The organism is Corallococcus sp. EGB, from assembly GCF_019968905.1.
Taxonomy (GTDB): domain Bacteria; phylum Myxococcota; class Myxococcia; order Myxococcales; family Myxococcaceae; genus Corallococcus.
In genome coordinates this window covers 8,461,314-8,518,135 of sequence record NZ_CP079946.1, presented here as the reverse complement: position 1 = coordinate 8,518,135, position 56,822 = coordinate 8,461,314, and the positions used below count along the sequence as shown (strand labels likewise).

Genomic DNA, 56,822 nt, shown 5'->3' with positions numbered 1-56,822 from the left:
GGCGGGTCCATTGGAACGCGACCTGGACCGGGCGGCCGCCCTCGGTGTCCTCGCCGTAGAAGCGGCCGTGGTCGCCGGTGAAGCCTCCGCGCACGGGCGGCTGGAGCACCGCGTGGCGGCTGTCGACCCAGTAGATGGACCAGCGGCGCTCCTTCGCGTCGAACAGGCGCAGCGCCATGCCGGAGAAGCCCCGCTCGAAGACGGTCTCCTCGACGTTGGACAGGCCGCCCAGGTGGGGCTGGCAGCGCATCCTGGACGTGAACACGTCCCAGTCGTCGCTGCCCGCGAGCCGCTGCCGGAGTTTCCGGTTCACGCACGTCCACTCACCCATGAGGAAGTCGAAGTCGTGCACGTCGCCCGTGGGCAGTGGGGGAAGGGGCTTCATGGATGGGGTCCTCTTGGAGAAGGGGTCAGCGCAGCTCGGAGCGCGCGGTGGGGGACAACGTCAGGTGTTCGAGCGGCGCGCTCAGCCACGCCTGCAACGGCTCCGCCCAGGCCGGTGCAGCGGCTCGGCGTCGGAGGTGCCCCCGGTGATGTTCCGCATCCGGGAACACGGTGAGCCACGCGAAGACGTGTTCGCCCGTGCGCACGGGCAGGGCCGGGAAGGTGTTCTCCGCGGGCTCGGTCTGGAAGAGGGCTTTCGGCGGAGCGCCCAGCTCCGTGAGCACCGGGCGCACGTGGTGTTCGAATCGGGCCGCGAGGGCTTCATCGGCCGGGGCCTTCAGATGGCAGAGCGTCAGCTCTACCCGTGCCGGAGGACGGGCGTCCGTTCCGGGGGCCGGCCGGGGCGCGCTGGGATGGGCAATGCCTGTGATTGGCCGCAAGAGCAGGACGTTGTCGGAGTCCAGCATGGTCGCGTTCGCCGCGTTCCGGTGCTCCTTCCACACGGGCCCGCCGTAGAACGTGCTCAGGGCTTCTCGCCGCGAGTCCATGTCACGGAAGCCTCGCATCCACACGAACCGGTCCGGACGGTCCTCGTCGCGGAACTGACCGATGAGGTGCATCCCGGTGGCCTCCTGCGACTCGATGAAGGCCCGTTCGAAGAGCGAGATGAGGACGTCCCGCTGACCGGGACGCAGCGTGTACTGGCGCAGCTCGAGGACCGAGCAGCAGGGGGACAGGGACGGCATGGGGGCTTCCGGGGTGCGGGTGCGGAGCCATCCTTGCCAGGGAACTGGTAGGGTCATGAAGACCACTTCCCGCTGAATCGGCCATACCAGTTGAAGACCTCCAACGGCGTCGCATCCTCGCTCCTCTTGCGGCTCGATTCGCGGAGCTCCACGCCGCTCCATGAGCAGCTCTTCGAGGGCCTCCGTGCACGCATCCTCTCGGGAGCGCTGGCGCCCGGGCTGCGGATCCCCTCGTCCCGCCAGCTCGCCACCGAGCTGGACGTGGCCCGGAGCACCGTCCTCCAGGCGCTGGATGCGCTCATCGCGGAGGGCTACCTCGTGGCCCGTGCGGGCTCCTGCACGCGCGTCGCGCCCGAGCTGCCCCTCCTCGCCGCAGACGTCCCGCGTTCCGGGACCCGGAGTCCCAGCACCCGGCTCCGTGCCTCTCGGGGGCCGCGGCTCGCTGACGCCGCACGGGCGCTGAAGTCCACGTCCAGCGGTGCTCCACGCCTGGGCGCCGCGCCTCGCGCCTTCCGGCCCGGTGTGCCCGCGCTGGACCTGTTCCCCACCGCGCGCTGGGCCCGCACGGTGTCTCGCGTTCATGCTCGCGCGAGCATGGGGCTGTTCGACGGCGGTGACCCTTCGGGCCATGCGCCGCTGCGCGAAGCCATCGCCAGCCATGTGTCCGCGTCGCGGGGCGTGCGCTGCGTTCCCGAGCAGGTCTTCATCACGGCGGGCACCCAGCAGGCCTTCGATGAAGTCCTCCGGCTCGCGCTGAACCCGGGTGACTCCGTCTGGATCGAGGACCCCGGCTATCCCGGCTCGCACCGCGCCGTGCTCGCCGCTGGAGGCCGTCCGGTGCCCATCCCCGTGGATGGAGAGGGGCTCGACGTGAGCGCGGGGCTTGCGCGTGCGCCGCGTGCCCGGGTCGCGCTGGTGGCGCCATCCCACCAGTATCCACTGGGCGTCACGCTGAGCCTGTCGCGGCGGATGGCGCTGCTCCAGTGGGCCGAACGCACCCGCGCGTGGATCCTCGAGGACGACTACGACAGCGAGTTCCGCCATCGCGGCCGTCCGCTCACCGCGCTCCAGGGACTGGATGAAGCCGGCTGCGTCGTCTACGTGGGCACGTTCAGCAAGTCGATGTTCCCCGGCCTGCGCCTGGGCTTCCTCGTCGCGCCGCCCTCCCTGGTGGATGTCTTCTGCGCCGCCCGCGCCGCCGCGCCCTCGCCCGCCTCCACGTTGGAGCAGGCCGCGCTCGCCGCATTCCTCGCGGACGGGCACTTCGCCCGGCACCTGCGCCGGATGCGCGCGGCATACCGCGAGCGCGGGGAGGCGCTGCTCGACGCCCTGCGTGCGGACTGCTCGGGCGTGCTCGTGCCCCGCCCCTGTGACACCGGCATGCAGCTCCGCGCGTCCCTGGCCGCGCCGCTGTCCGACCTGCGCGTCCGAGATGAAGCCGCCCGGCGGGGCGTGGAGGTCGCCGCCCTGTCTGACTACTTCCTGGGCCGCCGCCGCGAGTCCGGTCTCGTCTTCGGCTTTGGCGGCGTGCGCCCCGACGCGCTTCGCGAAGGAACGCGCATCCTGGCCCGAGCGCTCGAAGCCGCGCGCCGGCGCTGACCCCACGGGGCTGCGTGCTCACCCGGACCCATGAGCAGGGGTGGAGCACCTTCCTGGGGAGCTTCGACACCCACCTGTCACTGGCCCCGGCCGCCGTCCCGTGGCGCGGACGTCCCTTCCCGGGCGCGGGCCGTCTACGATGGCGCCATGACCTGGCGCCCCTTCCTCCTGTCCCTGGTGCTGCTGTCCGCATGCGGGCCGCGGCGCAGCGACCCCGCGCGAGTGGCCGAGGACCGCATGCGCCCCGCGCCCGTGGGGGCCTTCGCCTCGGGCACGCCTCCGGTCACCACGCAGGACTGCACGGTGCGCACGGCGAAGACCTGCTTCGACGAGGCGCTCACCCTGCTCGCCGTGAACGCGCAGGGCCCGGAGCGGCTGCGCGCGCTGTCGCTGATGGGCAAGGCGTGTGACGGACAGGTGAAGGACGCCTGTTCCTGGCTGGCCCAGCACGTGAAGGAGCCCCGGCGCGTGCGCGGCGGCCCTCCGGACGACCCGGTGTTCCAGGAGGCCTTCGAGCGCTGGCGCGAGGGCCGCAAGCACCACGTGCGCGTGACGTGCCGGCTGGTGCAGGGCGGCGTGCCCCAGCAATGCGAGGTGCGGGATACGACGCTGCCTCCGGACCTGCTGGCGCAGGCGCTCGCCAGCATCCAGGCCTCGCGCTACGTGCTGCCCACCCTCGACGGAGAGCCGTTCGAATGCGACTGGACCATCGTCATCAAGTGACGCGGCTGTGGCCCGGGCTGGCCCTGTCGTTGCTCACCGGCTGCTTCGCCGGCACCGTGCACCGGGGCCCGGTGACGGACCACTTCGACGGCGAGTCGTTCCAGAACATTGGAGACGCGCCCAGGCTGTCCCCGCTCACGCTGGTGCGGGCCGCGATGGAGGAGAAGCGCGGGCCCTGGAGCGACTTCACGGACGTGCCCCATGGCCCGAAGCCGCCGGAGCGCGTGGGCCCGGGTGGGCTGCGCGTGACGTTCATCAACCACGCCACGGTGCTGCTCCAGGCGGACGGGGTGAACGTGCTCACGGACCCCATCTATTCAGACCGGGCGAGCCCCGTGTCCTTCGTGGGGCCCAAGCGCGTCCGGCCCCCGGGCATCCGCTTCGAGGACCTGCCGCCCATCGACGTCGTGGTGGTGAGCCACAACCACTACGACCACATGGACCTGCCCACGCTGCGGAGGCTGGAGGAAGCGCACCATCCGCTCTTCCTCGTGGGCCTGGGCAACCGAGAGCTGCTCATGAACGAGGGCTTCCAGCGCGTGGAGGAGCTGGACTGGTGGCAGGCCGCGCGCAGCGGTCCCCCGGGGTTGAAGATATGGGCGGTGCCCGCGCAGCACCGCTCGAACCGGGGGCTGACGGACCAGGAGGAGACGCTGTGGGCGGGCTACGTGCTGGAGACGTCCGGCGGTCCGGTGCTCTTCGCCGGTGACACGGGGCTGGGGCCGCACTTCGACCGCATCGCCGAGCGCTTCGGGCCCATGCGCCTGTCGGTGCTGCCCATTGGCGCGTTCCGCCCGCGCGTCCTGCACCCGGTGCACATGGGGCCGGAGGACGCGCTGAAGGCGCACCACGTGCTGCGCTCCAGCACGTCGGTGGCGATGCACTACGGCACCTTCCCCATGGCGTGGGACGGCCAGGACGAAGCGAAGTACCTGCTCTTGCGGCTCCTTCTAAGTGAAGAGGTGCGGCCGCGCTTCTGGGCGCTCGGCTTCGGCGAGGGGCGGGACGTGCCGCCGCTGCCGTTGCACCTGGAGCAAGAGCGGGAGGCCTATGGGCCGAAGCCACGTGACCTTCAGGTCCAGCAAGCCACGGACGGCCCCGTCAGTCCGGCTGCGCGATGATCAACGTCTGCAGTGGCAGATGCCGGATGGGCCGCGTGCTCTGCACCTTGAAGCCCGCGTCATCCAGGAAGCCCTCGACCTCCGCGGGCGTGTACGACGCCGCGCCGGACGTGAGGAAGTAGTGCAGCCCGATGAGCGGCGCGGACGTCCCCTGCGTATCCCGCTCCTCGCGCAGGTACTCCAGCACCGCCAACGTGCCCCGCGACACCATGGCGCCGCGCACGCGCCTCAAGAGCGCCACGCACTGCGCGGGCGTCAGGTGGTGCAGCACCTGGAACAGCAGCACGCCGTCATACGGCCCGCCCAGCTCCGCGGTCAGCACGTCCCCTTCCTTGTGCGTCACCCGGTGCGACAGCCCCGCCTGGGCGATGATCTCCCGTCCCACGCGCACGCTGCCCTCCAGGTCCACCACCGTGGCCTTCAGCCCCCGGTGCATCCGGCACAGCTCCGCCGCGTACCAGCCATGCGCGCCGCCCAGGTCCAGCAGGTGCCTCGCTCCCCGGGGCAGGGGAATGTTCGCCGCCACCTCCGGCGAGGCCAGCCGCGCCAGCTGGTACATGGCCTGGATGTAGTCGCGCCAGCGCGGGTCGTCCGGGGCGAACTGGTGGATGTCCACCGACTGCCCGCTCCTCACCGCGTTCTCCAGCTGCCCCCACCAGTCCCACTGGGCGTAGTTGAACTCCAGGAACGCCGTGATGGCCTGCGGTGAGCGCGGGTCCAGCCACCGCCGCGCCCGGGGCGCCAGCCGGAAGCGGCCCCGGTGCAGCTCCACCACCTCGCAGGCGATGAGCGCTTCCAGGAGCGCCCGCATCCCTTCCGTGCTCGTCTTGAGCCGCGCCGCCAGCGCCTCCGCCGTCGCCGCGCCGTCCGCGAGCGCCGCGTAGACGCCCAGCCGCGCCCCGGCCATCAGCGTGCGCGACGCCATCATCCCGAAGAAGGCGTGCGCCAGCGGCTGCGGCGCCAGGTTCAGGAAGTCCGCCACCCGCTCCAGGAGGTTGTCCGCCTTCAGGCCCAGCCGCATCGCGCGTCGCTCCGTGGAGAGGGGGGAGGAGGGCCTGCCGGCTACCGGCGGCGCCGCGAGCCTGCCACGGCGGCCACGCCCAGCACCATCAGCGCCGCCGAGGGCCCCAGCATGCAGCCCTGCGTCTCCGCCTCGCGCACGCCGGTGTACTTGCACTTGCCCGAGGTGCAGCTGAAGCGCGTCGCGCAGTCGTTGCTGGTCCGGCAGTTGGTGGGCACGCGCCCGGTGTTGTCATCCCCTTCCGGGGAGTTGGGGTCGTCCGGCCGGCCCGCGTCCTGCTGCGGGCCCTCTTGGGCATGGACTGCCAGGGGGGAGAACAGGAGGAATCCGGCCAGGAGCCCTGCCGGGCAGATGCGGGCGAAGAGGGAGGACATGAGGCGGGCGCCACCCTAACGCCCCAGCGAGGCGCTTGCACCCATCCTCTGAAGCGGGCGGCCGTCCGGCGTTCCCTGGAAACGCTGGCCGCCCCGGCGTCCGAATCTGCTACGGTCCCCCCGCGATGGCGCCTCGAATCCTCGTCGTGGACGACAACCAGGAGCTCCTCTCCCTCCTCACGCAGCTGTTCGAGGACGCAGGGTATGAGGTCGTTGGCGCCAGCCGTGGAAAGCAGGCCATCGAGTCCGCCCGCGCCCAGCCTCCCGGCTGTGCCGTTTTGGACATCCTCCTGCCGGACATGATGGGCTACCACCTGGCGGACACGCTGCGGAAGGACAACCCCCAGCTGCCGCTGCTCTTCATCACCGGCGTCTTCAAGGGCGGCAAGCACGCCACCGAGGCGCGCCAGAAGTACCAGGCCGCCGGCTACTTCGAGAAACCCTTCGAGGCCCAGAAGCTGCTGGAAGCGGTGGCCAAGGTGCTGCCCGCGGAGAAGAAGGTCCCCGCCGCCTCCATGCAGGACGCCTTCGAGGTGGAGCTGGACATCGACGTGGAGGAGGAGGGCCCGCAGGACGCCATGGAGCTGACCGGCCGCATCAAGGTCACCGGCGGCGGCAACCTCACGGCCGAAATCCGCGGCGCCAACCTCACCGCCACGCCCATGCAGAAGGTGTCCACCACCCAGGTGCGGCCCCCCACGCCGGGCCGTCCGCCGGATCCGCTGCCCGTGGGCGCGGGCGCTCCGGGCAGCCGCCGGGGCGAACTGAAGGACAACCTGCCCTCGCTGCTCACCGCCTTCTACCTGTCGCGCGAGACGGGCGAGCTGGGCGTGCAGCGCGGCAAGGTGAAGAAGGTCGTCTACTTCGAGAACGGCACCCCGGTGTTCGCGCTCTCCAACCTGCTGGCGGACCGCTTCGGGCAGTTCCTGGTGCGCGTGGGGAAGATCAAACCCGAGCAGCTCCAGGACGCCTCCGCCGTCGCCGCGCAGAGCCACCGGCGCACCGGCGACGTGCTGGTGGAGCGCGCCCTGCTCAAGGACACCGAGCGGCTGTACTACGTGGGCCAGCAGGTGAAGGCCATCATCTACTCGCTCTTCTCCTGGGAGGAGGGCACGTACGTGATGAGCTTCAAGGAGAAGGCCTCCTCGGAGTCCATCAAGCTGGACGTGCACCCGGCGAACCTCATCGTCCGGGGCATCAAGAAGCTCTACAAGCCGGAGCGCCTGCGCCGCCTGCTCCAGCCCGAGGACCGGCTCATCCCCGCCGTCGCCCCCGCCTACGGCCTCAACGAGGTGGAGCTGGAGCGCTGGGAGGCGGAGCTGCTGCCCAAGATTGACGGCAACCGCGTGGTGGCGGAGCTGCTCGCGTTCGCCAACCGGCCGGAGCACGTCGTCTACGGCTTCCTGGTGTCCATGATGGCGCTGGGCATCCTGGACAAGCGCCAGTAGCGGCCCGGTGCCGGAAGAAGGGGCCCTGCTTCCAGGGCCCCGCCGTGCGACGTCACCTCAGCCGAGCCGCGAGCCGATCCAGAACAGGCCCAGCGCGCCGGAGCCCAGCGCCACGCCGCGCTGGATCCACAGGTTGAGGCGCGCGTTGGCGCGCGACAGCCCTTCCGCGAAGAGCAGGCCCACCGCGCCCATGCCGATGAGGATGCCCAGCGCGAAGCCGGGCAGGTACGTCCACGCGGACAGGCTCATGCTGCCGCCCACGAGCAGCGGGGGCAGCGCGATGAGCAGCGACCGCACGCCGCTCACGGCCATGAAGGCGCCCGCGGCGGTGCTCACGGTGTGCACGTGCTCGTGCGGCTCGCGGTCGTGGCCGGGCAGGTGCGGGTGGCCGTGGTCCAGGCTGTGCGGGAAGAGCAGGGCGGTGACGGCCAGCGCCACCAGCACCGCGCCGCCAAACACCTCCGCCCACCGCTCGAAGGTCTCCGACAGGCCCACGCCCGCGAAGAGGCACACCGCCGCGATGCCGCCCAGCATGGCCGCGTGGCCCAGGGCGAAGCGCAGCGCCGTCATGAGCGCGACGCGGCGCCGGCCGCCGCCCAGGGTGCCGAGCGTGGCCATGGCGGCGCAGTGGTCCGGCCCCAGGGCGTGGAGCAGGCCTTGGGACAGACCGAGCAGGAAGGCGAGCAGGATGGGAGCCACGACGGCGCACCCTAGCCGTGGTTTAACCCTGTGGCCAGCAGGAGGACGTCCCACACCATGCGCATTGCCCATCCCCGAACTTCCGCCGCGCTGCTGCTCGCGGGGCTGCTCGCCCTGTCGGGCTGCTCCAACGACCCCGGCCCGGAGCAACTGAAGAAGGCCGAGGATCGCTATCAGGAGCTGATCAACCAGAACCTCCCCTCGCAGGACCCCGCGTGGAGCGAGGTCGCCGCCCAGTTCGAGGCCGTCCCCAAGGAGTCCAAGGCGCGCCCGGAGGCCGAGAAGCGGCTGGCCGCGCTGAAGGCCGCCCAGGAGAAGCTCCCGCCGCGCCCCCTGGCCCGGCCCGGCGCGACGGGGCAGGGCGCCAGCGAAGTGGAGGCCAAGCGCGCCGCGTGCGAGTCGCTCGCGAAGAAGATGGGCGAGTCCCGCTCGGACGCGACGCGCAACCTGCTGCGCAAGGCGCTGGAGACCTGCCAGACGGACCTGGTCCAGCTGGAGGCCAACAGCCACCCGCCGGGCGAAGAGGTCCACCCGCCGGGCGAAGCCGCGCACTGAGGCCCTTCACGCCGCTCGCGCGGAGTTGAGAAGCCACCAGGGTCTGGGTATTGAACCGACGCATGCCCATGCCCCAAGCAGGTGACAAGGCCCCCGGCTTCTCGCTCCCCGACCAGAGCGGCGCCACCGTCTCCCTCTCGCAGTTCAAGGGACGGCACGTCGTCCTCTATTTCTACCCGAAGGACGCGACCCCCGGCTGCACCACGGAGGCGTGTGACTTCCGCGACGAGCACTCCGCGCTGGTGAAGGCCGGCGCGGTGGTGCTGGGCGTGTCGCCGGACAGCGTCGCCTCGCACCAGAAGTTCGCCACGAAGCAGGGGCTGCCGTTCTCGCTCCTGGCGGATCCGGATCACGCGCTCGCGGACGCGTATGGCGTGTGGGGCGAGAAGTCCCTCTATGGCCGCAAGTTCATGGGCCTCATCCGCGCGACCTTCCTCATCGGCCCGGACGGCAAGGTCGTCCGCGTGTGGCCCAAGGTGAAGGTGGCCGGCCACGTCGCGGAGGTCCTGTCCACGCTCCAGGGCGGCGGCGCGGACGCGGCCGAGGCTCCGAAGAAGGCTCCGGCGAAGGCTCCGAAGGCCGTGGTGAAGAAGGCCCCGGCGGCCGGCGCGAAGGCCGCGACTGTCAAGAAACCGGCGGCGAAGGGCGCGGCCCGGAAGGGCGCTCGCGCCTGACTCGGGGCGTGGGGGGCGGGCGCCGGTGCACTCCTGGCGGGACAGGGAGGCCGGGACCGTGTATGCCTGCGCCCGTGGCTGGCCCCTCTCTCCCCGGGCGGGGCTGGCCGTTCACCATGAAACCCTGCCGGCCTCCGGGCCGGACAGCGGGCGGCCGGCAGGGCCTGCCCCCGGGTGGATGCCCGGTGGTGGGCGAGGACGGCATGACCATTCCTCGGGGATGGCGGAGACGATGAACATGCGCGAGCGAGGCATTCAGCGGTGGATGGGAGCGGCGGCGCTGGCGGCGGGCGTGCTCCTGGGCACGGCCTGCGGCGGGCTGCCGGAGACGGGCGGCAAGCAGCCGGATGAGTCGCGGGGCAATGCCTTCGCGCAGCGTGGGGCGCAGCCGGAGGCCGTCTACAACGTGGCCGAGCAGCAGGGGCACGAGAACCCCGCGGACGCGCACCATGGCGACGTGGCCGCGAAGCTGACCCCGCACGTGCTGACGGTGGACCGGGGCTACAACTCCACCATCGGGAAGATCGGCTCCAGCATCGACCCGCGCACGCCGGCCAAGGAGGGCAAGTCCAACAACTCCAAGTGGGACGACGCGGGCGGCATGATGGCGCACCGCTACGGCGTGCTCGGCGGGGCGACCTACTCGCCCGCGGCGGAAGGTCTGGGCGGCTGGAACGTCTCCACGGCGAACGAGGGCACGCGCGGCTTCGAGGAGCCCTACGCCTACATCAGCACCCTGCCCATCTACCTGCGCAACCGCGAGTAGCGGGGAAGGTCCCAGGGAGCGCCCGCCGGCCAGCGTGCCAGCGGGCGTTCGTGCTCCGGTCCGCCACTCCCGGTGGGGCGCCGGGGTGGCCACTCCTTCTGTCGAGGCCCTCGCGGCTTCCGGAAGGAGCAGCCCATGCAATCCAAGAGGCTTCATCACTGGACGCTGGTGGCGGTGTGCGCCGCGACCGCCGCGCTGGTCGGCCCCGGCTGCAACCGTGGCAAGCCCTTGATGCCGCGCGCGGGGAGCCGCTATCAGGGCGTCGCCAACACGCAGCAGCCCGCGCCGCCCGGGACGGGGGGCTCCGGTACAACCGTCCTCACCGACGCGAAGGGCTCGCCGCTGAAGCCGCAGCCCGCTGGTGCCCAGGGCATGCAGAACCAGATTGGCGCGCCCGGCTTCACCACGCCCCAGGAGCCGGTGCCCGGAGACCGGGGCGGCGCCCTGCGCTTCGAGGGCCCCATGGGACAGGGCTCCGAGCTGGGCTCCAGGCACGCCACCCACTAACGCGACGCGAGCATGACCTCCGTGGGGTCCTTGCCGGTGAAGGCACTGGCGAGGCCCTCGGCCAGCGCGCGGTGCTGCGCGTCGCCCAGCGTGGCGAGCCGGTCCTCGGCGGGGTGCGCGAAGCGGGCGGCGAGCGCGTCCAGGCGCCGGTGCGCTTCGGTGATGCGCTCGCGCGGGACGCGGCCGGACTCCACCGCCTTCACCAGGGCTTCGATGGCGGTGCGCTGCACATCCGCCTTGTGGCACACGAGGAACAGGTCCACGCCCGCGAGCGTGCCCTGCACCGCGGCCTCCGCCACCGAGTAGTGGTCCGCGATGGCCTTCATCTCCAGGTCATCGCTGACGAGCACGCCGTCGAAGCCCAGCTCCTTGCGGAGCAGGTCGTGCAGCGCGCGGTGGCTCATGGTCGCGGGGACGCCCTGCTCCAGCGCGTCGAACAGCACATGCGCCGTCATCAGCGACGCGAGCCCCGCCTTCGCGAAGGCCTGGAACGGCACCAGCTCCACGCGGCGCAGGCGCTCCAGGTCGTGCGGGAGCTTCGGCAGGGTGAGGTGGCTGTCCGTCGTCGTGTCGCCATGGCCGGGGAAGTGCTTTCCGCAGGACGCCACGCCGCCGGCCTCCAGTCCCTTCGCGAGCGCCACGCCCAGCCGGCCCACCTCCACCGGGTCGCGGCTGAAGCTGCGGTCGCCAATCACCGGGTTGGCCGGGTTGGTGTCCACGTCGAGCACGGGCGCGAAGTCCCAGTCGAAGCCCACGGCGCGCAGCTCGTGTGCGAGCAGGCGGCCCACGCGCTCGGCCAGGGCTTCGTCGCCGCGCTGTCCCAGCTCACGCATGGGCGGCAGGGACGTGTAGGGCTCACCGCGCAGGCGCGCGACCCGGCCGCCCTCCTGATCCACGGAGAGGATGAAGGGCCGGCCCGCGCGAGTCTTGATGTCACGGCACAGCGCCGCGGTCTCCGCCGCGGTGCCCACGTTGCGCTTGAAGAGGATGGCGCCGTAGATGCCTTCATCCATCAACGCCGCGAGGTCGGCGTCGATGCGGGTGCCAGGAAAGCCCACCATGAAGAGGCGGGCGCAGTCGCGATAGAGGGCGGAAGCAGGGCTCACGGCCGCGCAGTCTGGCAGACCCCGCCGCCCCTGGGGCACTGCGCGCGAACCCCGAGCGTCGTCTGCCTGTCAGGGCGCGGAGCGGGCCGGCCCCGAAGCTTCCAGGTTGGGGCCTCCCCGCCAGCGGCGCCCCGTGCGAACCTGTCCGACAGTCGGACAGGTTTTGCAGAAGCGCCTCCCGGGGCGGGGCTACTTCCGGAGCAGGGTGCCCTCGAAGAAGAACGCCAGGCACGCGGCCAGGATGAGCCACGTCCACAGCGGCACGGCGGGCTTGTCCGCGTCCCCCGTGGAGGCCTTCACCGTGTCCTCGCCGAAGTAGGCCGTCAGCGTGTCCTGGGGCACGCGCGTCAAATCACTCTCCGCCGGGTCCAGCGTGGCTGCGAAGTCCAGCGCGGCCACGGGCTTGCCATCCGCGCCCAGCACCGAGTGCACACCGGGCTCCACCGTGGGCCCCGCCACGAACGAGCCGTCCGGCTGGGCCTTCAGCGGCACGTCGCTGCCGTCCGGCGCGCGCACACCCGTCACCTTCTGCGTGCCCTCCGGATGCAGCGTCACGGACTCACCCACGCGCACGCGCACCTCCTCGCGCTCCTCCAGGGAGCCCGTGAGGTACGCGGCGAAGCGCTGCATGAGCGGCAGGAAGCTGGTCCGGATGGCGAAGTCGCTCCAGTCGCGGTCCACCGTGCTGGTGAACAGCGCCACGCGCCCCTTGCCCCGCCGAGCCACCGCCACCGCCGGAGCGCCGTCCTCGTACGTGGCCAGCACCTGACTGGTGCCTGGTGCGGACGGGCTGTCCGCCTCCAGCAGCATGTACTTGTAGAAGCGCGCCCCGATGAGCCCCTCCTCCGCGCGGCCCGTGAAGGGCGCGAACAGCGGATGGTCCACCTTCACCTGCGCCAGCTTCGCCGTCTTCGTCTCCGCGTCCGGGTCCTCGCGCTCCGCGCTGGTGCGCACCAGGCGCAACGGGCGCGGCAGGAGCGCGCCCAGCCGCTGGTTGTACGCCTCCGGGTTCACGTGGTCGCCCACGCTCACGAAGAGGCCGCCGCCGTTCTCCACGAAGGTCGTGAGCTTCTGCGCTTCTTCCTCCGAAGGCGCCGTCGTGTTGAGCAGCAGCACCAGGTCGTACGCGCTGAAGTCCTCGCGCAGCCCCACCTCCGCGTCGCGCACCGCCACCTCCACCGGTGAGCCCGGTGAAGTCAGCGCCGCGTCCACGAAGAAGGCCTCGTCCCGGTAGCGCGTCGCATGCGGCGAGCCGTTCACCACCAGCGCCTTCAATCCGCGCGGCACCGGCAGCACGAAGGCCCGCCGGTCATCCTCCGCCAGCGCGTCCGGCGCGAGCGTCACCTGGCCCACCACCGTGCCGCCCTGCGGGAAGCGCACCGTCAGCGTCTTCTGCGTCGTGCCGCCCGCGGGCACGTCCACGAAGCCCTTGGCCAGCGTGGACTCGCCCACGCGCACGGCGGCCTCCAGGTCCTTCGCCGGCTTCGTGCCGAAGTTGCGCACCGTGAAGGTGAACTGGTACGCGCGCGGCCCCGCCTGCAGCGCGGGCTCCACCCGCAGGTCCACCAGCGCGTGGTTGTCCAGCGACTCGCGCCCGGACGCCACGTCGCGCAGCACGACCTCCGGCTTCACCATGGCGCCCGTGGGCCCCTTCACCGTGGGCGGCGGCGCCTCCAGCCGGAAGCCCGAGGCCGTCATGTCGGAGACCACCACCAGGCGCTTGCCCGGCATCGGGTTCTCCTCCAGCGAGCGCGCGGCCATGTCCAGGCAGCGCGACAGGTCCGCCGTGCCATAGGTGGGCTTCGCCTCGTCCACCAGCGAGCGCAGGCGGGCGCGGTCGAAGCCCGGCGGCGGTGGCGCTTCCGGCGACGTCGTGCACACCATCACCGTCGCGGGCTCCTCCGGCAGCAGGTCCTTGAGCGCGTCGCGCGCCTCGTCGCGGCCCTTCTCGAAGTTGGACGTGCCGTCCGACCAGCGCATGGACAGCGACGCGTCCAGGATGACCGCCGTGGCCGCGGGCCCGCGCGTCACCGTGGCCGCCTGCGCGTCACGGGTGAGCTCCGGCCGCGCCAGTGCCACCGGAATGGCCAGCAGGATGAGCGTGCGCAGCGCGTACAGGAGCAGCCGCTTCAGCTTGAGCCGGCTCGCCGTGCGCTTCTGGCTGCGCAGCACGAACGCGAGCGGCCCGAACGGATGCGCCCGGGGCCGGCGCCGGTCGAACAGGTGCACCAGCACGGGGATGAGCGCACCCAGCGCGCCCAACAGGAACCACGGGTTGCCGAACGTCACCTTCGCCTCCCGCGACGCCCCAGGAAGCGCAGCAGCACTTCATCCAGCCGCTCGTCCGTGCGCACCAGCTCGTAGTCCACGTCGGCCTCGGCGCAACGGGCCTTCACGTCCGCGAGGAACGCGCCGAACTCCTCCAGGTAGCTCTGCTTGATCTCGCGCGGGTTCACCTCGATGCGGCCCTCGCCCTCCATGTCCAGGAAGAGGGTGGGGTCGTCGAAGGGGAACGTCAGCTCCGCCGGATCCACCAGGTGGAACACCGCCACGTCGTTCTTGCGCTGCCGCAGGGCCAGGATGCGCTTGAGCGCCTCCTGCCGTTCATCCAGCAGGTCCGACAGCACGATGACCGTGGAGCGCCGGGGCAGCACCTCCGCCAGATGATCCGCCGCGCTGCCCAGGTCCGTGGGGCCCTTGGCTTGCGTGTGCTCCAGCGCGTCCAGCAGCACGTTGAGGTGGCCGGCGGAGGCGCGGGGCGGCACGTCCTTGAACGCGCCGCCCACCATCAGGGCCAGTCCCGCCGCATCCTGCTGGCGCACGAGCAGGTAGCTGAGCGCGCCCGCGAGCGTCTTGGCGACATCCAGCTTGGACAGCGCGCCGCTCTGGTAGCCCATGGACGCGGACGCATCCACGACCATCACCGAGCGCAGGTTCGTCTCATGCTCGAAGCGCTTGACGTAGTACTTGTCGAACTTGCCGTAGGCCTTCCAGTCCAGGTGGCGCAGCTCGTCGCCGGGGGCGTACTCCTTGTGCTCGGCGAACTCCACGCTCTGGCCCTGATGGGGGCTCTTGTGGAGGCCGGACAGCACGCCCTCCATCACGGCGCGGGCGCGCAGCTTCACGCCCTGGAGGCGGGACAATGTCTGGGCGTCGAGCAGCGCCATGGATGGAGAGCGCCTAGCCCTTCACCACCGTGAGGAGCTGATCAACGAGCTTCACGGACGTGATGCCATCGCTCTCCGCGGTGAAGTTGGGCAGCACGCGGTGGCGCAGCACGGGCCTCGCCAGCGCGCGCACGTCCTCCACCGTGGCCACGAAGCGGCCGTTGAGGATGGCGCGCGCCTTGGCCGCGAGCACCAGGTACTGGCTCGCGCGAGGCCCCGCGCCCCACGACACGTTCTTCGCCACGAAGTCCGGCACGCCCGCTTCCTTGGGACGCGTGTTGCGCACCAGCTCCACCGCGAAGCGCACCACGTGGTCCGGCACCGGCACGCGGCGCACCAGCTCCTGCAGGGCCAGGATGCGCTCGGGGGAGAGGATCTTCTCCAGCTTCGGCGGCGCGCCGGCGGTGGTGCTCTTGACGATCTGCACCTCCTCCTCGGCGGTGGGGTAGCCCACGTCCACCAGGAACATGAAGCGGTCCAGCTGCGCCTCGGGGAGGGGATAGGTGCCCTCCTGTTCAATGGGGTTCTGCGTCGCGAAGACGAGGAAGGGCAGCTCCAGCGGGTACGTGCGGCCGCCGGCGGTGACGCGGTACTCCTGCATGGCCTGGAGCAGCGCGGCCTGCGTCTTGGGCGGCGTGCGGTTCACCTCGTCCGCGAGGATGATGTTCGCGAACAGCGGGCCCTGCATGAAGCGGAAGGAGCGGCGGCCCGTCGTCTTGTCCTCCTCCAGGATGTCCGTGCCGGTGATGTCGGACGGCATCAGGTCCGGCGTGAACTGGATGCGGTTGAAGGACAGGTTGAGCACGTCCGCCAGGGTGGAGATGAGCAGCGTCTTCGCCAGGCCCGGCACGCCCACGAAGAGGCAGTGGCCGCGGCTGAAGAGCGAAATCAGCAGGTGCTCCACCACGTCCCGCTGGCCGACGACGCGCTTTTCAATCTGCTCGACGATGGCGCTGCGGGCCTGGGCAAGCTCCTCGACGGCGCGCAGGTCCTCGGGAGTGGCGTCGGACGGGGGGAGAGGGGCGGGGGCGGCGCTTTCCATGGAAGGGTTCTCTTAATCGGCGCGGCGGGGGCGGACCAACGGTTTCCGTCGCCCTGGGGCCCCGAGCGTGGGGTGCCAACCGTTCCAGACCGCCGGTATTCCGTGCCGGACACCCCCGTGACGCATACGGGCCGCATGCGGGTCCACCCGGCCCCGCGCCCGGCCCCCCGTCCGCCCCCCGGCCTGCTTCAGGCCCCCATGGGGAGGGGGGAATGCCGCACCGCGGACACACTGCTTACGTTCCCAAGGCACCTGCGATGGGGCAGGGCAGGCATGGGAGCACGGCATGCGTTCAGCACGGCGAGTCATCTGGGGCGGGTGGGCACTTCTGGGCGCGGGACTCTTCGGGCTGGCTGGCGCTGCATGCGGTGGTGCTCTGGCAGACGAAGCTGGGGATGTGACGGGCGGTGAGGAAGCCCCGGAGTCCGTGCCCCTCCCGGCCCCGGAGACGGCGGCTCCCTCGGCCGGGACCCAGGCGCCTACGCAGGCTCCCTCGGCGGAGGCGCCCCGGCCCGCGACCCCGGCGGCCAGCCTCTGGTCGCTCACGCAGGGCGGCCCGCAGGACGACACGGGCGCGAGCGTGGCCGTGGGGCGGGGCGGAGATGTGCTCTGGGTGACGTCCGGCACGCCGCGCTCGGACGAGGACCGCGAGCAGGTGGAGGGGGAGCGGTTGGTGCTGACGCTGTCCCGCTACTCGGCGGACGGCGCGAAGCGGTGGGCGAAGGAGTTCGAGCGCAACCGCCTGTCGGACCTGCGCGTGGCGGGCTCCACGGGAGCTGACGGCGCGGTGTTCCTGTCCGGCAACGCGTTCCTGTACTCGGCGGACTTCGGCCTGGGCGAGGCGCAGGACGGCTTCCTGGTGAAGTTCTCACAGGCGGGCGCTCCCGAGTGGCAGCGCCGCGTGGGCCAGAAGGTCTACGCGGTGGCGGCGGACGCGGCGGGCGGCGTGGTGGCGCTGGGCGAGGAGTGGACGCCGGAGGTCCACACGCCCCGGTTGGTGCGCTACGCGGCGGACGGCAAGGTGAGCTGGACGAAGACGTTCGACGGCGCGAAGGAGGGCACGCTGCTGTCGGCGGTGGCGCTGTCGGGGACGGGCACGTCGGTGGTGGCCGGGCGGCTGGTGGGGCCGGTGACGGTGGACGGGCGCACGTTCGACGCGCGGGGCACGGGGGGCTTCGTGGTGTTGGCGTTCGGCGCGGACGGGACGCTCGCGTGGGGCCGCGAGGTGCCGGGCGTGAACGGGCGCGTGGGCTCCGTGTCGGTGGGCGCGGACGGCACGGTCGCGGTGGCGGGTGAGGCCGTGGGCCTGCTGATGTGGAACGGCGTCGCGCTGGATGAGGGCGGCCCGTTCGTGCTGACGGCGGCGGCGGACGGTCAGGAGCGCTGGGTGAGGCAGCCCACGTGCGGCACGGCGTCCGTGGGTACGGTGGCGGCGGTGGAGCCCGCGGGCCCGGTGGCGGCGGCGTGCGGCAACACGCTCACCCGCTACGCGGCGGACGGCGCGCTGCTGGGCACGAAGACGCTGGCCCCCAAGGCGTGCCAGAGCAGCACCTGCTCGCTGGCGACGACGGCGCTGGTGGCGGCGCCGGGCTCCGGGCTGGTGGTGTCCGGCTGGCAGCGCGACGGCGCGGGCGACACGTGGAACCAGGATGCGTTCCTGCGCCTCGTGACGCCCTGAACCTGACGGAGCCGTGGGCCTACGCGGTCGCCAGGCCCACGGCGCGTACCGCGTCGTGCACGAGTCCGCGGACCCATGCGTGCATCCTTCGCCGGTGTCGTCGATGAGGTGGGGCGGGCGTCGACGGCTTCTCGGTCGGAGACCGCGTGTTCGGCTTCCCCGGAGGCATGTGTGAGGGAACGCTCGCCGAGTTCATCACGGTCGCGGCGACCCCCGTCGCCAGGGTTCCGCCAGGGCTCGACGACGTCGGGGCCGCGGCGGCCTCGGTGGTGGGGCTCGCGGCGCTCCAGGCCCTGCGTGACGTCGCGCGCGTCGCTCCTGGAGAGCGCATCCTCGTCAACGGCGCCACGGGCGGTGTGTGGCTCATGTTGATCCAACCCGCCCGGTCGCGTGGCGCGCACGTCACCGCCGTCACCTCCGCCGCCGGTCTGGCCACGGCGCGGCAGTACGGTGCCCCGGTGGTCCACGACTTCCGCGCCGGGCCGCTCTCGATGCTCGGCGAGCGGTTCGACGTCGTCTTCGACCTGAGCACGAAGCTGTCCTTCGTCGAGGCGCGTAACCTCCTCACGCCTCGCGGCAGGTACGTGGGGTTCGAGCCGTCCCCGCTGTCGCTCATGTCCTCCTCGCTGCTCGGCCCCTTCCGTCGTCAGAAGGAGCTGGTGCTCGTCACGAAGCCGTCCGCCCGGGAGCTCGCGGGGAAGCTCCAGGCCGGAGAGCTCCTCCCGCCACCCACGGAGGCGTTCGAGCGGTCCGAGCGCGGAGGCGTCTTCGGCAAGGTCGTCATCCGCGCAGCCCCTGCTCCCACGTCGCCGTGAAGGCCACGCCGCTCGTTCGGAGCTTCAGTCCCGGTCCGGCGCGCCCAGGGGGAAGAGGGGCCGGTACTGCCGCGCCTCTTCCACCGCGCGGGCGAAGGACGGACGCGCCAGCAGCCGCGAGCGGTAGGCGCGCAGTTGGGGATAGGACTCGGAGATGCGGTGCGTCCAGTCCGCGTAGAAGAGGGAGGGCGCGGCCGCGCAGTCCGCCAGCGTGAAGTCCTCGCCCGCGGCCCAGGTGCGTCCGGCCAGCTGTCCTTCGAGCCACCCATAGGCGCGCTCCAGCTTCTCCACGGCCATGGCCATGCCGTCCTTGCGCTTGGTGGCGTCCCCCGTCAGCGCGCCGTCCACGGCGTGCTGGGCCGCGTTCATGATGTACAGGTCGAAGAAGCGGTCGAGGAACCGCACGTCCAGCGCGGCCTTCGGAGCCGTCGGCAGCAGACGCACGGGCCCGGGGTGCATGAGCTGGAGGTACTCGATGATGATGCTCGTCTCGACGATGTCGCGCTCGCCATCCAGCAGCATGGGGAACTTGCGCAGCGGCCAGCGGCGCAACCATTCGGCCGAGTGCTGGGGCGTGTCTGGCCCGATACAGCGGAACTCGAAGGGCGTGCCGTTCTCATACAACGCGATGAGCACCTTCTGCGTGTACGAGGAAAAGGGATGACCGTAGAGCGCGAGCGACATCGTGGAACCTTTCCGTCCAACCACTTGTTGATTGCAAGTGGTTGAACCGTACCCAGACTGCTTGCATGCTGCAAGTGGTAACCCGAAAGGACGGGCATGACGCAGCAAGGGCGCTCCGGCTGTCCCATCAACCTGACGCTCGAACAGCTTGGCGACCGTTGGAGCCTGATCGTCATCCGCGACGTCATGTTCGGGAACCGGCGCACCTACGGCGAGCTGCTGGAGCAGAGCGAGGAGGGCATCGCGTCCAACATCCTCGCGGACCGGTTGAAGCGCCTGACCGCGTCCGGCCTGCTGGCGCGACGTCAGGATCCGAACCACCGGCAGAAGGGCATCTACAGCCTCACGGAGGCGTCCATCCAGCTGGTGCCCCTGCTTTCGCACATGGGGGCCTGGGGCCGCCGGCACACGCGCCCGAGCGAGGAGCTGTCCGTGCGCGCGGAGCTGCTGGAGCAGGGCGGCCCGCCACTCTGGGACGCGTTCATGGAGGAGCTGCGCCACCTGCACCTGAACGCGCCACGCCCGGCGCGCTCGGTGTTTCAGGAGTTGCAGGCCACCTATGAGAAGGCCATGGCGCGCAAGGCCCGTCGCGCTCGAGCCCAGGAGCGCTGACGGCCTGCACCCTTGGAGGCGATGGCATCCGTCCACGCAGCGCAGCACGTCCCTCGTGCTTTCAACGTTCTGCGAGAGCACGCGCCATCCGCTGCGCGCTCTCGGGGCCGGCGGGAGAATAGAAGAGGACTCGAAGAGCGCGTGCATCCGGCTCGATGTGCATCAGCGTCACGTGCGCGAGCTCGATGCGGCCGGTTCCGGGGAGGTCGACGACCTTCATGCCCTCGGGTTCGGCATGCAGGTCATGCTGCGTCCAGAGCCGGCGGAACTCGGGGCTCTTCGCCATCAGCTCGTCCGCAAGCTCCTGGAACTGCTCATGGGCACCCGCGCGCGCGGCTTCCGCGCGAAAGCGCGCAACGAGGTTTCGGGCGTGTGCCTCGCGCTCCACCGTGGCGAGCGGCGGTACCTTGCCGAGGAAGGTGTTCCGCAGGGCATTCGTGCCACGCTGATCACCCCAAAGCTTCAGCGCGGGCCCGTTCATTGCGACGACGTCCCAGCGCACGGTCGAGACAACCGCCGGATGACGATGCGCCTCGATCGTGTGTGCGAGCAGGGGGCTCACGATCGGCGGCGTTGCGGCAACCGGACGGGGCGAGCGACCTTGGGCAAGCTCGAACAGGTACGAACGTTCCGCCGCATCGAGGCGCAGCGCGCTCGAAAGTCGCTCGAGCATCGCCTCCGAAACCTGGATGTCGCGCCCCTGCTCGAGCCACGTGTACCAACTCACCCCCACGGCGGCGAGCTGCGCGACCTCCTCGCGCCGCAGCCCCGGCGTGCGCCGCCGCACGCCCTCGGGCAGCCCCACATCGGACGGCCGCAGCCGCGCCCGGCGCGTCCGGAGAAAGTGCCCCAGCTCGGAGCGCGGAGACGACAGGGGGGCGGCAGTCACGGGCCGCAGTCTAGCGCGACCCTGAGAGCGTCATCGTGCCAGGGATTGGAACGAACCAAGGCTTCTGGGCCAGCACCCAGGCAAGCGCAATCTGGGCCGGCGTGGCTCGCTTGTCGTCGCCAACGGCGTGCTGGCGTCCATCTTGCCGGTCAGAAAGTCCTTCCCAAGGGGGCTGTAGGGCATCAGCCCGATGCCCAGCTTTTCCAGAGTCGGAATGATTTCGGCCTCATGCTCTCGCGTCCAGAGCGAGCATTCGCTCTGCAACGCCCTCACGAAGCCCCGTCCAAGCTTGCGCTCCTGCATCATCATCCTCGCTGGTTATTGACCGCTCGAAGGCCTTCCAGCCGGCAACAGTCGACGTCAGCGAGCGTTCTTCGGCGCCCTGCCCAGGTTGCCCAGGAAATCGATCATCCAGCCTGGGTACTCGGCGGGCAGTGCGCTCACCTTGTCGAGCTCGGCGAGTTCGGCGGGGTCGAGCACGAAGTCGCTCGCCTTCAGGTTGTCCCTGAGCTGCTCCTCGTTCTTCGCGCCGACGATGATCGCGGAGACGTGGGGCCTCGCGAGCAGCCACGCAAGCGCGACGCATGCGACGCTCGCTCCCCTGGCGTCGCCAATCTTCCGCATCGCGTCGATGCAGTCGAAGGCGCGGTCCTTGTTGACGGGCGGGAAGTCGAAGCTGGCCCGGCGCGAGCCGTCAGGGCCTTTGCCGTCACGACCCTGCTTTCCGGACAGCAGGCCCCCGGAGAGCGGGCTCCACACCATGAGCCCCATCTGCGCGTCGTTCAGCAGAGGCACGAGCTCGCGTTCGAGATCGCGGGTGGCGATCGTGTAGTGGGCTTGCAATGACTCGAAGCGGGTCCAACCCTGGCGCGCCGCGATGCCATTGGCCTTGGCGAGCTGCCATGCCGCGAGATTCGAGCAGCCGACGTAACGCACCTTGCCTGAGCGGATCACGTCGTCGAGGGCGCGCAGGGTCTCGTCGAAGGGGGTCACCGGGTCGAAGCCGTGGATCTGGTAGAGGTCGACCCAGTCGGTCCCGAGGCGCTTCAGGCTGCCCTCGATGGAGCTCATGATGTGAGCGCGGGAGAGGCCCTGCTGGTTCGGGCCCGGGCCGACCTTGCCGCGCACCTTCGTGGCGAGCACGACATCCTTGCGGCGCGCGCCGAGGGCCTTGCCGAGGATCTTCTCGGACTCGCCCTCGGAGTAGACGTCAGCGGTGTCGAAGAAGTTGATGCCGCTCTCGAGCGAGATGGACACGAGCTGGTCGGCCTCGGCCTGGGCCGTCCTACCAATGGGCTCGTAGAAGCCCTTCCCGCCGAAGGTCATTGCTCCGAAACAGAGTTCCGAGACGTAAAGGCCCGTGCGGCCGAACAGCCGATAACGCATGCGAAGTGCTCCCTCACGCAGGCCACCGGATGCCCCGGTCGGCCCTGCTCACGGCGCTCATGATGCGACCGGCGTGAAGGGTTGCCAGAGGGAGACCTTATCCTGGGACTGTCACCACCAGGCTAAGCCGTCGCCGTGCCCAGCTTGAGGTCCTGGTTCAGCCCCGCGTCCTTGCGCACGCGCCAGATGTACTGGTCCAGGAAGTAGTGGTGCAGCGCGAAGCCCCAGATGAAGCCTTCCATCAGGTCGCGCAGCGTGAGCCCCGCGCCGCCCAGCGCCACCTTCGCGTCGAACGCGCCGCAGCCCGGGTGCACGCCCATGCCGCAGCCCAATGCCCGGTACGCCAGCGTGAAGGCGAGCCCGCAGAGGGCGTAGACGATGAAGCGCTGGCTCACCTTCGGTGCCCACCCGAACGCGGATGGGTCCACGCCTTGCGCGTGGTAGCGGTTGCGGTGAAAGAACCAGACGATGCCGTGGTACTGCACGTTGTGGAACGCCGTCACCGCCACGGTGAACATCAGGAAGTCCATCCGCCGCGACACCGACGGCCAGAACACCAGCGACGTCAGCCCCAGCGCCGCGCCGAGCATCAGCAGCTTCGGCCCGTTCACCCCCAGCCTCCGGCGCCACCGCCACACCTGCCGGGCCGCCAGCACCCCCACCACCGCGAGCACCAGCGCGAAGCACGCGTGCGCCACGCCGGCCTCCCAGGTGGGCTCCGCCATCAGTCCCAACCGGCGCCGGGCCCCCGGATGTGTCAGCGCGAACGCCACGAACGGCGCCAGCAGCCCCACGTACAGGGTCACGCTGTCCAGCCGCCGGTCCCACGCGTCCTGCTCCCCGGCCTTGCGCTGGTAGAGCACCATGATGCCGTAGTGCTGCCGCACCACGTGCCAGTACGCCCACAGCGCCGCCAGCGTCACGAACACCGCGAACGGCCAGCGCTGCCCGGCCAGCACCGACACCGCGAACACCGTCGGCCCCGCCGCGAACCAGCCCAGGCTGCCCCAGAGCAGCCGCGCCCGCGTCCTCCGCTCACGGGCGTCCAGGTACGTGCGCGACACCGTCGCGAAGAGGTGCGGCCCGTCCAGGAGCAACACCCACGCCCACCACAGCGGCGGCCCGCTCACGCCGCCCAGCACGTGCAGCGCCATCAGCGCCAGGCTCGCGCCCAGGCCCCCGACCGTGGAGCGCAGGTCGTGCCGCCGGTCCACCAACCACCGCGCATGCAGCGGAACCGGAGCGACATGGGGGACCGCGTTCATCGGAGGACTCCCGTCCGGGAAACCCGGACTGCTTCCTTGGAGCAGCGAAGGTCCAGGATAGCGGGGACATACAGGTAAGTCAGACGCGCACCTGGAGGTCTCGAACGAGCACCTGCCGGACGGGCAGGGGGGCAGAACCTACTTGAGGGAATGGCCCCCGGACGCGACAGTGCCGAACCATGGATCAAGGTCGGCGTACCTCGGACCGCAAGTCGGTCGGTCTGTTGGTGAAGCTCAAGCATGAGTCCGTGGGGAGCTTCACCGAGGAGTTCGCCACCAACATCAGCCCTGGGGGCATGTTCATCCGCTCGCGCACGCCGCAGGCGGTGGGCACGCCCGTGCGCTTCGAGGTGCAGATCGCCAACGGCGTGCGCGTGCTCCAGGGCACCGCGACGGTGCGCTGGGTGCGCGAGCTGAACGACCCCGCGGGACCTCCGGGCATGGGGTTGCAGTTCCAGGAGCTGGACACCGCGAGCCGCGCGCTCGTGGACATGATGCTCCAGCGCAAGGCGGGCGGAGCCGCGCCGGTCGCCGCGCCGCTGCCTTCCATCGCGCCGGTCGTGGCGCCGGGCATCGCGCCGTTGGCCGCGCCGGGCATCGCGCCCGTGCGTCCGCCCGTGGCCGCGCCGGTCCCTGTCGCTGCCGCGCCCCGGCCCGCCGCCGTCCCCGCGCGTCCCGCCGCTGTCGCGCCGCCTGCCGCGCCCGCGCGTCCCGCCTCGGGTGGGGCCGCGCTCGACTCCCTGTTCGACGACCTGGATGCACCGTCCAGCCCCGCGCTCGCGGTGGACGAGCCGCTGTCCCTGGGCGGCGCGGATGAGCCGTTCTCGCTGGGGACTCCGGACGAGGCGCTGGGCCTGGCGGAGGCGGACTCCGCCAACGACGTGGACATCCCGCTGGACGAGCTCATCGCGGGCACGCCTCCGCCCGCCGTGCAGGGCGTGCTGTCGGGCGATGATGAACCGCTGCCCGGGCTCGACTTCGAGCTCGAGCCTCCGAGCGTGGACGCGCCCATCGCCATGGGCCAGGCGCTGGAAGAGGTGCCCATCGAAGTGGGCCTCTCCGTCGAGGACAGCGCGGCTTCGGGCGCGGGCGACGCGGGTGGGTTCGAGCTGGATTTCTCGGATGCCTTCGAGTCCGCGCCGCCACCTCGCGCCGCGCCGGTGCCTCCGGCGCCCGTGCAGCGCGCGGCCCCTCCGCCCCCTCCGCCCGCGGTGAAGCCGCCCGCGCCGCCGGCCCCCGCTCCGTCCTCCGGCGGCAGCACCGAGTTCGACTTCGACCTGTCGTCACTGGACGACAACCCGCTGGAGCTGGCGCACGAGCCCAAGTCGTCGGGCCGTCAGCGTCCGCCGCTGGGGCGTGAGCCGGCGTCCTCGCCCGGCCGTGCCGCCGCGCCGGGACTGGGCCGCGAGCCCGGGTCCGCAGCGGGCCGTGCGCCGGGACTGGGGCGTGAGCCCGGGTCCGCAGCGGGCCGTGCGCCGGGACTGGGGCGTGAGCCCGGCTCCGCCGCGGGCCGTGCCGCGCCTGGATTGGGACTGGAGCCCGGATCCGCGGGCCGTGCCGCGCCAGGCCTGGGGCTTGAGCCGCGCTCCTCCGCCGGTCGCCCGGCCGCGCCGGGTCTCGGACTGGAGCCCGGATCCGCGGGCCGTGCTGCTGTGCCGGGCCTGGGCCGTGAGCCCGGATCCGTGGCGGGGCGTCCTGCCGCGCGTGCTCCCGGTGAGCTGCCGTTGGAGCCCGGCTCCTTCGCCAATCGTCCCGCGGCGCCTGGCCCCACGGCGGGCCGCGCGCCCGACCTCGCCCTGGAGCCGGCATCGTCCTGGGGCCGCGCGGTGCCGCCCGCGCCGCCGCAGCCGCCCGCGCCGCCGCGCTCCTCCGGTGGCAGCACTGAGTTCGACCTGGACCTGTCCGTGGACGACGACGGGCCGCTGGAGCTGGCGCGCGAGCCCGTGTCCTCCCCGGGGCGTCCCCGGCCCGTGGCCCCGCCGCCGCAGCCGAGCGCGCTGCCTCCCTCCGTGCGCCAGGCCCCGTCCGCGCCCGCCGCGCCGAGCGCCCCCGCGATGCTCGCGCCCGCCGCCGCGCCGGTGCCCGCCGCGCCGGCCCCCCTGGATGCCAACGGCCAGGTGCGGCCCATCTACCTCACGCCGCCACAGCAGCCGCTGTCCGGCACGGGGCCGGTCATCGGCATCGACCTGGGCACCACGAACTCCTGCGTGGCGCTCCTGACCAACGGCCGGCCCGTCGTGCTCCGCTCGCGCGAGGGCTACAACACCATCCCGTCCGTCATCTCGCTGAGCGCGCAGAACAAGCTGCTCGTCAGCCACCGCGCGAAGAACCAGCTGGTCCTGCGGCCCACGCAGACCATCTACGGCGCGAAGCGCCTGGTGGGCCGTCCCTACGACAGCGCCGTGGTGAAGCAGGTGCGCGAGCGCTTCCACTACGAAATCACCCCCGACGCCGCGGGCCGCGCCGCCGTGCGCCTGGGCAACGACGTGCTGTCGCTGGAAGAGGTGCAGGGCATCATCCTGCGCGAGTGCAAGGAGATGGCCGAATCCCACCTCAACCAGAAGGTGGAGCGCGCCGTGGTGACGGTGCCGGCCTACTACTCCGAGCCCCAGCGTGAAGCGGTCCGCAAGGCGGGCGCGATGGCCGGCCTCAAGGTGGAGCGCATCCTCAACGAGCCCACGTCCGCGGCGCTCGCATACGGCCTCAACCGCGAGCTCAACAAGAAGGTGCTCGTCTACGACCTGGGCGGCGGTACCTTCGACGCGACCATCCTGCGCATCGAGAAGAACGTCTTCGAGGTGCTGGGCACCGGCGGCGACATCTTCCTGGGCGGTATCGACTTCGACAACCTCATCGTCGACTTCCTGCTGGAGCGCTTCCAGGAGAAGGAAGGCATCGCGTTCAACGGGGACGGCATCGCGCTGTCGCGCGTGGGCGACGCCGCCGAGCGCGCGAAGATGGCGCTGTCCGAGCGCAGCACCTTCGAGGTCCACATCCCCATGCTGATGATGGACGACGCGGGCCGCCCGAGGGACCTGCGCGTGACGATGACGCGGCAGGAGCTGGAGAAGATCTGCGACCCGCTGCTCAACCGCACCGTCGACGTGGTGCGCGACGTGCTGCTGGACTCCAAGCTGAAGGCCTCGGAGGTGGACGACATCATCCTGGTGGGCGGCATGAGCCGCATGCCGCTGGTGCGCGACAAGCTCAAGGGGCTGTTCGGCAAGAACGCGCAGGCGAGCGTCAACGCGGACGAGGCCGTGGCGCTGGGCGCGGCGCTGTACTCGGGCTCGGTGGACAAGGTGAGCAGCGTGGTGCTCATCGACGTGTTGCCCATGACCATCGGCGTGGCCATGCCCGGCGGCGGCTTCAAGCGCGTCATCGAGCGCAACAGCCCGCTGCCCACGCAGCGCTCGTTCGCCATCAGCACGTCGCAGGACAACGAAGAGCGGATGGAGCTGTCCATCTTCCAGGGCGAGGACAACCACATCTCCGCCAACGAATACCTGGGCACGGTGCGCATGGAGGGCCTGCCGCGCGGGCCCAAGGGCTCCGTGCGCGTGGCCGTGACGCTGAAGCTCGACTCCGAATGCGTGCTGCACGTGGAGGCGCGTGAGTATTCGACGCGCAAGGAAGTGAAGGCGACGCTCGCCACGCGCTACTCGCCGGAGGAGCTCCAGAAGCAGCTCCAGGTCAGCAAGGAGGCGGTGAACGCCGCCGAGGAGCGCCGGGGCGCGGACCTCAAGGACCGCGCGGGCCGCTTCTGGGGCTTCGTGAAGAAGGCCCTGGGCCGCAAGTAGACTGGGGCCCATGACCGCCTCCGCCCCTCGCTACATGGCGCGCTTCCGCTGCATCGCGGAGGCGTGCGAGGACACCTGCTGCGCCGGGCTCACGGTGCCCATCAGCGAGCCGCGCTGGAGCCTGCTGCGCCAGAAGGTCGCGGGCACGCCGGACGAAGCGCGCGTCGCGGCGCTGATTGCTCCGAACCCGGACGGGGCCACGGGCCAGCAGGCCGGCATCCTGGGCAAGCGCGCGGACGGACACTGCGCCTTCCTGGACGAAGCGAAGCTGTGCTCGCTCCAGCGCCGGTACGGTGAGCCCGTGTTGCCGGACGGCTGCTCCGTCTTCCCGCGAGTCCTCACGCGCTGGGGCGCACAGGTGGAGATGGCCGGGTCGCTCGCGTGTCCGGAGACCGCGCGCCTGTGCCTGCTGGCGGAGGACGCGCTGGTGCGCGAGCCCGTGCCCGAGGAGCAGGCCCTGCGTCCCCAGGTCGCGAGGCAGGTGGCGGCGGGGGACGACGCGTGGACGGCCCACGCGGACGCCGTGCGCGAAGCGATGCTGCGGCTCCTGAGCCGGCGCGAAGCCCCGTTCGCCGCGCGCCTGTTCGCGCTGGGCCGCATGGCGCTGGACCTGGGCGGCTTCTACTTCCCGGGGACGGCGGCGTTCGGACCAGCAGATTCGGAGCGGCTCGCGAGCATCCTTCGTGAGTATGACTCCGCGGACACCCTCACGTCCCTGCGCGCGCAGCTCGATGCGCTGGAGCTGCCCGGAGGCCCGTGGGCCGGCATCTGCGCCGCCGTGCTCCGCTCACGCGAAGCCGCGGTCAGCAGCCCGCGCTTCCTCTCGCTCATGAGCGACGTGCGCGCGTCCTACGGTGGCGCGGACGCGCGTCCCGACGACGCGTGGCGGCTCCACGCCGGCCGGCGCTCCGCCCTGGAGTCCCTGCACGGGGAGCGCGTGCACCAGTACTTCCTGCACCACGCGCTCAACCACGTCCTGCGCCACCCGTTCACCGAGGCCGAGAGCCTCCTGAACGCCGTGTTCCTGCTCGTGCTGCGCGCCTCCGTGGCGCGCTGGGTGCTGCTCGGGCACCCCGCCGTGGTGGCGCTGTTGGCCGCGCCCGGCACGCCCGTGGCCGCGCTGGACGCCGCCGCCGTGGAGTCGTTCCAGGTCGTCGCCAAGCACGTGGAGCAGGCGCCCACGTTCCTGGACTTCGCCAGGGGCCTGGCCGGCGAAGGTCCGGAGACCTTCGCGCGGCTGCTCATCCTGGTGAAGGGCCTGTAGCGCCTCAGCCCTGCTTCTTCGGCTTCGCACCCAACTGCTGCATGGCCCGCTGGAACGACGGGTACTCATGCGCGCCCTGGATGGCCAGCTTTTCCCCCAGGATGAAGGTGGGCACCGCGCGGATGCCCATCTCCTGGGCCTCGCGCACGGACTCCTCCACCACCCGCCGGTACCGGCCCTCCTCCACCGCGCGCTGGAGTTCGTCCGGATCCACCCCGGCCTCCACGCCCGCGGCCCGCAGCGTGTCCCACTGCCAGAGGTCATGACCTTCACTCCAGTAGCGCCGCAGGATGGCGGCCTGGAAGGGCTCCAGCCTGCCCATGGCGCGCGCGTACTCCGCCGCTTCATGCGCGCGGCGCGTGGACGGGATGATGTCCCGTTGCACCATGGTCAGACCGGCCTTGGCGGCGCGGAGCTTCAGCGGGTTGTTGGGGTCCTTCATCCCCTGGCGCACGTACTCGGGCAACGGCAGCCCTTCCGGAGGCGTCTCCGGGCGCAGGAAGTAGGGGTGCCACTCCACCTGGACGTCGTATTCCTTCTTCAGCTTCTCGACCTCACCGAGGCCGACGTAACACCAGGGTCAAACGAAGTCGGACCAGACGTGGACGACGATGGTTTCGCTCATGGGCTGAATCTGTAGCACCGCGCGTCAGGGCCTTCCAACCATTCCAGCAGGGCCCGCATCCATCGGTGGACAGTCCGCCCTCCCGAGGGCACGGTCCGGGTTCCATCTCTCCGGAGGAACCTCCTCGTGCCCCTGTCGCTCTTCGCGGCCCTGGCGCTCGGCGCAAGCCCCGCGCCCGCGCCGCATCCGTTCAATCAACAGGACCTGGTCACGCTGCGCCGGCTCAGCAGCCCGCGCGTCTCGCCGGACGGCCGCCAGGTCGCCTACGTGCTGCGCTCCACCGACCTGGAGGCGAACCGGGGGCGCACCGACCTGTGGCTCGCCAACCTGGACGGCTCCGCCCCCCGCCAGCTCACCTCCCATCCGGACAGCGACAGCGACCCCGTCTGGGCCCCGGACGGCAAGAGCCTCTTCTTCCTGTCCTCGCGCGGCGGCTCCTCCCAGGTGTGGCGCCTGCCCGTGGACGGCGGTGAGCCGCTGGCCGTCACGAAGCTGCCGCTGGACGTGAACAGCTTCGCGCTGTCTCGCGATGGCCAGCAGCTGGCGGTGGCGCTGGACGTGAGCCCGGACTGCGCGGACCTCGCGTGCAACACGCAGCGCGCCGCGGAGGCCTCCAAGAAGAAGACCACCGGCCGCGCGTATGATCAGCTCTTCGCCCGCCACTGGGACACGTGGCGCGACGGCACGCGCTCCCACCTGTTCGTCGTCCCGGTGGCCGGCGGCACGGCCGTGGACGTGATGAAGGGCATGGACGCGGACGCGCCCAGCAAGCCCTTTGGCGGCGCGGAGGAGTTCACCTTCACGCCGGACGGCAAGGGCGTCGTCTTCGCCGCGCGCGACGTGGGCGCCACCGAGTCGTGGTCCACCGACCTGGACCTCTTCTTCGCGCCCACCGACGGCAAGACGAAGCCGCGCAAGCTCACGGAGAAGAACCGCGCCACGGACACGAGCCCCGTGTTCAGCCCGGACGGCAAGACGCTCGCGTACGTGGCCATGTCCCGCCCCGGCTACGAGTCCGACCGCTTCCGCGTCATCCTGCGCACGTGGCCGGGCGGCCAGGAGCGCGTGCTCACCCAGGACTGGGACCGCTCCGCCGGCTCGCTCGCGTGGAGCCACGACGGCGCCACGCTCTACACCACCGCCAACGACGTGGGGCAGAACGCGGTGTTCGCGCTGGACGTGGCCAGCGGCAAGCCGCGCCGCCTCACGCAGGCGGGCAACGCGGACGGCGCCCAGCCCGCGGCGGACGGCCAGGTCGTCTACGCGCTGGATGACCTGGACTCGCCCGCGGACCTGTACGCGATGAAGGCGGACGGCACCGGCGCGCGCCAGCTCACCCAGGTGAACCAGGACATGCTCGCGGGCATGAAGTTCGGCGCCTTCGAGCAGTTCGACTTCCCGGGCTGGAACAACGAGACGGTGCACGGCTACGTGGTGAAGCCCGTGGACTTCGACCCGAAGCGCCAGTACCCGCTGGCCTTCCTCATCCACGGCGGGCCGCAGGGCAGCTTCGGCAACCACTTCCATTACCGGTGGAACCCGCAGGTGTACGCGGGCCGCGGCTACGTGGCGGTGATGATCGACTTCCACGGCTCCACCGGCTACGGCCAGGCCTTCACGGACTCCATCGCGGGGGACTGGGGCGGCAAGCCGCTGGAGGACCTGCAGAAGGGCCTCAACGCCGCGCTCCAGAAGTACCCCTTCATCCACAAGACGAAGCGGTGCGCGCTGGGCGGCAGCTACGGCGGCTACATGATCAACTGGATCGCCGGCAACTGGGCGGACGGCTTCCAGTGCCTGGTGAACCACGACGGCATCTTCGACGAGCGCGCCGCCTTCTACGACACCGAGGAGCTCTGGTTCCCCGAGTGGGAGCACAAGGCGCTGCCGTGGGAGAAGCCGGAGACGTATGAGAAGTTCAACCCGGTGAACCAGGTGGCGAAGTGGAAGACGCCCATGCTCGTCATCCACGGCGGCCGCGACTACCGCGTGGTGGACACGCAGGGCATCGCCACCTTCACCGCGCTCCAGCGCCGGGGCATCCCGTCCCGCTTCCTGTACTTCCCGGACGAGAACCACTGGGTGCTCAAGCCGCAGAACAGCATCCAGTGGCACGACGAGGTGCTGGGCTGGCTGGACCGCTGGACGCGCAAGTAGCGCCTCCGGAAGCAACGACCCCTGGGGCGCCGGGCCCCAGGGGCTCCCGCGCGCATCAAGGAATGGTGATGCACTCCGGGATGCAGTTGGCGGCGACCTCCGAGCAGCTCCGGCCGGAGATGCACTCCGCGCAGTTCGCCGAGCGATTGCGGCGGGTGTCCTTCTCGCTCTTCACCTCGTCCTCCCACGCGCCAATCTTCTCCGCGCACTTGCCGGTATCCAGCTCGGCGTTGAAGCACTCCTTGCGGTAGTCGCAGATGGCGTCGGCGTTGTTGGAGCAGCCGGTGACGAGCAGCACGGAGACGCAGGCGGCCAGGGCAATCAGTCGTGACATGACGCGGCATCATGCACGCGAAAACGCCTCCCGGGAATGTACTTCCCAGGAGGCGCCCCATGCTTCACCGCGGCTGCATTACTTCGTCTTCGTCGCACCGCCGGTGGTGCCCGTCGAGCCGCCCATGGAGCCGTGGTCCATGGTGCCGCCCTGCATGCCGCCGCCGCCCACGCCCATGGCCTCACTCAGCTTGCCCAGCGTCTGGTAGGCCATGTCGCGGTGCTGGGGCAGCTCCTTGGTGAGGGTGGTGAGCATCGTGGCCAGCTCGCCCGTGGCGTTCATGCCGTGCTGGGCGGCCATCACCTTGCCAATGGCGGCGTCATGCGCGGCCACCTGGCCGGCCATATAGGCCGAGTCGAACGGCGCGCCCTTCAGCGCCTGGAGCTTCTCCATGTCCGCCTTGTCCGCGGCCATGGCTTTCTTCTCCGTGTCGTTGGCGGGGGTGGGCATCTCCGTCAGCTTCATGTTCTGGGTCTTCGCATAGTCCGTGACCTTCTTGTCCGCGTCGGTATGGGACTTGATCATCATGTCCGCGTAGGACTTCACGTCCGGGTTCTGCGAGTTCTGCTGCGCGAGCTTGGCCTGCTTGATCTCCGACTGGTTGATGTAGTGCAGGCGCTCCAGGAAGGCCTTCGGCTCCGCGGGGACCTCGAAGCCCTTGAAGTCCAGCATGCCCTTCGCGGTGGTCGTCTTGCCGGGAGGCGGGTTTGCGGACGTGGCGTTCTGGGCCAGAGAGATGCCGCCGGTGAAGAGGACCGCGGCGAGGGTGACTCCGTGCAGGGTGCGCTTCATGAGGTGCAGCTCCTTTTCAGGGCCTCGGAAGTGAGGCGGGACAAGGTCGTTGGACCCGTGACCCCCGGATCCGCGCGGCGCAACTTTGAGCAGGACGCGACAGCGGACCCAGGGGGCGGGGAGGAGGACGTGTGCCACTTCACGTTGCGCCCGGGCGCGGGTGCACCAGTGGACAGCGCCACTGCCCCCGGGCGCGGACTCGGACGTTCAGCACCGCACGACTGTCTGGGAACGCCATCCCGTCCTCCTCGTGCCCGGAAAGCTAGGCATCCCGGGAGGCAGGACAGGGGATGGCGGCACGGCCCCGGCTGGCGGGTCGCCGGGGAGGGGAGCTACTTCGCGGGCCGCGGCGCCTGCTTCGGAGCGGGCGCGGGCGCCGGCTTCGGGACGTCGGGCGTGCTGGCGGGGACGTTCTTCGTCTCCGACAGCTCGTCCTCCGCGCGCAGGAAGGCCTGGGCGGCGCGGTCCACGTCATCGGGCTTGAGGCCCGTGAGGTTGGCGGCGGCCACGCGCGTGCGCGTCGCGAGCGCCGTCTCCCCCAGCGCGCCGTGGATGCGCGTGAGGGCCACGTGGATCTCCGGGTCGAACGGGTCCGAGGCCAGCGCCTCCAGGTACGCCGTCTTCGCCTTCGGGTAGTCCTTGCGGAACAGCAGGATGCGGCCCAGGTGCACGTTGGTGGCGGGCGAGCCCGGGTGCATGCGCAGCGACCCGCGCAGCACGGCCTCCGCCTCGTCCAGCCGGCGCAGCTCCAGGAGCGCGAGCGCGAACTTGTTGGAGACGGACTCGTACTTGTCGCCCACCAGCTTGTGCGCCCGCGCGTACTCCTCCGCGGCGGCCTTCACGCGGTTGCGCTCGCGCAAGACCTCGCCCAGGTGCGCGAACTTGCGCGCGGGCACCTCGGTCACCTCGGAGAAGCCGCCGAAGGAGATTTCACGCCCCTTCTTCTCGCTGTCCTTCTTCTCCCCCTTGGCGTCCTCCTTGAGCACCACGCGGTCGTCGCGCGGCACCAGCTCCTGGGGGAAGGGCTGCTTCTTCACGTAGGCGAGCCACGTCTTCTCGAAGAGGGGGAAGGGCATGCCCGTCGCCGCCTCCACCGCCTTCTTGTCCGGCTGGCCCGCCTTCAATTCCTGCAAGAGGGTGCGCAGGCCCGCGGTGCCCTTGGTGCCGTGGATGTAGTCGATGGCGTAGAACACCTCCGCGAACGCGGTGGCCGCGTCCTCGGCCGTGGGCAGCATGGCGATGGAGGGGTGCATCTTCTCGAAGGGGATGAGCTTGTCCTCCTTCACGCGCTTGCCGAGCAGCGCCTGCGTGGAGGGCGTCATGGCCAGTCCGCCCGTGCCGCGCCAGCGCGACTCCAGGAACTTGGCCAGGCCCTCGTGCAGCCAGATGGGCACGGTGTTGTGGGACAGCTGGCTGACCACCAGGTGCACGTACTCGTGGGCCAGCGTGTCCTGCCAGTCGTAGCCCTGCGCCACGGCCTTGGGGCTCGTCACCATCAGCTTGTTGAACTTGCAGATGGCGATGGTGCCGGTGGTGCGGATCTGCTTCTCCGTCAGCGTGCTGACGCGGGACAGCTCGCGCGCGTTGTTCACCACCTCCACGCGCACCTTGCCCGGAGGCGTCCAGCCCAGGTCCTCCGCGAGCGCGCGGTGGATGGACTCCAGCGTCTCCAGCGCGTAGGGCACCAGGATCTCCTCCTTGCCCTTCGGGTAGAAGAAGATGAAGTGCTCGCTCTCCGCGCGCTGGTGGTCCTTGATGATGGCGCGCGTGTCCTTGGCCAGCCGCAGGTAGCTGCCGGGCTTGTCCTCGATGTTGGCGCCTTCCAGGAGCGTCACCGCGTCGTCGTACTGGCCGTCCTCGAAGGCCACGCGCCCCTGGAAGTACTTCAGGGGCTCCAGCTCGGGCGGCACGCGCTTCTCGACCTCGGCCAGCTCGCGGCGGGCGGCGCCCACGTCCCAGTCGTCCAGCGACTGCTCCACCTTGCCCAGCCGCTGCTTCACCTCTTCCTTGAGGGCCGCGTCGGGCGGCTGCGCTTGGGCCGCGGGCACGGCGAGGAGGAGGGCGCACAGGGCACCGAGGAACGGGACCGGGAACGACGCGTGCGTGCGGCGGCTCACTTCACCAGCTCCTCGTAGTAGCGCTTCACCTGCTCGCGGTACTTCTCCGGCGCGCCCTGCTTCATCGCGTCCAGCAGGTCCTTGCGGAACTCGCGAGGCGCCTGGAACGCGTCCTCGTCCGGCAGCTCCACCTTGTCCTGCGGGTCGCGGCCGTTGCCCTCCTGGCGGCGGCCGGAGCCCATGGGCATGGGCAGCCCGCGGCCTCCCTTGCGGCCCTGCTGGCTCTGCTGCATCTGCTGCTGGAAGCGCTTGAGGCCCTCCAGCGCGGCCTGCTGCTCCCCGTAGCCTCGGCCGGGGTCGCGGCCCTGCATGCGCTGGGCGGCTTCCCCCATGCGCTGGCCAATCTCCTCCATCTGCTGGCCGGCCTCCTCGCCGAACAGCGGCGCCGTCTGCTCCATGTCCTCCATCTGCTGGCGCAGGCCCTGCGCGCGCTGCTCCAGCTGCTGCTGGCGCTGGCCCAGCTGCTGGAGCTGCTGCTTCTCCTGCTGCGACAGCTGCGAGCCCGGCGGCGGGAAGAGGTTCTGCAGCTGCTGGCTCACGTCCCCCACGTCGCGCGCGTCCTTCTTGAGCTGCTCCGCGAGCTTCGCGGACTGCTGCCGCACCTCCGGCGGGTTGCCGAACATCTCATCCAGCTGGCGCTGCTGCTCGCCCATGCTGGACAGCTGGCGCGCGGCGTCCTCCGCGCGCGCGGCGGACTCGGCGGCGAGGTCGAAGTCGTCCACCTTGAGCGCGTTCTCCACGTTGCGCAGCTCCGACTGGGCCTCCTCCAGCGGGCGGGCGGCGCGGCTGTTGAGCCGGCCTGGGTCGAGCTTCTGGTAGTGCTCCTGCACCTGCTGCACCTTGCGCGCGAGCTCGTCCTTGAGGGCCTGGCCCTTCTCCTTGAGCCGGTCGCGGTTCTGGTTGCGGGCCTGGTCGCGCAGGGCGCGCGTCTGCTCCGCCACCTTCTGCTGTTCGTCCAGGGTGCCCTTCAGGTCATCCATGAACTTGCCGAACTTCTCCGCCAGCTCCGGGTACTGCTCCGCGCCGAAGTCCTCCTGGGACTTGTCCATGGAGTCGAGCATCTCGTCCATCTGCATGCCCAGCTCCTGGAGCTTCGCGAGGGCCTCGTCCGCCTTGCCCTCCCGCATCAGGCGCTCGACCTCGTCCATGGCGCCCTGCATGTCCTCCTGCTGCATCATCTCCGACAGGGCCTCCGCGTTGAGGTGCTCGTCGCGGATGCCCTTGCGCAGCTCGGCCATGCGCTGCATCAGCTCCTGGATGCGCGACTTGAGCTGTTGGATCTGCTGCATCACCTGCTCGCGCGCGGCCTCGTCCGGGTTGGCCTTGTACTGTTCGATGAGGCGCGACAGGTCGCGGCGGTCGTTGGCCAGCTGCTTCGTCAGCTCCTGGAGCGCCTCCAGCTTCTGCCGGTCCAGGAGCGACTCCAGGTAGAGGATGTCGCGCTCCAGGCCCTCGATCTCGTCCTCCACCACGGCGGTGAGCCGGGTGCCGGTGCCCCAGTCCTCGCCGCGCGCGCGCTGGGTGCGCAGGTAGAGGCGGCGGAAGTCGGAGGTGGTGCCCACGCTGCGCTTGAGCTCCCCGCCGATGTTCAGGAGCGCGGAGATGATCTCCCTGGGCACGTCCTTCTCCCGCGACAGCTCACCGCCCTGCGCGCGGAAGTCGTCCGCGAGCTGCTGGCCGCTCGCGTCCACGGACTTCGCGGACTCCACCGCCTGCGCGTCCTTCTGCTTCGCGCGGTCGGGGCCCTCCAGGCGGTCCGCCAGGTGGTCCACGAGCCGGCCCCACAGCACCTCCGCCTTCTCCAGGGCGGCGCGGCGGTGCTCGGCGGCGCTGTAGACGCGCAGGGTCTGCGTGCGGCTGACGCCCTTCTTGGGGCCCTCCACCGCGTCGTTGTCCTTCGCCTCGATGTAGTAGGTGATGCGGTCGCCGGGGGCGGGCTTGAGCGGGCCCAGGTCCCAGTTGAAGGTGCCCCGGCTGCGGCGGCTGTCCTCGCGCGGCAGGTTCACGCGCGTCTCCTGCTTCGCGCCGGGCATGCGGTACACGAGCGCCAGGGCGGACAGGCCGTAGTCGTCGGCGGCCTCGAACTTGAGCGTCACCTTCTGGCCGGGGTCGACCTCAATCTCCGTGGACGGCGTGAGCAGCGTCACCTGGGGCGCCTTGTCCGCCTCCACGGTGAGGGGGATGTCGGGGCCCACCGCGATGGGCTTCGCGCGCGCGCCGTAGAAGACGAAGTGGTAGTGGCCGCCCTGCTTCGCGACGAAGCTGCCTTGGAGCTCGCGGCCGCCGGTGACGGAGAGGGGCAGCGTCTGGTCGTTGACGACGACCTCCGCGCGCTCGATGGGGCGGTCCGAGCGCGTCTTCAGCGCGACCTCGGTGCCGGCGGGCGCGCTGACCTCGCCGTTGGTGCCGGGCACGGTGCGCGGCGCGAGGCCGGTGTACGCGGGGTAGCGGTAGGTGAGCTCGATGTCGCCGGTGATGGGCTCCGCCTGCGCGGCGGCCTCCGGGCGCGAGGCCTGTTCATGCAGGTGCTTCCAGCCCGCGGCCCACCGGCCGCCCACGAAGAACATCAGCACCGCGAGCAGCAGCACCGCGCCGCCGGACGCCATGGCCGCGCGGCGCAGCGGCTGGCGGTCCACCACGAGCCCGGGGTCCACCGTGCGGGCCCGCTCGTCCATCTGCCGGAGGAACGCGTCCGCGAGCTGGGGGGACCAGCCGGCCTCCTCCCGGCGCTCGCGCGACAGCTCCACCGCCGCGAGCACATCCAGCGACAGCTCCGGGCGGCGCTGCCCCACGAGCCGGGCGGTGCGCGTGTCGTCGCCCACCTGCCGGTGCGCGAGCACGACGCCGAAGACGTATGCCACCGCCGCGCCCACCGGCACGGCGAGCCACATCAGGCCGCGGGCAAGCCCCGGCGCCGCGCGGCCCAGGAGGCCCGCCGCGAACAGGAGCACGAGGGCCGCGACGGCGCCCAGCAGGAGGCCCTGGGCCCACAGCTGGCGGCGCTGACGGGCGCGCACCCGGGCGAGCAGGTCCGCCACGCCCCGGGAGCGCGCTTCGCGCCGGGCCTGGGGAGGCGGAGCCGGAGGAGGCGGCGGGGGCGGCAGCTCCGGGGTGGGGCTCTGCGGTGTCTCGAGGTTCACGCTGGCTTGTCCGCTCGTCGGTCGCGAGCCAACCCCGGGCGGGGCGGGCTATTTCCCAATTGTGGCGCACTCCCGCCGTCTTCGCGCGTGCCTCGCGGGGGCGGACGACGGGAAACAAGGCCCCTGTGTCCGCCGCACGAAGGAGGGGCGGACGGCAGGGTTCTGGGGACAACGCGGAAGGGGCACCGGTGCCCTCCTGCGTCCGGTGGGGACGGTGGGAGGGCAGGGGGCGGGCGGTTCAGCCTTCTGCGGAGGAGGTGGGGCGGGAGGCCGCCGGGGCGTCCTCCAGGGCCGCGGAGAGGCCGCCCAGCTCCTCGGCGAGCGCCTTGAGCACCTCCTGGGTGAAGACGATGCGGTCGCGGGGCAGGCGGGCGAGCACGCGCTGCACGGCGGACTCGACGGTGCCCTCGGACGGGATGTCCAGCGAGCGGCCCGCGTCGGTGAGGGCGAAGAGGGCCTTGCGGCCGTCCAGCGGATCCGACCTGCGCTCCAGCAGGCCGCGCTTCTCCAGCCGCTTGAGCACGCCGGTGAGCGTGCTGGGGTGCACGTGGAGGATGTTGGCGAGCGTGCCCGCGGTGATGCCCGGGAAGCGCCCGACCAGCCGGATGACCAGCCGCTGCGGGCCGGTGAGCCCCAGCGTGGACTCCATCCGCTTGGACGTGGACTGCAGACCGTGATCCACGGCCCACAGGAGGCGCATGAACTCCAGCACCTCACCCAGCTGCTGATGCTGATGCTGCGGACCCCGGGACTTGCTGCCTTCCGGGCCTGAAATCGACTCCGGGGCTTGTGTGTCCTTCATGGGCGCATCCTCCCTCACCTCCGGCCTCCCTGTCTTTCTGATGTGTTCCAAAGATGGGCGTGTCCTAGCGCGTCGGCTCGGGCGTTCCAGCAAAATCCGGAAGGGATGCTCGTGGGTGGACGGGGCCGCCCGGCCGGGGGCCTTGGGGGGCGGCGATGACGCCAGGGGCCCCTGCGGCTGGCCGGGTGTGTCATCCCGGCAAGAGAGAGCCGCCATCCCCGGACATGCCGGGACCCGGGAATGGCGGCCCTCGTGAGCCTGACTCAACCGAAGGTCGTGCTTGTCATGGGTTCGTGACGTGTCCCTCCCTTCCCGGCGGCGGGGAGGCGGGGACCTGCTCCACCTTGAGCGTCGTGGGGCCGGTGAGGGCCAGGTGGGCCCTCAGCTTGAGGAACTTCTTCTTTCCGAAGCCCTTGACCCGGACCAGCTCCTCGACGCGACCGAAGGGCCGCTTCTTGCGGTGCTCGAGGATGCGCTGCGCCGCCTTCTCACCCACGCCCGGCAGCAGGTCCAGCTCCGCCGCCGTGGCCTCATTCAGGTTGACCACCCCCACGTGTTGCATGCGTGGGCTGGCGGCGTCCGCACGCCCCGGCCCCATCAGCACGCAGCCCAACACCCATGCCCAGGCCCACTTCACGAGTGGCCCCCCACGCCCGCCTCCAGCGAGGGCTCGCCCCCGAAGCGATTGCCGGCCGCGGAGTCCCGCTTCTCCGCCGCCTCGCGCACGTGCAGCTTCCCGTCCAGGGGCAGCACGTCCAGCAGCACGTTGAGCGAACCGTCCTTGTTGACGAACGCGCTGCCCGCGCGAACCCAGATGCTCCCGCCCTTGCCCTCGCGGATGGAGAACACCGCCAACCGCTTCCCCGCCATCAGCATCGACACGCTTCCCCCTTCAGACTCCCGCGCCACCACGGCCCGGGCACCTCGCTGGCTCGACCGCCTGAGGTCGCGTCCGGGCTTGAGCAGTCCGCGTGCCAGCGGCGTGCTCCTCTGAGGTCGTGTCAGCGCACCGTGCGGAGGTGTGCGCGGCGTCCACGCGCGGGGATGGGCGTGGATGCTCCAACGCGTGTCTTGCGCGGTGAGAAGGGGTGATGGCGTGGAGCGTTCAGGCGGATTCCGCCCGCCCCAGGTCTTCCGTCGCTATTCGTCGGCGGAGGGGGGGCGGCTGAATTGTCTCCGCACTGCGGAGACAATTGGGGGCGCACTGTTTGCGGAGCCTCGGCGCGCTGACATGGAGATTGTCGCAGCACTGCTGCGACAATTGGGGAGACCCACTTCGCACCAAGGCGGATGGCCTCCTTCTCGTATAGAGACGCGGCCTGCTGAGCAGGCACCGAGCTTCGGTGCTTGCATCAAGTGCGGTGGCACCGGTGGTGCATGGTGCTGGAGCCGTGAGCAGGCGCAAGAATCCCGTGAAGATGGTAGCGAGCAGCGTCCCTGAAATGATGGGTGCGACTTCGAACCGTGCTGGGAAATCTCCAGCGACGGTGGCACACCAGGACTCAACGGTACGCTCGCGTCAGCTGCTTGTTGATGCTCCCAGCGACCAGGAGGTTTCGATGCTCGTTCACGACCTCAGCTCCATGATCGAGGCGTCTCGCAAGCAGGTGGCGGTCGCCGCGAACGCCGCGCTCACGACGCTGTACTGGCAACTGGGGCATCGCGTCCTCACCCAGGTGACGGGGGGACAGCGCGCGGAATACGGTGGCCAGATTGTCTCCGCAGCGGGGAGACAATTGGAGGCACGCTACGGGCGCGGCTTCGGTGAGAAATCACTCCGGCACATGCTCCGATTCGCAGAGGCTTTCCCCTCACCCGAGATTGTCTCCGCACTGCGGAGACAATTGTCCTGGAGCCATTTCAAGCAGCTCATCTACATCGAGGACGAGCTGAAGCGTACGTTCTACGCGGAGATGTGCCGGGTCGAGGGCTGGTCTACGCGGACGCTGGCCCAGAAGATCGACAGCATGCTCTTCGAGCGCACGGCGCTCTCCAAGAAGCCGGAGGAACTCATTCGCGGTGAACTCTCGGCGTTACGCGAGGAGGGCCAGCTCACGCCGTCGCTCGTGTTCCAAGACCCATACATGCTCGATTTCCTCGAGCTCTCCGACACCTATAGCGAGAAGGATCTCGAGTCAGCCATCCTCCGCGAGATCGAGCGCTTCCTGCTCGAGCTTGGCGTGGGCTTCGCCTTTGTCGAACGACAGAAGCGCATCACGCTCGATGGCGACGACCACTACGTCGACCTGCTCTTCTTCCATCGGCGCATGCGAAGGCTCGTCGCCATCGAGCTCAAGATTGGCGACTTCAAGGCCTCGGACTCCGGTCAGATGGAGCTCTACTTGCGGTGGCTCGATCGCCATGAGCGCCACCCTGCCGAGCAGGCTCCGCTCGGCATCATCCTGTGCGCGGGCAAGAAGCGCGAGACGGTCGAGTACCTCGATCTCGATGCGCGCGGAATCCATGTCGCGGAGTACCTGACTGAGCTGCCTCCGCGTGAGGTCCTTCAGGAACGTCTCCACCGTGCAATTGAGTCCGCGCGTGCGAGGCTCGAAATCAGTACCGGAGCGGATGTGGACGTCGCTTCGAGCAGGCGGGCCGCGACGATGGGAGGCCCGAAGCGCAAGCCCCAGGGGCGGAAGCAGCGGCTCCGGACCACACGGGCCGCGCGTTGACGGGGTGGGGGCCTCCCACCTCCGCCTCCCGTGGAAAGAGGTTCAGCGCTCGCTGTCGAGCATCTTCATCTGCTGCTCGGGGTAGCGGCTGCCGGTGATGGCTTCCTTGGGGAGGATCGCCTCGACGGTGGCCACGTCGTCGGACGACAGGGGCTTCTCGAGCGCGCCGAGTACATCGACCAGCTGTTTGCGCGTGCGTGCGCCCACCACGGGCACGAGCGCCGGTTGCTTCGCCAGCGCCCACGCCACGGAGAGCTGTGCAGGCGTCATCCCTCGCTCCGCGGCGTACGCGTGGAAACGCGCGACGGCCTCAGCGTTGCGCTGGCCCGCCTCACCCGTGAAGCGCGGGTAGTGCAGGCGGGCTCCTTCCGCCTTCGCTCCCGTCAACAGGCCTCGGGAGAGCACGCCGTACAGGGTCGCGCTCATGCCCAGCTCCGCGAGCGTGGGGAAGAGGGTCTTCTCCGGGTCGCGCGTGATGAGCGAGTACTCGATCTGCAGGTCGCTCAAGGGGTGCACCTTCGCCGCGCGGCGGATCGTCTCCGCGCCCACCTCGGAGAGCCCGATGCTTCGCACGTAGCCGCCCTTCACCAGGTCGGCGATCGCTCCCACCGTGTCTTCAATCGGGACGGTCGGGTCCAGCCGGGCGGGACGGTAGACGTCGATGTCATCGACGCCGAGCCGCCGCAGGCTGTACGTGATGAAGTTCTTCACCGCCGCGGGGCGCCCGTCGAAGCCCACCATGGCCCCGTCCGGCCCACGCATGGCTCCGAACTTCACCGACAGCTGCACCTTGTCGCGCTGGCCCTCGATGGCCCGGCGGATGAGCAGCTCGTTGTGCCCACTGGCGTAGAAGTCGCCAGTGTCGAGCAGCGTCACCCCACGGTCGATCGCCTCGCGGATGGTGGCGATGCTCTCGTTCTCGTCAGATGGCCCGTACGCCCCGGACATGCCCATGCAGCCGAGGGCAATGGGAAACACCTGCGGGCCCGTCCTGCCGAGCTGCGTCGTGCGGTGGGTCGACGTCATGGCTTCCTCGCTTCCTGCGGGTGAGGTATCCGGAACCTTGTTCCGGTATGGGTCCGTATATTCGGAACATGGTTCCGTTTGTCAAGGCGATGAAGACAACCCTGGGCGTGGCCCCGCCTTGACGGGTTGGGGGTGACCTCCTAGAAGGACCGGGCCCTTGGGTGCCCATGCCGGGCCTTCAAGAGGGAAGCCGGTGCGAGTCCGGCGCGGTCCCGCCACTGTGAACGGGTTGCCCTGAGGTCCAGGGCCGGAAGCCTCGGCTGTCACCACTTTCGCTTCCGCGAAGGGAAGGTGGAGGGTTCCTTCCAGAAGGGCGCAGCGTGCGCCCACGTCTGGAGCCTGTCAGCCAGGAGACCTGCCCAGGGGTGCGGCAGCGGTCCTGCCGCGAGGCCTTCTCTCTTCGACGGAGGGAGCGGAAGGCGGAGCATGTGGCGCTCGCTTCTCGCCCGGGCTTTCATCGGTCTGGCGCTCAGCTTCCAGGGACAGGCCCAGGCCGGGCAGGAGACGCCTGCGCCCGATGCCGGTGAGCCACCGCTTCCCGAGTTCGTCCTCCCCACCGTCGAGGTCATCGGCCAGGACGTCCCCGAAGCTCCCGTCGACTCCGTTCCCCGCCGCGACCCCACCGGCGCCATCACCGTCATCGATGCCCGCGAACGCGCGGGCGAGGCTCGCGACACCGCGGAGCTGCTCGGTGGATCCGCGAGCCTCGTCGTGCAGGACTCCGGTGGCTACGGACAGAGCAAGAGCCTCGTGGTGCGCGGCGCGTCTTCCAACGGCGTGCTCGTGTTCCTGGACGGCATTCCGCTCAACGGCGCGGGTGGGGTCGCGGACCTGTCGCTCATCCCCGTCGCGCTGCTGGAGCGCATGGAGATCCTCCGTGGCGCGGCCGGAGCCCGCTACGGCGCGGGTGGCCTGGGCGGCGCGGTCAACCTCGTCACGCGCGCGCCTTCGTCGCGGCTGCTCTCCAGCGGCGAGGTCACCTATGGCAGCTTCGAGACCGTGACGGCCCACGTCGCCGCGTCGGGCGCGCTGCTCGAGGGTCAGGCGCTGGTGCTGTTGCACGGCGGCCGTTCCCAGGGCGACTTCAGCTACCGCGTGGATGAGCTGCCCGCGCTCGACGACAACCCGCTCACGCAGGAGGTGCGCACGCGCAATGACGCGCGCGGCGGTGGCGCGCTCCTGAAGTACCGGCGCGGCCTGGACGGTGGCGGACGCGTGGACGTGCTGGCGGAGCTGTCGCTGGAGGACCGCGCGCTCGCGGGCACCGTGCAGAACCCCACCGTGTCCCGCCGACAGGCCCAGACCCGTTTGTCATGGGGGGCGCGTTGGGCACGGCCCTTCGGCGACACGGGCGAGGGCAGTGCCCGTGGCTTCTTCCGCCGCGACTGGCTGGACGTCAGCGGCGGCACCACCGGCGTGGACTCCGGCGCGCAGCACTACACCGTGGGGGGCGTGGAGGTGGAGGGGCGCGCGGTGCTGGGGCGCAACGCGCTCGCCGTCACGCTCGCCGGGTCGTCGGAGTCCGTCACGCAGGCCGTGGGCGCACAGGCCGCGTCATGGTGGCGCGCGAGCGTCATGGCCATGGACGAACTGTCCCTGTTCTCCGAGCGCCTGACGCTGGCGCCCTCGCTGCGCGTGGAGCGCGTGGGGCAATTCTCGCTCCTGTCGCCCAAGCTGGGCGCGAGCGTGGACCTGGGGCACGGCTTCGGTGTTCGCGCCAACGCGGGCCAGTCCCACCGCGCGCCGTCGTTCCTGGAGCTCTACATCCGCCAGGGGCTGCTGCTGCCCAACCCGGAGCTCAAGCCCGAACGCGCCCTGTCCGTGGACGCCGCGGCCCTGTGGCGTGACGACCGCTGGAGCGTCACCGCGGGCGGCTTCGCGGCGGTGTACGAGAACCTCATCGCCTACGAGCTGTATCCGCCGAATCTCGCCAAGCCCTACAACTTCGCCGCCGCGCGCGTGTGGGGCGCGGAGGTGGAGGTGGAGGCCCGGCCGCGAACGTGGCTCACCGCCACCAGCAGCTACGCGTGGACCCGCACCCAGAACCGCTACGGCGACCCGCGCTACTTCGGCAAGGAGCTGCCGTACCGTCCCCGCCACAAGTGGGTGGGCCGGCTGCGCGTGGGGCCGGACTGGCTCAACGGCCGCACGGAGGTGCTCGTCCAGTCCGCGCAGTTGATCAACCGCGTGGGCGAAGCGCGGCTGTCCCTGCCTTCGCGCACCTGGGTGAACGTGGGGGCCTCCAGCACCTTCCTGCACCGGCCGGACCTCACCGTGTCGTTCGATGTGAAGAACCTGCTCGATGCGCGGACCGCCGACTACACCGGCATGCCGCTGCCCGGCCGCGCCGCCTACGTGACGCTCGCCGTGGCGCTCGACCCAGCTCCTCCGGAGGATTCCCATGTCGCTTCGCCTCCCTGATGCCCGGTGCGCGCTGCTGTTGTCGGCCCTGGCTGCGGCGCTCCTCACCGGCTGCCCGGAGGAGAAGGTCCTGTGCACCCCGGGCTTGAACGTCTGTGGCGCCGAATGCGTGGACCTCCAGGGCGACCCGTCGAACTGCGGCGCGTGTGGTGCCACGTGCGGCGCGGGAGAGGCGTGTCAGGCGGGCGTGTGCGGATGCCAGCCGGGCACGGAGGCTTGTGGTGATGCTTGCGTCGCGCTCGCGAGCGACCCGTTGAACTGTGGCGCTTGCGGCGCCGCGTGTCCCTCCGGGCAGGTCTGCGAGTCCGGCACCTGCCGCGAAGGCTGCTCCGCCGGTGCCGAGCGGTGCGGCGACAGCTGCGTCGTGCTCGCGACGGATCCGCTCAACTGCGGCGCTTGCGGCACGGTGTGCCCGGACGTGCAGTCCTGCCACGCGGGCCGGTGCATGTATGACGTGGTGACGGCCTGCTACACCAATGGGCAACTGGTGGGCATCCAGGCGGGGACGGACCGGATGGGGCCCCGGCGCCAGTTCGGCTCGGGCGTGCAGGCGCTGGCGGCCTGGGATGGCGTGGTGCTGGCGGCGGACGCGGCGCGTTCGGTGCTGTCGCAGGCTCCGGCGGGGGCGCTGGGGACGGTGGCGGAGGAGGACTCGCTGGGCGCGGTGGCCTCCTCGCCCAATGACATCCTCGTGGATCCTCCGTATGTGTATGTCCTCGACTCGGTCAACAACACGCTCCAGGTGCTCAAGCGGGAAGGGGCCTCGCAGGGCGGGGGACTGGGATTGCGCACGGTGGGGCAGGTGAACCTGGGCGCGAACACCAGCCCGCAGGTCATCGCGAAGCGCGGCGACACGTTCTACATCCCGCTGTTCGGCACGGCCGGCTCCGACTTCAAGCAGGGCAACGCCGTGGCTCGCGTCAGCGTGAGCGACCCGGAGAAGCCCCGGCTCGTGGACACCGTTCCGCTCACGGGCCTGGACCTGAAGTCCTTCGACGGCGGGATGACGATGGCGCTCCCGTACGCGGCGGTGTCCGTGGACGCGGGCGTCTACGTGGCGCTCACCAACCTGAACCCCGCGAATGACTACCTGCCCAACGGGCCCGGGATGCTCGCGCGCATCGACCCGGCGGATGGCGGGGTGCGTGCCATCGACCTGGGCGCGAAGGACTGTCTCAACGCGGGCGACGTGGTGGAGGTGGGGGGCCAGCTGGTGGTGAGCTGCCTGGGCGAGGCGGTGTTCGACACCGCGAGCGGCTACCGCGCGAAGTCCGTGCGTGCCACGGGGCTGGTGCTGGTGAAGGACGACAAGCCGGTGGCGTCGTATGCGCTGTCGCCGGGCTGCACGGGGGGACCGGAGAGCGGCTGCAACCTCGCGGTGGGAGGACGGCTCGCCGTGGTAGGCAATGCCGTATACGTCACGGACGTGAACGCGGGCCGCGTGTTCGTGGTGGAGGTGCGCGACGGACAGCTCGTTGAACGGCGCGGCAGCTCCACTTCGCAGGCGGCGGGCCCGGCGCTGGAGGCATGCCCGGTGGACCCTCGGCGCCAGGTGTCCAATGCCATCGACATCGTCGCGGTGCCGTGAGGCGTTGGCCCGCTTGTATTGACAAGCCCTGCCGTCCGCCATACTCCAGCGCGCGTCGTTGGTACGCCGCATCCGCGCACGGTGCGACGTTGAAAAGGGAACCCGGTGTGAATCCGGGGCTGCCCCGCAGCGGTGAGCAGGAACGAACGCCGTCCTCGCAAGCACTGGCCCACGGATGGGCTGGGAAGCGACGGTCAGTAGGTGGGTGACCCGATGAGGGGCTCCCGCGCCTGCGAGTCCGAAGACCTGCCACGACCCATGCCTCCGGGCATGGCCAGACCGGAGCCTCCGAGGGGAGGTGACGGAGGTCTTCCGCTCGCGCGGCGTGTCGTGTCCTGACGTGTCCCTCGTGCGCGGTCCGCTCTCCGTCCACGCCCCTTGGATTCACCTCGCCCGTGGGGGGCGATGCAAGGGAGCAGTCGCGGATGAAGACAGAGCGGATGATGACGGGACGGGGACTCCAGGGCTTCGCGTGGGTGATGACGGCCCTCGCGATGGCGCTGACCAGCACCGGTTGCGGCGATGAGTGCGTCGATGACTTCGACTGCCGCGACAAGGGCACCGCCGCCGAGGGGAAGCGCTACACCTGCGTCGAGAGCAAGTGCGAGCAGACGCCCGTCGCCGTGCCGGACGCGGGCACGGAGGCCGATGCCGGGACGGGCTCGGACGCTGGCACGAGTACCGATGCGGGCACGGGCACTGACGCCGGGACGAGCACGGACGCGGGCACGGGCACTGACGCCGGGACGAGCACGGACGCGGGCACGGAGACCGACGCTGGCACCGGGACCGACGCGGGCACGGAGCCCGACTCCGGCACGGATCCGTGCAAGACCGCCACGTACGACCCGAAGCTGGGCACGCTCCAGCTCCAGGCGGGCTTCGTGGCCGGTGAGGCCGCAACGCTGCCGTCGGCCGCGGGCCCGGTGGGCGTGACGCCCGGCCCCACGTACTCGCTCTATACGGTGGTGTCGGACGGCTACACCGGTCCGCATGCGCTGTACTCGCTGGGCACGTGGCCGCAGGTGTCGCTGGGCACGTCGCCGCTGTTCAACGTGGCCGCTCCCTCCGACCGGGGGCCCTCCGCCTCGCTCTTCCTCAGCCCCTTCGTGGAGACGGATGGCCAGCGCGTCCTCACCGGCTACACGAAGTCCGGCGCGGGCTTCCCGGGCTCCGTGGGCGTGTATGACGCCGCCGCGCCCGCCAGCTCCACCTACGTCTCCGCGCCGAGCAACTTCTCCGCGGGCGTCGTGCCGGGTGCGTTCCTCGTCAACGGTGGCGGGCTCGACACGGTGTCGGCCGGCCTGGCCGTCTACGCGCTGAAGACGGACGTCACGCCGTACACCGCGCTGAAGGTGGGCACGCTCCCGCCGGAGACGGGCGGCAGCGGCTTCACCGCCGTGTCCACCAACGGCGTCGCGATGCTCGGCTACTTCTCCGACGTGACCTTCCTCAACGAGGGCCGCGCGGTGGCCCCGGCGCTCATCTCCCAGGCGCTCACCTCCGGCACGCCGTTCAGCGTGGCGGATGCGCCCGCGCTCGACGTGGGCTCCAACTTCGTCGCCGCTTCGGGCCACGGCGAGGGCGTGTCGGTGCTCCGCGGCGACTACGTCCCGCCCGACTACAACTTCGCCGGCACGGACGTCTCGCGCTTCGCCTTCACCGTGGCGGACGGTGGCGCGAGCGTGACCGTCGGCGCCCGTCAGCCGGTCCTCGTCTACGTGGACCAGTGCACGAGCGTGACCGGGCTCACCGCCATCGGCTCGGACCTGCTCGTCGGCGTGGACGACAAGAACGGCGCGCGCCTGGTCCGCATCCAGCAGGCCCCGTGAGGCTGCCCATGAAGAAGACCCTTCTTCCGCGGTCGTTCGCGCTGGGCTTCACCGCGCTCCTCACCGTGGCGTGCGGCGGCGAGGCGTGGCAGGACTCCACCCAGACCCAGTCGCTCGTGGGGGATCCATTCGCGGACCGCATCGTGTCCTTCTCTCCGGGCGCGGGCGCGGGCTTCGGTCAGAGCCAGTTGCCGGGCATCGTGCTGGGCGCTCCGCAAGGGGAGGGCGCGGGCTCGGGCTCGCTGGACGTGCTGTCGCTCGGGCGCAACGGCGTCATCGTGCTGGAGTTCACCGACATCGCGGTGACGGACGGGCCGGGCGTGGACCTGCTCGTCTTCGAGAACCCGTTCATCAAGCCCAACGGCAAGCCGTTCGCGGAGACGGGGGTGGTGGCCGTCAGCGATGACGGCGTCACCTGGCACGAGTTCCCGTGCGCGTCGTCCGACGTGGCGAACAACTACCCGGGCTGCGCGGGCGTCACGCCCGTGTACTCGCACCCCGCCAACGGCATCCCGGCCACCGACCCGGCCGTGGCGGGCGGTGACGGCTTCGACCTGGCGAGCGTGGGGCTCACCCGCGCCCGCTTCGTGCGCATCCGCGACTCGGGCGCCAACGGCTACGCGGGCATCAGCGGCGGCTTCGACCTGGATGCCGTCGCGGTGGTGAACGGCGTGCAGTTGCCGTAGCCGTCAGGAGCGCCGGGGCCGTTCTCCAGCGGACGGTCCCGGCCGCTTCGCGCGCTCATACCGTGCGTCCGGGCCGCACGAGGCTTCCGGGGTGGAGGTGGCGGCATTACATGCCCGCTGTTCCTCCCCCGGGTGCGCTTCCATGAACCGTCGTCTCGCCTCACTCGTCGTGTTGCCGGGCGTCCTGCTCGGCGCGGCCGCTACAACCCTCGTGCCCTCGGAGGTCCGGGCCCAGACGTCCCGCCCCGCGCCGCGGAAGGAAGCGCCTCCGTCTCCTCCCGCGCCTCCGTCGCCACCGGCGTATGAGTACACCTTCGTCAAACGCGAGGGCCCGGACGAGGACCTCGCGGAGCTGCAGCGTCTGGGGGCGGAAGGCTGGCGCGTGGTGTCCACCGTCGTCGTGGACGGCAGCACCCGGCGCTACGTGCTGCTGCGGGAGCGCCGCGGTGAACCCGTGGCGCATTGACTTTGTCGCAGGGGCGCCATAGTCCCGCCCCGTCATCGATGTCTTCATGCCATGGGGCGTGAGGGCTTCCAGGGAACCCGGTGCGAGTCCGGGACTGCCCCGCAGCGGTGAGCAGGAGCGGTGTTCTCACGAGCGCCGCTCCCGCGAGTCCGAAGACCTGGCGACGACCCGGCGTCCTCCGCGAGGAGGTGCCGGCGACAGACCGGAACCTCCGCGGGGAGCTGACGGCGAAGGCAGGCCTCCAGGGTGCGACACGCGCGCCCGGCGGTCCGGTGCCTTCCGTCCGCGCGCCTTCCCGCCAGGGGAACGCCTTCCGCCTCCGTGCGGAGAGGCCAGGAGCGAGGACGCGATGCGGACCGACACGAAGCGGATGGGCACGAAGGGCCAGCGCGCGGCGCTGATGGGGACCCTGCTGGCGGTGATGCTGGGCGGCACGGGTTGCGGCGACGAGTGCGTGGACGTCTTCGACTGCCGGGACAAGGGCGCGGCCCCGGCGGGTCAGGCCTGGGCCTGTGTCGAGGCGAAGTGCACCCAGGTCTCCGACGGCATCGAAGGGGACGACGCGGGCACCAACACCGACGCGGGCACCAACACCGACGCGGGCACCGGCACGGACGCGGGGACGGAGACCGACGGTGGCACCGGCACGGACGGCGGCACGGTCGCTTGCGCCCCGCTGCCCCGTGAGCAGGTGCTGGGCACGCTCCAGCTCCAGACGGGCTTCGCCGTCGCGGAGTCCGCGTCCCTGTCCCCGGAGGTGCGCGCGGTGGTGTCCACGCCCGGACCCACGTACTCGCTCTTCGCGCTGCGCGAGACGGCCACGGGCCGTGACATCTTCTCGCTGGGCACCTGGCCGGAGGTGACGCTGGGGAACACGGCGATCGACACGGTGCTCGCGCCCGCGGATCGCGCCAACCCGGCCGCCACCTTCCCGTCCTTCTCCCTGGCCTATGACGGCACGCGCCTGCTCGCGGGCTATACGAAGAGCGGCTTCCCCGCCCCGGGCTCCGTCGCGGTGGTGGATCCGTCCGCGCGCGAGGCGACGACCTATCTCAACGCGCCGGACAACTGCACCGCCGTGGGCATCATGGATGCGTTCTTCATCAATGGCGGCGGCGTGGACGTGGAGGTGAACGGCCAGGGCATCTACGCGCTGGTGACCTCCGCCAGGCCCTACACCGCCGCCAAGGTGGTGGCGTTCCCGGCGGAGGCGGCCGCCAACGGCTTCTCCGCCATCGCGAACAACGGCATCGCGGTGTTCGGCTACGCGCTGCAGGACACGTACGTGAACGTGGCCTACGCCGTGTCCAGCACGAAGCTGGACACGGCGCTGGCTTCGCGCACGCCGGTGGAGCTCACGGCCGAGCCGAAGCTGGACGTCGGCAGCAACTTCACCGCCGCCGCGGGCTTCGGCAACGGCGTGGCGGTGGTGCGCGGGACCTACAGCGGCGCCACCGACGTGTCGCGCTTCTCGCTCACGCCCGGACTGGGCGGCAACCAGCCCATCAGCGTGGGCACGCGCCAGGCGGTGCTCAACGCCACGGACGCGTGCACGGCCGTGGACCTGCTGTCGTCGCTGGGCTCGGACCTGCTCGTGGGCGTGACGGACGTCAACGGCCGCCGCCTCGTGCGCATCAAGCAGGAGCCGGGCCTGCGATGAGGCGCCTGCTGCTCGCGCTCGGCGCGCTGATGGCCCTGGGGGCGTGCGCGGGCGACTCCGAGCCCGCTCCCTTGCCTTCGGGCGACATCGTGGATGCCGGCACCCACGCGGATGCGGGCTCGGACGTGGACGCGGGGACGGACGCGGATGCCGGCACGGACGCTGGTGTCGACGCCGGCTCGCGTCCGGTGGATCCGTTCGCGGACCGCGTGACGGCCTACCGGTTCGGCGACTCGGCCGGCTTCGGGCAGGACCGCTTCCCGGACGTCGTGCTCGGGCCTCCCGTGGGCGGCGGACAGTACGCGGGCTCGCTGGACGTGCTGTCGCTGGGGCGGGGCGGGTCCATCACCCTGGAGTTCACCGACCTCGTCGCGGTGGACGGACCGGGCGTGGACCTGCTCGTCTTCGAGAACTCCTTCCAGAAGTACGGCGGCGACATCTTCGCGGAGACGGCCAGCGTGTCCGTCAGCGACGACGGTGTCACCTGGTTCGACTTCCCCTGCGCCGCCACCGACAAGGACGGCGGCTACCCGGGCTGCGCCGGGACGCATCCGGTGCACTCGGCCCCGGACAACGGCATCTCCCCCATCGACCCGGCCGTGGCGGGCGGGGATGGCTTCGACCTGGCGGACGTGGGGCTGCCGCGCGCGCGCTTCGTGCGCCTCACCGACACGGGGCTCAACAGCTACGGCGGCACGTCCGGCGGCTTCGACCTGGATGCGCTGTCCGTGGTGAACGGCCAGTTCGTCGACGGCGGCTCGCCGTGAGTCGACGCGCGCCCCACCTGCCTTCGGACGGCCTGGAGGCGGGTGGGGTGGATCGCCGCCAGGCGCTGTGCACGCTCCTGCGCGGCACCTGCGCCCTGGCCGCGCTGGGCTGCGGCGGCGACTGGCGCGAGGCCGTGGTGCTGCCCGCGCCGGACCCGGAAGCCGCCCCGGTGTGCGGCGACACCGGCGTCCCCGGCACGCCCGAGGAGGGCTGGGTGGAGGTCCCCCTCTCCCAGCACCCCGCCCTGCGCGAGCCGGGGGGCTCCTCCCCGGTCCGCGTCCCGGAGGCGCTCCTGGACGTGGTGGTGGTGCACGCGGCGGACGGCTGCTACCGGGCCGTGTGGCGCACCTGCACCCATGGCGACTGCGCGGTGGCCTGGGACGGAGCGCTCGGGGCGGTGGAGTGCCCCTGCCATGGCTCGCGCTTCGGCCTGGACGGGCGCGTGCTCCGGGGCCCCGCGTCACGCCCGCTGACGGCCTTCCGTACACTGCGCATGGGTGACACCCTCTTCATCCACCGCCCCAGGTGAACTCCGACCCCCGGCCCCTCCTGCCTTGAGTGGGTCCTTCGCGTATGACGCGACGCGAGAGGGCCTCCGGGGCCTCGCCTGGACGCCCGCCAGTCCGGAGAAAGCGTCTCGGACTCTCGGAAGATTGGGAGGTCGTGTAATGTCTTGCGCCCGATGTGGCAGATCATCATCAACGGGCCCGGCTACTTCGACACGTCGTACGACCTGCCGGAGGGCGTCACCAGCCTCGGCCGTGCGGACGAGAACGACATCGTGCTGGGCGGCGACCTGGTGTCGCGCCGGCACGCGCGGCTCTACGTCGAAGGTGACGTGCTGCGCATCGAGGACCTGGGCAGCCGCAACGGCAGCCGGGTGAACGGCTCCCCGCTCCAGGGCAGCAAGCACCTGAGCGCGGGCGACACCGTGGCGCTGGGGGAGAACACCCTGGCGGTGCGCCAGCCGCACACGGTGGAGAACGCCGCCACGGAGATGATGGACCTGGGCGCGGGCGGCGTCGTGCGCTTCGGGCATGGCACGGACGTGGGCCCCTCCGTGCTGCTGGCCAAGAACGTGAAGGACGCGGACGTGCTGCGCCTCCTGGACAACGTGGGGCCGCTGCCGTTCGACGACGCGTTCAGCGGCCCTTCGCCCGTGCCCACCGGCTCCGCCGTGGCCAGCCCGCGCGTGTCCTATGAGACGCTGGTGCTGCTGGTGCACACCGCGGAGGCGCTGGCCACCGCGCGCACGCTGACCGCGTTCCTGGAGTCCGCCATGGACCGGCTCCTGGAGCGCACCGACGCCACCACGGCGGTGGTGCTGCTCAAGCACGCCACCGGGCCGCTGGTGCCCGCGGCGGTGCGGCACCGGGGACGGCTGGCCAAGGGCGAAGTGCCCGTGTCGGACGCCATCGTGGACGAGGCCCTCCGCCAGGGCCGCGCGCTCGCGGTGGGCGACGTGCGCGACGACCGCCGCTTCGCCGGACGCGAGAGCGTCATCATGTACGGCGTGGACCGGGTGCTGTGCATCCCCATCGGCACCGAGCCGCCCTTCGCGGGCGTGCTCTACGTCAACGTGCCCGGCGGGGGCGACACCAGCCTGGAGCTGATGCTGGACGCGTGCACCGCGGTGGCCCACCTGGTGGCCAGCGGCGTGCAGCGCTTCGCCGTGCGCGACGGCTCCAGCGCGGACCGGATGCGGCGCAACCTGGAGCGCTTCCACTCGCCGGAGGTGGCCGAGCGCCGCTCCGCCGAGTCCCAGCGCACGGGCGGAAAGCTGCCGGGCCTGGAGGAGAAGAACCTCACCGTGCTGCACGCGGAGCTGGCGGACTTCAGCGCCGTCATCGCCCGGCTGGGCGCGGCGCGCGCCACGCAGCTGCTCAACGACTTCCACGCGCGCATGAGCGGCATCGTCTTCAGCTTCGAGGCCACCGTCGAGGGCTTCCTCGGTGAGTCCATGCGCGCGCTCTTCGGCGTGCCCTACGCCAAGGGCGATGACGCGGTCCGCGCGGTGCGCGCGGCGCTGGCCCTGCGCGCGGACTGGGAGCGGGGCATGGCCCGCCGGCCCCAGGACGAGCGGTGCGAGCTGCGGATCGCGCTGCACTCCACCAAGGCGCTGGTGGGGATGATCGGCACCGACGCGCGCATGGACTACAGCGCCGTGGGGGAGGGCATGGGGGTGGCGGGCTGGCTGGCCTCCACCGCGGCCCCCGGCCAGGTGCTGATGACCGGCAAGCTCCTGGCGGCCACCGGCGCCCGCTTCGACGTGATGCCCCTGGGCGAGCGGGTGGTGCGGCCCCCCCGCGACAAGGTGGCGGTTTTCGAGGTGATTGAAGAGGACATGGGCATGCTGACCAACCCCGGTATCCGGTGAGGCGGCCGGCGCGGCCGGTTGACCGGTTGAAGCGGCACCCCGGCTCGGGGTTCAATGCGCTTTCCGTGGTGGACCCCCGCACCGCATGAGCTCTTCGAACCAGCCCGCCCGATTGCGGCCCTTCCGGCCGCAGCCCTTTGGCCGGTACACGCTCCTGTCGCACCTGGCCACCGGCGGCATGGGGGAGATCTACCTCGCCCGCCTGGAGGGCGCGCAGGGCTTCGAGAAGCTGTGCGTCATCAAGAAGATCCTCCCGCAGTTCGCGGAGGACCAGGACTTCGTCGACCGCTTCGTCGGTGAGGCGCGCACGCTGGTGCGGCTGGGGCACGGCTCCATCGCGCAGGTGCTGGACATGGGCGTGCACGAGGGCGAGGCCTACATGGCCCTCGAGTACGTGGACGGCAAGGACCTGCGCAAGGTGGCCGCGCGCGTGCGCGACCGGCAGACGCCGCTGCCGCTCACCTTCGTGCTGTACGTGATGGGCCGGGTGCTGGACGCGCTGGCGTACGCGCACCGCAAGCGGGACGAGGAAGAGAAGGAGCTGAAGCTCGTCCACCGGGACATCTCGCCGCAGAACATCCTCATCTCCTACGAGGGGGAGGTGAAGGTCATCGACTTCGGCCTGGCCAAGAGCCGGCTGTCGGCGGCGAAGACGAACCCCAGCATCATCCTGGGCAAGTTCCTCTACATGTCGCCCGAGCAGGCCCGGCACCAGCCGGTGGACCGCCGCAGCGACCTGTACGCGGTGGGCCTGTGTCTCTACGAGCTCATCTCCGGCAAGAACCCCTTCGACGCGCTGCCGCCGGGCGAACTGATGTCCGCGGTGGCGAACCCGAAGGTGGCGCCGCTCGGTGAGGTGGAGCCGCTGACGCCGCCGGCGGTGTCGCAGCTGGTCGCGAAGGCGCTGGCGGTGGATCCGGCCCAGCGCTTCCAGACGGCGGAGGACTTCCGGGTGCGCCTGCAGGCGTGCCTGATGGAGATCGACACCAGCGCGGGCCCGGAGAGCGTCAGCCGCTTCATGCGCGACCTGTTCTCCGCGGACTACCAGTCCGAGCGGCGCCTGCTGGCCTCCCTGCGCGAGGTGTCGCGCGACGTGCGCAGCAGCGGCACGTACGAGTCGCTGGCCCCCGCGCCGCGCCCGACGATGCAGACGCCCACGCTGCCGCCCAAGACCATCCGCCTGGATGGGCCGGTGGAGGCGCTGTCGTTCCATCCCACGCCTCGAAGCCGCGAGGACGGCGGCGGCGCACGCGATGACGGTGAGACGCGCCCCGGCGTGATGGTGGACGAGTCCACGCGTCCCGCCTTCCCGGTGGAGGCGCTGGAGGAGGCGGCGCGCGCGAAGATGCGGCCCAGCCCCGCGTCGTCGGAGCCGTCGCCCACGGTGGAGGTCCGCCAGGACGCGATGGAGCGGCCCACCATCCTGGAGGGGCTGCCGGCCATCCGTACCGCGGAGGAGCGCGCACGCGACGCGGAGGCCTCGCCCCGGGGCGAGCCCACCGCGCCCCGGGCGGAAGCGCTGCCGTCCTCGGAGTCCTCGGGCGAGCCCACCGCGCCGCGCGCCACGTCGCTGCCGTACGCGGAGCCGGGGCTGCCGTCGCGCGATGCGCCGCCCGTGCCAGACGTGCCGGTGTCGCGGCCGCCCGCGGACGGGAGGGGGGCTTCACTGCCGTTCTCGGATTCGGTGGGGCCCCGGGGCGTGCCGCCTCCGCCCATGGCGCCGATCCCGGCCGTGCGGACCGTGGACGGGCCCGTGCCCGTCGTGCCGGCGGATGCATCGCGGCCGGTGGCGCCTCCGCCCATGTCCGACTTCGGGGCGGGGCGATACGACGCGTCGGGCGAGTCGCTGCCGTTCATGGAGCCGCCGCCGCTGCCGGATGGCCCGTTCATGGATGACGAGGAGCTCCCCGAGAGCCCCTATCCGTGGCCGGAGCCCCTCCCCGAGGGGGGCCGCTCCGGGGGCGCCGAGCTCCGCGCCGCGGAGCCGCGCATCCCGGAGGGGCAGCGTCCCACCGCCGCGATGCCGTCCCTGTCGGCGGCGCGGCCTGGCGTCACGACGCCGTCCACCGGCGGCCGCCCCGCGCCTTCGCCCACGTTCGATGTGGCTCGCGCGTCGGAGCCCCTGCCGGCCTTCGAGCCGGTGCGCGCGTCGGAGTCCTCGCGCGGCTTCGATTCGCCCCGGCCCCCCGAGCCCGCGCGCGCGGTGGAGGCGCGCATTCCGGAGGGGCAGCGCCCCACGGCCGCGATGCCCTCGGTGGCGTCCTCGCGCCCCGGGGTGACGACGCCGTCGAACGGCAGCCGGCCGCTGCCCTCGCACGCGGCGCTCACCATCCAGGTGCCCTCCATCCAGTCCGGGGGCTCCCGCTCCAGCGACTTCGACGAGGCCCCGCTCGACGCCGAGCCGCTCGACCCGGGGCCTGCTCTCCGGCCCACGATGCAGGACACGCGGCCTTCGGAGGACCTGGTCGCGGTGGAGCCGCGCGCGCTGGAGTCCGATGCCCGCATGCCGTCCATCTCCGCGGAGCCGGACGATGTCCCGGCCGTGCGAGCGGGCGACGCGGACACGCACCCGCGCATCCCCATGCCGTCCCGCGCCTCGCGCCGCGAGGAGCCCCAGTCCCGCGTGATGCTGGACGAGGCCCTGCTGCGTGAGACGTCCTCGTCCACCGGCAAGCGTGAGTCCGACACCGGCCCCACCGCTCCGGCCCGGGGCCGCACGGGCTCCCGCCGCGCCGTGCGCGGTTCGTCTCCGGGCACGCCGCCTGCGCGCTCCAGCACCGCGTCGAGCATGCGCGCCGTGACCCGGGCCGCCGCGGAGCCGGACGAGTCGTCCACCGCGCGCGCGACGCGCGACGACGCGACCCGGCGCAAGGCCATGCCGGTGCGGCCGGAGCCCACGGAGCCGCCGCGTGCCTCGCGGCGTGAGATGGCGCCGGTGAAGAAGGGCGGCGCGCTGCGCTCCGCGCTGGTGTTCCTGCTGCTCACGGTCGTCGCGCTGTCCATCGTGGGGGCGGGGCTCTACTTCGTCCCC

Annotated in this window: 46 protein-coding genes, 2 pseudogenes and 3 riboswitches (2 of these 51 cut by a window edge); of the genes and pseudogenes, 25 read left to right on the top strand and 23 right to left on the bottom strand. The window is 71.4% G+C overall.

What is annotated here, in order from left to right:
- Window positions 1–385, bottom strand: partial view of a hypothetical protein gene (locus KYK13_RS34705; RefSeq protein ID WP_223638688.1) — the 5' portion only. The gene continues 104 nt to the left of window position 1, outside the view; only the first 385 of its 489 coding nucleotides appear in the window; the start codon lies at window positions 383–385; its stop codon lies beyond the left edge, outside the window.
- 25 nt (window positions 386–410) lie between these two features.
- On the bottom strand, window positions 411–1,130 hold the full coding sequence (locus KYK13_RS34700) for an NIPSNAP family protein (RefSeq protein WP_223638686.1): 720 nt from the start codon (window positions 1,128–1,130) through the stop codon (window positions 411–413).
- 90 nt (window positions 1,131–1,220) lie between these two features.
- Here KYK13_RS34700 and KYK13_RS34695 point away from each other — a divergent pair, with 90 nt between their 5' ends.
- From KYK13_RS34695 to KYK13_RS34685, 3 genes are all read left to right on the top strand, one after another.
- Window positions 1,221–2,729: a PLP-dependent aminotransferase family protein gene (locus tag KYK13_RS34695; RefSeq protein WP_223638684.1), complete on the top strand. Its 1,509-nt coding sequence runs from the start codon at window positions 1,221–1,223 to the stop codon at window positions 2,727–2,729.
- A gap of 147 nt (window positions 2,730–2,876) precedes the next feature.
- Entirely contained in the window at window positions 2,877–3,452 is a 576-nt protein-coding gene (locus KYK13_RS34690) for a hypothetical protein (RefSeq protein ID WP_223638682.1), read from the top strand.
- The gene (locus tag KYK13_RS34685; protein ID WP_223638680.1) at window positions 3,425–4,573 is read left to right on the top strand and encodes an MBL fold metallo-hydrolase; all 1,149 of its coding nucleotides are present in this window, start codon (window positions 3,425–3,427) and stop codon (window positions 4,571–4,573) included. The genes KYK13_RS34690 and KYK13_RS34685 overlap by 28 nt, the downstream gene beginning before the upstream one ends.
- Here KYK13_RS34685 and KYK13_RS34680 read toward each other — a convergent pair.
- Entirely contained in the window at window positions 4,554–5,594 is a 1,041-nt protein-coding gene (locus tag KYK13_RS34680) for a methyltransferase (protein WP_223638678.1), read from the bottom strand. The genes KYK13_RS34685 and KYK13_RS34680 overlap by 20 nt on opposite strands.
- Before the next feature lie 41 nt (window positions 5,595–5,635).
- Window positions 5,636–5,968 carry an MXAN_6627.5 family MYXO-CTERM protein gene (locus tag KYK13_RS34675; protein WP_223638676.1) on the bottom strand — a complete coding sequence of 111 codons (333 nt, stop codon included), beginning with the start codon at window positions 5,966–5,968 and terminating at the stop codon, window positions 5,636–5,638.
- Window positions 5,969–6,093: 125 nt separating this feature from the next.
- Between KYK13_RS34675 and KYK13_RS34670 the strand changes: the two genes are divergently transcribed.
- Complete coding sequence (locus KYK13_RS34670; protein WP_223638674.1) at window positions 6,094–7,416, top strand: response regulator; 1,323 nt, start codon at window positions 6,094–6,096, stop codon at window positions 7,414–7,416.
- A 57-nt stretch (window positions 7,417–7,473) separates the two neighbouring features.
- On the opposite strand, the gene KYK13_RS34665 is transcribed toward KYK13_RS34670, so the two are convergent.
- Window positions 7,474–8,115: a hypothetical protein gene (locus KYK13_RS34665; protein WP_223638673.1), complete on the bottom strand. Its 642-nt coding sequence runs from the start codon at window positions 8,113–8,115 to the stop codon at window positions 7,474–7,476.
- Window positions 8,116–8,172: 57 nt separating this feature from the next.
- On the opposite strand from KYK13_RS34665, the gene KYK13_RS34660 reads away from it, so the two are divergent.
- The 4 genes from KYK13_RS34660 to KYK13_RS34645 all read left to right on the top strand — a co-directional run bounded on the left by KYK13_RS34660 (window position 8,173) and on the right by KYK13_RS34645 (window position 10,617).
- Window positions 8,173–8,670: a hypothetical protein gene (locus KYK13_RS34660; protein ID WP_223638672.1), complete on the top strand. Its 498-nt coding sequence runs from the start codon at window positions 8,173–8,175 to the stop codon at window positions 8,668–8,670.
- 62 nt (window positions 8,671–8,732) lie between these two features.
- Complete coding sequence (gene bcp, locus KYK13_RS34655) at window positions 8,733–9,344, top strand: thioredoxin-dependent thiol peroxidase (protein ID WP_223638671.1); 612 nt, start codon at window positions 8,733–8,735, stop codon at window positions 9,342–9,344.
- A 238-nt stretch (window positions 9,345–9,582) separates the two neighbouring features.
- On the top strand, window positions 9,583–10,110 hold the full coding sequence (locus tag KYK13_RS34650) for a hypothetical protein (protein ID WP_223638669.1): 528 nt from the start codon (window positions 9,583–9,585) through the stop codon (window positions 10,108–10,110).
- A 135-nt stretch (window positions 10,111–10,245) separates the two neighbouring features.
- The gene (locus KYK13_RS34645; RefSeq protein WP_223638667.1) at window positions 10,246–10,617 is read left to right on the top strand and encodes a hypothetical protein; all 372 of its coding nucleotides are present in this window, start codon (window positions 10,246–10,248) and stop codon (window positions 10,615–10,617) included.
- On the opposite strand, the gene nagZ is transcribed toward KYK13_RS34645, so the two are convergent.
- The 4 genes from nagZ to KYK13_RS34625 form a co-directional block, all read right to left on the bottom strand.
- Complete coding sequence (nagZ, locus tag KYK13_RS34640) at window positions 10,614–11,678, bottom strand: beta-N-acetylhexosaminidase (RefSeq protein ID WP_370645460.1); 1,065 nt, start codon at window positions 11,676–11,678, stop codon at window positions 10,614–10,616. The genes KYK13_RS34645 and nagZ overlap by 4 nt on opposite strands.
- Before the next feature lie 234 nt (window positions 11,679–11,912).
- Window positions 11,913–14,012: a BatA domain-containing protein gene (locus KYK13_RS34635; protein WP_223638663.1), complete on the bottom strand. Its 2,100-nt coding sequence runs from the start codon at window positions 14,010–14,012 to the stop codon at window positions 11,913–11,915.
- Window positions 14,009–14,890 (bottom strand): DUF58 domain-containing protein, encoded by an 882-nt coding sequence (locus KYK13_RS34630; protein WP_223638660.1) that lies wholly within the window; start codon window positions 14,888–14,890, stop codon window positions 14,009–14,011. Before KYK13_RS34630 ends, KYK13_RS34635 begins: the two co-directional genes overlap by 4 nt.
- Before the next feature lie 13 nt (window positions 14,891–14,903).
- A complete protein-coding gene (locus KYK13_RS34625) occupies window positions 14,904–15,932 on the bottom strand; it encodes a MoxR family ATPase (RefSeq protein ID WP_223638657.1) in 1,029 nt (342 codons plus the stop codon).
- A 427-nt stretch (window positions 15,933–16,359) separates the two neighbouring features.
- Here KYK13_RS34625 and KYK13_RS38960 point away from each other — a divergent pair, with 427 nt between their 5' ends.
- Both KYK13_RS38960 and KYK13_RS34615 read left to right on the top strand, forming a co-directional pair.
- A complete protein-coding gene (locus KYK13_RS38960) occupies window positions 16,360–17,610 on the top strand; it encodes a hypothetical protein (RefSeq protein ID WP_255654094.1) in 1,251 nt (416 codons plus the stop codon).
- A gap of 167 nt (window positions 17,611–17,777) precedes the next feature.
- A complete protein-coding gene (locus KYK13_RS34615) occupies window positions 17,778–18,425 on the top strand; it encodes a hypothetical protein (RefSeq protein WP_223638654.1) in 648 nt (215 codons plus the stop codon).
- Window positions 18,426–18,449: 24 nt separating this feature from the next.
- Here the strand turns inward: KYK13_RS34615 and KYK13_RS34610 are convergent, their stop codons facing one another.
- Window positions 18,450–19,109, bottom strand: coding sequence for a glutathione S-transferase family protein (locus KYK13_RS34610; RefSeq protein WP_223638651.1), 660 nt, complete (start codon window positions 19,107–19,109; stop codon window positions 18,450–18,452).
- A 96-nt stretch (window positions 19,110–19,205) separates the two neighbouring features.
- On the opposite strand from KYK13_RS34610, the gene KYK13_RS34605 reads away from it, so the two are divergent.
- Window positions 19,206–19,721 (top strand): helix-turn-helix domain-containing protein, encoded by a 516-nt coding sequence (locus tag KYK13_RS34605; RefSeq protein WP_223638648.1) that lies wholly within the window; start codon window positions 19,206–19,208, stop codon window positions 19,719–19,721.
- A 61-nt stretch (window positions 19,722–19,782) separates the two neighbouring features.
- Here the strand turns inward: KYK13_RS34605 and KYK13_RS34600 are convergent, their stop codons facing one another.
- The 4 genes and pseudogenes from KYK13_RS34600 to KYK13_RS34585 all read right to left on the bottom strand — a co-directional run bounded on the left by KYK13_RS34600 (window position 19,783) and on the right by KYK13_RS34585 (window position 23,261).
- On the bottom strand, window positions 19,783–20,610 hold the full coding sequence (locus tag KYK13_RS34600; protein WP_223638645.1) for a helix-turn-helix transcriptional regulator: 828 nt from the start codon (window positions 20,608–20,610) through the stop codon (window positions 19,783–19,785).
- Between the two features lie 25 nt (window positions 20,611–20,635).
- Window positions 20,636–20,883, bottom strand: a pseudogene (locus KYK13_RS34595) (aldo/keto reductase); the annotation flags it as partial.
- 87 nt (window positions 20,884–20,970) lie between these two features.
- On the bottom strand, window positions 20,971–21,996 hold the full coding sequence (locus KYK13_RS34590; RefSeq protein ID WP_223638642.1) for an aldo/keto reductase: 1,026 nt from the start codon (window positions 21,994–21,996) through the stop codon (window positions 20,971–20,973).
- 122 nt (window positions 21,997–22,118) lie between these two features.
- The gene (locus KYK13_RS34585; protein ID WP_223638641.1) at window positions 22,119–23,261 is read right to left on the bottom strand and encodes a hypothetical protein; all 1,143 of its coding nucleotides are present in this window, start codon (window positions 23,259–23,261) and stop codon (window positions 22,119–22,121) included.
- Window positions 23,262–23,440: 179 nt separating this feature from the next.
- On the opposite strand from KYK13_RS34585, the gene KYK13_RS34580 reads away from it, so the two are divergent.
- The gene (locus KYK13_RS34580; RefSeq protein WP_223638637.1) at window positions 23,441–27,061 is read left to right on the top strand and encodes a TIGR02266 family protein; all 3,621 of its coding nucleotides are present in this window, start codon (window positions 23,441–23,443) and stop codon (window positions 27,059–27,061) included.
- A 10-nt stretch (window positions 27,062–27,071) separates the two neighbouring features.
- Window positions 27,072–28,325 (top strand): flagellin lysine-N-methylase, encoded by a 1,254-nt coding sequence (gene fliB / locus KYK13_RS34575; RefSeq protein ID WP_223638634.1) that lies wholly within the window; start codon window positions 27,072–27,074, stop codon window positions 28,323–28,325.
- 4 nt (window positions 28,326–28,329) lie between these two features.
- Here the strand turns inward: fliB and KYK13_RS34570 are convergent.
- A pseudogene (locus KYK13_RS34570) lies at window positions 28,330–28,893 on the bottom strand (DsbA family protein); the annotation flags it as partial.
- Between the two features lie 183 nt (window positions 28,894–29,076).
- On the opposite strand from KYK13_RS34570, the gene KYK13_RS34565 reads away from it, so the two are divergent.
- Window positions 29,077–31,107: a S9 family peptidase gene (locus KYK13_RS34565; RefSeq protein ID WP_223638631.1), complete on the top strand. Its 2,031-nt coding sequence runs from the start codon at window positions 29,077–29,079 to the stop codon at window positions 31,105–31,107.
- Between the two features lie 55 nt (window positions 31,108–31,162).
- Here KYK13_RS34565 and KYK13_RS34560 read toward each other — a convergent pair whose 3' ends face one another.
- The 7 genes from KYK13_RS34560 to KYK13_RS34530 all read right to left on the bottom strand — a co-directional run bounded on the left by KYK13_RS34560 (window position 31,163) and on the right by KYK13_RS34530 (window position 39,168).
- Window positions 31,163–31,441, bottom strand: a complete 279-nt coding sequence (locus KYK13_RS34560) for a hypothetical protein (protein ID WP_223638628.1) — start codon at window positions 31,439–31,441, stop codon at window positions 31,163–31,165.
- 78 nt (window positions 31,442–31,519) lie between these two features.
- The gene (locus KYK13_RS34555; protein WP_223638625.1) at window positions 31,520–32,233 is read right to left on the bottom strand and encodes a DUF4142 domain-containing protein; all 714 of its coding nucleotides are present in this window, start codon (window positions 32,231–32,233) and stop codon (window positions 31,520–31,522) included.
- 332 nt (window positions 32,234–32,565) lie between these two features.
- The gene (locus tag KYK13_RS34550) at window positions 32,566–34,350 is read right to left on the bottom strand and encodes a tetratricopeptide repeat protein (protein WP_370645215.1); all 1,785 of its coding nucleotides are present in this window, start codon (window positions 34,348–34,350) and stop codon (window positions 32,566–32,568) included.
- Window positions 34,347–37,490 carry a DUF4175 family protein gene (locus KYK13_RS34545; protein ID WP_223638623.1) on the bottom strand — a complete coding sequence of 1,048 codons (3,144 nt, stop codon included), beginning with the start codon at window positions 37,488–37,490 and terminating at the stop codon, window positions 34,347–34,349. The genes KYK13_RS34550 and KYK13_RS34545 overlap by 4 nt, the downstream gene beginning before the upstream one ends.
- 238 nt (window positions 37,491–37,728) lie before the next feature.
- Window positions 37,729–38,292, bottom strand: a complete 564-nt coding sequence (locus KYK13_RS34540; RefSeq protein ID WP_223638622.1) for a MarR family winged helix-turn-helix transcriptional regulator — start codon at window positions 38,290–38,292, stop codon at window positions 37,729–37,731.
- Between the two features lie 283 nt (window positions 38,293–38,575).
- On the bottom strand, window positions 38,576–38,890 hold the full coding sequence (locus tag KYK13_RS34535) for a ComEA family DNA-binding protein (protein ID WP_370645459.1): 315 nt from the start codon (window positions 38,888–38,890) through the stop codon (window positions 38,576–38,578).
- A 35-nt stretch (window positions 38,891–38,925) separates the two neighbouring features.
- Entirely contained in the window at window positions 38,926–39,168 is a 243-nt protein-coding gene (locus KYK13_RS34530; protein WP_223646904.1) for a hypothetical protein, read from the bottom strand.
- A gap of 683 nt (window positions 39,169–39,851) precedes the next feature.
- On the opposite strand from KYK13_RS34530, the gene KYK13_RS34525 reads away from it, so the two are divergent.
- Window positions 39,852–40,967: a YhcG family protein gene (locus KYK13_RS34525; protein ID WP_223638619.1), complete on the top strand. Its 1,116-nt coding sequence runs from the start codon at window positions 39,852–39,854 to the stop codon at window positions 40,965–40,967.
- Between the two features lie 42 nt (window positions 40,968–41,009).
- On the opposite strand, the gene KYK13_RS34520 is transcribed toward KYK13_RS34525, so the two are convergent.
- Window positions 41,010–41,993, bottom strand: a complete 984-nt coding sequence (locus tag KYK13_RS34520) for an aldo/keto reductase (protein ID WP_223638618.1) — start codon at window positions 41,991–41,993, stop codon at window positions 41,010–41,012.
- A 142-nt stretch (window positions 41,994–42,135) separates the two neighbouring features.
- Window positions 42,136–42,371: riboswitch (cobalamin riboswitch) on the top strand.
- Between the two features lie 48 nt (window positions 42,372–42,419).
- Here KYK13_RS34520 and KYK13_RS34515 point away from each other — a divergent pair.
- The 10 genes from KYK13_RS34515 to KYK13_RS34470 all read left to right on the top strand — a co-directional run.
- Complete coding sequence (locus KYK13_RS34515) at window positions 42,420–44,414, top strand: TonB-dependent siderophore receptor (RefSeq protein WP_223638616.1); 1,995 nt, start codon at window positions 42,420–42,422, stop codon at window positions 44,412–44,414.
- Window positions 44,395–46,002 (top strand): MXAN_6577-like cysteine-rich protein, encoded by a 1,608-nt coding sequence (locus KYK13_RS34510; protein ID WP_223638614.1) that lies wholly within the window; start codon window positions 44,395–44,397, stop codon window positions 46,000–46,002. The genes KYK13_RS34515 and KYK13_RS34510 overlap by 20 nt, the downstream gene beginning before the upstream one ends.
- A gap of 42 nt (window positions 46,003–46,044) precedes the next feature.
- Window positions 46,045–46,271: riboswitch (cobalamin riboswitch) on the top strand.
- Window positions 46,272–46,427: 156 nt separating this feature from the next.
- Window positions 46,428–47,834, top strand: a complete 1,407-nt coding sequence (locus tag KYK13_RS34505; RefSeq protein ID WP_223638612.1) for a hypothetical protein — start codon at window positions 46,428–46,430, stop codon at window positions 47,832–47,834.
- An 8-nt stretch (window positions 47,835–47,842) separates the two neighbouring features.
- On the top strand, window positions 47,843–48,520 hold the full coding sequence (locus KYK13_RS34500) for a cell surface protein (protein WP_223638609.1): 678 nt from the start codon (window positions 47,843–47,845) through the stop codon (window positions 48,518–48,520).
- Window positions 48,521–48,662: 142 nt separating this feature from the next.
- Window positions 48,663–48,986, top strand: coding sequence for a DUF4177 domain-containing protein (locus tag KYK13_RS34495; protein ID WP_223638606.1), 324 nt, complete (start codon window positions 48,663–48,665; stop codon window positions 48,984–48,986).
- A gap of 19 nt (window positions 48,987–49,005) precedes the next feature.
- Window positions 49,006–49,166, top strand: a riboswitch (cobalamin riboswitch).
- 169 nt (window positions 49,167–49,335) lie between these two features.
- Window positions 49,336–50,646: a hypothetical protein gene (locus KYK13_RS34490; protein WP_223638604.1), complete on the top strand. Its 1,311-nt coding sequence runs from the start codon at window positions 49,336–49,338 to the stop codon at window positions 50,644–50,646.
- Window positions 50,643–51,413: a cell surface protein gene (locus KYK13_RS34485; RefSeq protein WP_223638602.1), complete on the top strand. Its 771-nt coding sequence runs from the start codon at window positions 50,643–50,645 to the stop codon at window positions 51,411–51,413. The genes KYK13_RS34490 and KYK13_RS34485 overlap by 4 nt, the downstream gene beginning before the upstream one ends.
- Window positions 51,410–51,943, top strand: a complete 534-nt coding sequence (locus KYK13_RS34480; RefSeq protein ID WP_223638599.1) for a ubiquinol-cytochrome c reductase iron-sulfur subunit — start codon at window positions 51,410–51,412, stop codon at window positions 51,941–51,943. The genes KYK13_RS34485 and KYK13_RS34480 overlap by 4 nt, the downstream gene beginning before the upstream one ends.
- A gap of 153 nt (window positions 51,944–52,096) precedes the next feature.
- Window positions 52,097–53,791 carry an FHA domain-containing protein gene (locus KYK13_RS34475; RefSeq protein WP_223646902.1) on the top strand — a complete coding sequence of 565 codons (1,695 nt, stop codon included), beginning with the start codon at window positions 52,097–52,099 and terminating at the stop codon, window positions 53,789–53,791.
- 85 nt (window positions 53,792–53,876) lie between these two features.
- Window positions 53,877–56,822: the 5' portion of a serine/threonine protein kinase gene (locus KYK13_RS34470; protein ID WP_223638596.1), read on the top strand. Its footprint extends 624 nt past the window's final position; 2,946 of the gene's 3,570 nt are visible here — the first part of the coding sequence; the start codon lies at window positions 53,877–53,879; the stop codon falls past the right edge of the window.

Coding starts and splice junctions, on each gene's coding strand:
- KYK13_RS34700 (WP_223638686.1), bottom strand. CDS start 1,130: ATGCCGTCCCTGTCCCCCTGCTGCTCGGTCCTCGAGCTGCGCCAGTAC.
- KYK13_RS34690 (WP_223638682.1), top strand. CDS start 2,877: ATGACCTGGCGCCCCTTCCTCCTGTCCCTGGTGCTGCTGTCCGCATGC.
- KYK13_RS34685 (WP_223638680.1), top strand. CDS start 3,425: ATGCGACTGGACCATCGTCATCAAGTGACGCGGCTGTGGCCCGGGCTG.
- KYK13_RS34680 (WP_223638678.1), bottom strand. CDS start 5,594: ATGCGGCTGGGCCTGAAGGCGGACAACCTCCTGGAGCGGGTGGCGGAC.
- KYK13_RS34675 (WP_223638676.1), bottom strand. CDS start 5,968: ATGTCCTCCCTCTTCGCCCGCATCTGCCCGGCAGGGCTCCTGGCCGGA.
- KYK13_RS34670 (WP_223638674.1), top strand. CDS start 6,094: ATGGCGCCTCGAATCCTCGTCGTGGACGACAACCAGGAGCTCCTCTCC.
- KYK13_RS34660 (WP_223638672.1), top strand. CDS start 8,173: ATGCGCATTGCCCATCCCCGAACTTCCGCCGCGCTGCTGCTCGCGGGG.
- bcp (WP_223638671.1), top strand. CDS start 8,733: ATGCCCATGCCCCAAGCAGGTGACAAGGCCCCCGGCTTCTCGCTCCCC.
- KYK13_RS34650 (WP_223638669.1), top strand. CDS start 9,583: ATGCGCGAGCGAGGCATTCAGCGGTGGATGGGAGCGGCGGCGCTGGCG.
- KYK13_RS34645 (WP_223638667.1), top strand. CDS start 10,246: ATGCAATCCAAGAGGCTTCATCACTGGACGCTGGTGGCGGTGTGCGCC.
- nagZ (WP_370645460.1), bottom strand. CDS start 11,678: ATGGTGGGCTTTCCTGGCACCCGCATCGACGCCGACCTCGCGGCGTTG.
- KYK13_RS34630 (WP_223638660.1), bottom strand. CDS start 14,890: ATGGCGCTGCTCGACGCCCAGACATTGTCCCGCCTCCAGGGCGTGAAG.
- KYK13_RS34625 (WP_223638657.1), bottom strand. CDS start 15,932: ATGGAAAGCGCCGCCCCCGCCCCTCTCCCCCCGTCCGACGCCACTCCC.
- KYK13_RS34615 (WP_223638654.1), top strand. CDS start 17,778: ATGTGTGAGGGAACGCTCGCCGAGTTCATCACGGTCGCGGCGACCCCC.
- KYK13_RS34610 (WP_223638651.1), bottom strand. CDS start 19,109: ATGTCGCTCGCGCTCTACGGTCATCCCTTTTCCTCGTACACGCAGAAG.
- KYK13_RS34605 (WP_223638648.1), top strand. CDS start 19,206: ATGACGCAGCAAGGGCGCTCCGGCTGTCCCATCAACCTGACGCTCGAA.
- KYK13_RS34590 (WP_223638642.1), bottom strand. CDS start 21,996: ATGCGTTATCGGCTGTTCGGCCGCACGGGCCTTTACGTCTCGGAACTC.
- KYK13_RS34585 (WP_223638641.1), bottom strand. CDS start 23,261: ATGAACGCGGTCCCCCATGTCGCTCCGGTTCCGCTGCATGCGCGGTGG.
- KYK13_RS34580 (WP_223638637.1), top strand. CDS start 23,441: ATGGATCAAGGTCGGCGTACCTCGGACCGCAAGTCGGTCGGTCTGTTG.
- fliB (WP_223638634.1), top strand. CDS start 27,072: ATGACCGCCTCCGCCCCTCGCTACATGGCGCGCTTCCGCTGCATCGCG.
- KYK13_RS34560 (WP_223638628.1), bottom strand. CDS start 31,441: ATGTCACGACTGATTGCCCTGGCCGCCTGCGTCTCCGTGCTGCTCGTC.
- KYK13_RS34555 (WP_223638625.1), bottom strand. CDS start 32,233: ATGAAGCGCACCCTGCACGGAGTCACCCTCGCCGCGGTCCTCTTCACC.
- KYK13_RS34540 (WP_223638622.1), bottom strand. CDS start 38,292: ATGAAGGACACACAAGCCCCGGAGTCGATTTCAGGCCCGGAAGGCAGC.
- KYK13_RS34535 (WP_370645459.1), bottom strand. CDS start 38,890: ATGGGGCCGGGGCGTGCGGACGCCGCCAGCCCACGCATGCAACACGTG.
- KYK13_RS34530 (WP_223646904.1), bottom strand. CDS start 39,168: ATGCTGATGGCGGGGAAGCGGTTGGCGGTGTTCTCCATCCGCGAGGGC.
- KYK13_RS34525 (WP_223638619.1), top strand. CDS start 39,852: ATGCTCGTTCACGACCTCAGCTCCATGATCGAGGCGTCTCGCAAGCAG.
- KYK13_RS34520 (WP_223638618.1), bottom strand. CDS start 41,993: ATGACGTCGACCCACCGCACGACGCAGCTCGGCAGGACGGGCCCGCAG.
- KYK13_RS34515 (WP_223638616.1), top strand. CDS start 42,420: ATGTGGCGCTCGCTTCTCGCCCGGGCTTTCATCGGTCTGGCGCTCAGC.
- KYK13_RS34510 (WP_223638614.1), top strand. CDS start 44,395: ATGTCGCTTCGCCTCCCTGATGCCCGGTGCGCGCTGCTGTTGTCGGCC.
- KYK13_RS34505 (WP_223638612.1), top strand. CDS start 46,428: ATGAAGACAGAGCGGATGATGACGGGACGGGGACTCCAGGGCTTCGCG.
- KYK13_RS34500 (WP_223638609.1), top strand. CDS start 47,843: ATGAAGAAGACCCTTCTTCCGCGGTCGTTCGCGCTGGGCTTCACCGCG.
- KYK13_RS34495 (WP_223638606.1), top strand. CDS start 48,663: ATGAACCGTCGTCTCGCCTCACTCGTCGTGTTGCCGGGCGTCCTGCTC.
- KYK13_RS34490 (WP_223638604.1), top strand. CDS start 49,336: ATGCGGACCGACACGAAGCGGATGGGCACGAAGGGCCAGCGCGCGGCG.
- KYK13_RS34485 (WP_223638602.1), top strand. CDS start 50,643: ATGAGGCGCCTGCTGCTCGCGCTCGGCGCGCTGATGGCCCTGGGGGCG.
- KYK13_RS34475 (WP_223646902.1), top strand. CDS start 52,097: ATGTGGCAGATCATCATCAACGGGCCCGGCTACTTCGACACGTCGTAC.